The 55,119-nt window shown below is 59.1% G+C and carries 57 protein-coding genes and 2 riboswitches; of the genes, 40 read left to right on the forward strand and 17 right to left on the reverse strand.

Annotation, left to right across the window (positions count from 1 at the left end; translation table 11 throughout):
* Positions 1 to 70 precede the first annotated feature (70 nt).
* From gor to KUV39_RS08395, 4 genes are all read left to right on the forward strand, one after another.
* Entirely contained in the window at positions 71 to 1,426 is a 1,356-nt protein-coding gene (gene gor, locus KUV39_RS08380) for a glutathione-disulfide reductase (protein WP_222459498.1), read from the forward strand.
* 69 nt (positions 1,427 to 1,495) lie between these two features.
* On the forward strand, positions 1,496 to 2,662 hold the full coding sequence (gene hflK, locus KUV39_RS08385) for an FtsH protease activity modulator HflK (protein ID WP_008561643.1): 1,167 nt from the start codon (positions 1,496 to 1,498) through the stop codon (positions 2,660 to 2,662).
* Positions 2,662 to 3,546, forward strand: a complete 885-nt coding sequence (hflC, locus tag KUV39_RS08390; protein WP_046211107.1) for a protease modulator HflC — start codon at positions 2,662 to 2,664, stop codon at positions 3,544 to 3,546. The genes hflK and hflC overlap by 1 nt, the downstream gene beginning before the upstream one ends.
* A gap of 460 nt (positions 3,547 to 4,006) precedes the next feature.
* Positions 4,007 to 5,431 (forward strand): Do family serine endopeptidase, encoded by a 1,425-nt coding sequence (locus KUV39_RS08395; RefSeq protein WP_244998317.1) that lies wholly within the window; start codon positions 4,007 to 4,009, stop codon positions 5,429 to 5,431.
* Positions 5,432 to 6,062: 631 nt separating this feature from the next.
* Here the strand turns inward: KUV39_RS08395 and KUV39_RS08400 are convergent.
* Positions 6,063 to 6,752 (reverse strand): Crp/Fnr family transcriptional regulator, encoded by a 690-nt coding sequence (locus tag KUV39_RS08400; RefSeq protein WP_008558718.1) that lies wholly within the window; start codon positions 6,750 to 6,752, stop codon positions 6,063 to 6,065.
* 1 nt (position 6,753) lies between these two features.
* The gene (locus tag KUV39_RS08405) at positions 6,754 to 7,305 is read right to left on the reverse strand and encodes a peptidoglycan-binding domain-containing protein (RefSeq protein WP_222459500.1); all 552 of its coding nucleotides are present in this window, start codon (positions 7,303 to 7,305) and stop codon (positions 6,754 to 6,756) included.
* A 180-nt stretch (positions 7,306 to 7,485) separates the two neighbouring features.
* Here KUV39_RS08405 and KUV39_RS08410 point away from each other — a divergent pair, with 180 nt between their 5' ends.
* The 3 genes from KUV39_RS08410 to KUV39_RS08420 all read left to right on the forward strand — a co-directional run bounded on the left by KUV39_RS08410 (position 7,486) and on the right by KUV39_RS08420 (position 10,644).
* Positions 7,486 to 7,809 carry a 2Fe-2S iron-sulfur cluster-binding protein gene (locus KUV39_RS08410; protein ID WP_209033825.1) on the forward strand — a complete coding sequence of 108 codons (324 nt, stop codon included), beginning with the start codon at positions 7,486 to 7,488 and terminating at the stop codon, positions 7,807 to 7,809.
* Between the two features lie 149 nt (positions 7,810 to 7,958).
* Entirely contained in the window at positions 7,959 to 8,687 is a 729-nt protein-coding gene (locus KUV39_RS08415; RefSeq protein ID WP_244998295.1) for an FG-GAP repeat domain-containing protein, read from the forward strand.
* A gap of 184 nt (positions 8,688 to 8,871) precedes the next feature.
* Positions 8,872 to 10,644 (forward strand): DUF1217 domain-containing protein, encoded by a 1,773-nt coding sequence (locus KUV39_RS08420; protein ID WP_222459502.1) that lies wholly within the window; start codon positions 8,872 to 8,874, stop codon positions 10,642 to 10,644.
* A gap of 391 nt (positions 10,645 to 11,035) precedes the next feature.
* Here the strand turns inward: KUV39_RS08420 and KUV39_RS08425 are convergent, their stop codons facing one another.
* Positions 11,036 to 11,917 (reverse strand): bestrophin family protein, encoded by an 882-nt coding sequence (locus tag KUV39_RS08425; RefSeq protein WP_222459503.1) that lies wholly within the window; start codon positions 11,915 to 11,917, stop codon positions 11,036 to 11,038.
* Between the two features lie 460 nt (positions 11,918 to 12,377).
* The gene (gene purD, locus KUV39_RS08430) at positions 12,378 to 13,643 is read right to left on the reverse strand and encodes a phosphoribosylamine--glycine ligase (RefSeq protein WP_222459504.1); all 1,266 of its coding nucleotides are present in this window, start codon (positions 13,641 to 13,643) and stop codon (positions 12,378 to 12,380) included.
* 143 nt (positions 13,644 to 13,786) lie between these two features.
* Here purD and xseA point away from each other — a divergent pair, with 143 nt between their 5' ends.
* Positions 13,787 to 15,352 (forward strand): exodeoxyribonuclease VII large subunit, encoded by a 1,566-nt coding sequence (xseA, locus tag KUV39_RS08435; protein ID WP_222459505.1) that lies wholly within the window; start codon positions 13,787 to 13,789, stop codon positions 15,350 to 15,352.
* A gap of 53 nt (positions 15,353 to 15,405) precedes the next feature.
* Here the strand turns inward: xseA and KUV39_RS08440 are convergent, their stop codons facing one another.
* Positions 15,406 to 15,816 carry a hypothetical protein gene (locus tag KUV39_RS08440; RefSeq protein WP_008562353.1) on the reverse strand — a complete coding sequence of 137 codons (411 nt, stop codon included), beginning with the start codon at positions 15,814 to 15,816 and terminating at the stop codon, positions 15,406 to 15,408.
* Between the two features lie 140 nt (positions 15,817 to 15,956).
* On the opposite strand from KUV39_RS08440, the gene KUV39_RS08445 reads away from it, so the two are divergent.
* The 6 genes from KUV39_RS08445 (at position 15,957) to folE2 (ending at position 22,609) form a co-directional block, all read left to right on the forward strand.
* Positions 15,957 to 16,634 (forward strand): lysoplasmalogenase family protein, encoded by a 678-nt coding sequence (locus tag KUV39_RS08445; protein ID WP_222459506.1) that lies wholly within the window; start codon positions 15,957 to 15,959, stop codon positions 16,632 to 16,634.
* A gap of 90 nt (positions 16,635 to 16,724) precedes the next feature.
* The gene (gene ftsY, locus KUV39_RS08450) at positions 16,725 to 17,993 is read left to right on the forward strand and encodes a signal recognition particle-docking protein FtsY (protein ID WP_222459507.1); all 1,269 of its coding nucleotides are present in this window, start codon (positions 16,725 to 16,727) and stop codon (positions 17,991 to 17,993) included.
* Between the two features lie 121 nt (positions 17,994 to 18,114).
* Positions 18,115 to 19,017 (forward strand): EamA family transporter, encoded by a 903-nt coding sequence (locus tag KUV39_RS08455; protein ID WP_222459508.1) that lies wholly within the window; start codon positions 18,115 to 18,117, stop codon positions 19,015 to 19,017.
* A gap of 123 nt (positions 19,018 to 19,140) precedes the next feature.
* The gene (locus tag KUV39_RS08460) at positions 19,141 to 19,752 is read left to right on the forward strand and encodes an inner membrane-spanning protein YciB (protein ID WP_050673771.1); all 612 of its coding nucleotides are present in this window, start codon (positions 19,141 to 19,143) and stop codon (positions 19,750 to 19,752) included.
* Between the two features lie 175 nt (positions 19,753 to 19,927).
* A riboswitch (SAM riboswitch) is annotated at positions 19,928 to 20,006 on the forward strand.
* Between the two features lie 60 nt (positions 20,007 to 20,066).
* Positions 20,067 to 21,257, forward strand: coding sequence for an O-succinylhomoserine sulfhydrylase (gene metZ / locus KUV39_RS08465; RefSeq protein ID WP_008559693.1), 1,191 nt, complete (start codon positions 20,067 to 20,069; stop codon positions 21,255 to 21,257).
* Between the two features lie 248 nt (positions 21,258 to 21,505).
* On the forward strand, positions 21,506 to 22,609 hold the full coding sequence (folE2, locus tag KUV39_RS08470) for a GTP cyclohydrolase FolE2 (RefSeq protein WP_046211097.1): 1,104 nt from the start codon (positions 21,506 to 21,508) through the stop codon (positions 22,607 to 22,609).
* A gap of 492 nt (positions 22,610 to 23,101) precedes the next feature.
* Here the strand turns inward: folE2 and KUV39_RS08475 are convergent, their stop codons facing one another.
* The gene (locus KUV39_RS08475) at positions 23,102 to 23,524 is read right to left on the reverse strand and encodes a hypothetical protein (RefSeq protein WP_222459509.1); all 423 of its coding nucleotides are present in this window, start codon (positions 23,522 to 23,524) and stop codon (positions 23,102 to 23,104) included.
* A 152-nt stretch (positions 23,525 to 23,676) separates the two neighbouring features.
* Here KUV39_RS08475 and KUV39_RS08480 point away from each other — a divergent pair, with 152 nt between their 5' ends.
* The 15 genes from KUV39_RS08480 to KUV39_RS08550 all read left to right on the forward strand — a co-directional run bounded on the left by KUV39_RS08480 (position 23,677) and on the right by KUV39_RS08550 (position 42,402).
* Entirely contained in the window at positions 23,677 to 25,125 is a 1,449-nt protein-coding gene (locus KUV39_RS08480; protein WP_222459510.1) for a TrkH family potassium uptake protein, read from the forward strand.
* Between the two features lie 157 nt (positions 25,126 to 25,282).
* Complete coding sequence (locus KUV39_RS08485) at positions 25,283 to 26,521, forward strand: aspartate kinase (RefSeq protein WP_008562354.1); 1,239 nt, start codon at positions 25,283 to 25,285, stop codon at positions 26,519 to 26,521.
* A gap of 43 nt (positions 26,522 to 26,564) precedes the next feature.
* Positions 26,565 to 28,805 carry a phosphoenolpyruvate--protein phosphotransferase gene (gene ptsP / locus KUV39_RS08490; RefSeq protein ID WP_008563053.1) on the forward strand — a complete coding sequence of 747 codons (2,241 nt, stop codon included), beginning with the start codon at positions 26,565 to 26,567 and terminating at the stop codon, positions 28,803 to 28,805.
* A gap of 638 nt (positions 28,806 to 29,443) precedes the next feature.
* Positions 29,444 to 31,738, forward strand: coding sequence for a bifunctional salicylyl-CoA 5-hydroxylase/oxidoreductase (locus KUV39_RS08495; RefSeq protein WP_222459511.1), 2,295 nt, complete (start codon positions 29,444 to 29,446; stop codon positions 31,736 to 31,738).
* 5 nt (positions 31,739 to 31,743) lie between these two features.
* Positions 31,744 to 32,493, forward strand: coding sequence for an SDR family NAD(P)-dependent oxidoreductase (locus KUV39_RS08500; protein WP_419555533.1), 750 nt, complete (start codon positions 31,744 to 31,746; stop codon positions 32,491 to 32,493).
* Entirely contained in the window at positions 32,493 to 32,951 is a 459-nt protein-coding gene (locus KUV39_RS08505) for a MarR family winged helix-turn-helix transcriptional regulator (RefSeq protein WP_222459513.1), read from the forward strand. The genes KUV39_RS08500 and KUV39_RS08505 overlap by 1 nt, the downstream gene beginning before the upstream one ends.
* Complete coding sequence (locus KUV39_RS08510; RefSeq protein WP_008561512.1) at positions 32,948 to 33,751, forward strand: enoyl-CoA hydratase family protein; 804 nt, start codon at positions 32,948 to 32,950, stop codon at positions 33,749 to 33,751. Before KUV39_RS08505 ends, KUV39_RS08510 begins: the two co-directional genes overlap by 4 nt.
* A 107-nt stretch (positions 33,752 to 33,858) precedes the next feature.
* Positions 33,859 to 35,019, forward strand: a complete 1,161-nt coding sequence (locus tag KUV39_RS08515) for an acyl-CoA dehydrogenase family protein (RefSeq protein WP_222459514.1) — start codon at positions 33,859 to 33,861, stop codon at positions 35,017 to 35,019.
* A 1-nt stretch (position 35,020) separates the two neighbouring features.
* On the forward strand, positions 35,021 to 36,634 hold the full coding sequence (locus KUV39_RS08520) for an AMP-binding protein (protein WP_222459515.1): 1,614 nt from the start codon (positions 35,021 to 35,023) through the stop codon (positions 36,632 to 36,634).
* A gap of 165 nt (positions 36,635 to 36,799) precedes the next feature.
* Positions 36,800 to 37,012, forward strand: a riboswitch (cobalamin riboswitch).
* Positions 37,013 to 37,137: 125 nt separating this feature from the next.
* The gene (locus tag KUV39_RS08525; protein ID WP_046211237.1) at positions 37,138 to 37,923 is read left to right on the forward strand and encodes a DUF4198 domain-containing protein; all 786 of its coding nucleotides are present in this window, start codon (positions 37,138 to 37,140) and stop codon (positions 37,921 to 37,923) included.
* A 10-nt stretch (positions 37,924 to 37,933) separates the two neighbouring features.
* Entirely contained in the window at positions 37,934 to 38,551 is a 618-nt protein-coding gene (cbiM, locus tag KUV39_RS08530; protein WP_008560297.1) for a cobalt transporter CbiM, read from the forward strand.
* The gene (locus KUV39_RS08535) at positions 38,548 to 39,129 is read left to right on the forward strand and encodes a cobalt ABC transporter permease (RefSeq protein WP_222459516.1); all 582 of its coding nucleotides are present in this window, start codon (positions 38,548 to 38,550) and stop codon (positions 39,127 to 39,129) included. Before cbiM ends, KUV39_RS08535 begins: the two co-directional genes overlap by 4 nt.
* Positions 39,126 to 39,914, forward strand: a complete 789-nt coding sequence (gene cbiQ / locus KUV39_RS08540; protein WP_046211089.1) for a cobalt ECF transporter T component CbiQ — start codon at positions 39,126 to 39,128, stop codon at positions 39,912 to 39,914. The genes KUV39_RS08535 and cbiQ overlap by 4 nt, the downstream gene beginning before the upstream one ends.
* The gene (locus KUV39_RS08545; RefSeq protein ID WP_222459517.1) at positions 39,901 to 40,551 is read left to right on the forward strand and encodes an energy-coupling factor ABC transporter ATP-binding protein; all 651 of its coding nucleotides are present in this window, start codon (positions 39,901 to 39,903) and stop codon (positions 40,549 to 40,551) included. Before cbiQ ends, KUV39_RS08545 begins: the two co-directional genes overlap by 14 nt.
* A gap of 165 nt (positions 40,552 to 40,716) precedes the next feature.
* On the forward strand, positions 40,717 to 42,402 hold the full coding sequence (locus KUV39_RS08550; RefSeq protein ID WP_222459518.1) for a tryptophan halogenase family protein: 1,686 nt from the start codon (positions 40,717 to 40,719) through the stop codon (positions 42,400 to 42,402).
* Between the two features lie 313 nt (positions 42,403 to 42,715).
* Here the strand turns inward: KUV39_RS08550 and KUV39_RS08555 are convergent, their stop codons facing one another.
* The 11 genes from KUV39_RS08555 to KUV39_RS08605 all read right to left on the reverse strand — a co-directional run bounded on the left by KUV39_RS08555 (position 42,716) and on the right by KUV39_RS08605 (position 50,260).
* Positions 42,716 to 43,696 (reverse strand): tyrosine-type recombinase/integrase, encoded by a 981-nt coding sequence (locus tag KUV39_RS08555; protein WP_222459519.1) that lies wholly within the window; start codon positions 43,694 to 43,696, stop codon positions 42,716 to 42,718.
* A complete protein-coding gene (locus KUV39_RS08560; RefSeq protein ID WP_222459520.1) occupies positions 43,693 to 43,875 on the reverse strand; it encodes a hypothetical protein in 183 nt (60 codons plus the stop codon). Before KUV39_RS08560 ends, KUV39_RS08555 begins: the two co-directional genes overlap by 4 nt.
* A 160-nt stretch (positions 43,876 to 44,035) precedes the next feature.
* Positions 44,036 to 44,683 carry an HNH endonuclease signature motif containing protein gene (locus tag KUV39_RS08565; protein ID WP_222459521.1) on the reverse strand — a complete coding sequence of 216 codons (648 nt, stop codon included), beginning with the start codon at positions 44,681 to 44,683 and terminating at the stop codon, positions 44,036 to 44,038.
* Complete coding sequence (locus tag KUV39_RS08570; protein WP_222459522.1) at positions 44,680 to 44,919, reverse strand: hypothetical protein; 240 nt, start codon at positions 44,917 to 44,919, stop codon at positions 44,680 to 44,682. Before KUV39_RS08570 ends, KUV39_RS08565 begins: the two co-directional genes overlap by 4 nt.
* Before the next feature lie 55 nt (positions 44,920 to 44,974).
* Positions 44,975 to 45,988: a hypothetical protein gene (locus tag KUV39_RS08575; protein WP_222459523.1), complete on the reverse strand. Its 1,014-nt coding sequence runs from the start codon at positions 45,986 to 45,988 to the stop codon at positions 44,975 to 44,977.
* A gap of 59 nt (positions 45,989 to 46,047) precedes the next feature.
* On the reverse strand, positions 46,048 to 46,509 hold the full coding sequence (locus KUV39_RS08580) for a hypothetical protein (protein ID WP_222459524.1): 462 nt from the start codon (positions 46,507 to 46,509) through the stop codon (positions 46,048 to 46,050).
* Complete coding sequence (locus tag KUV39_RS08585; RefSeq protein WP_222459525.1) at positions 46,436 to 46,819, reverse strand: helix-turn-helix domain-containing protein; 384 nt, start codon at positions 46,817 to 46,819, stop codon at positions 46,436 to 46,438. Before KUV39_RS08585 ends, KUV39_RS08580 begins: the two co-directional genes overlap by 74 nt.
* 133 nt (positions 46,820 to 46,952) lie before the next feature.
* A complete protein-coding gene (locus KUV39_RS08590) occupies positions 46,953 to 47,276 on the reverse strand; it encodes a hypothetical protein (protein WP_222459526.1) in 324 nt (107 codons plus the stop codon).
* A gap of 16 nt (positions 47,277 to 47,292) precedes the next feature.
* Positions 47,293 to 47,556: a hypothetical protein gene (locus tag KUV39_RS08595; protein ID WP_222459527.1), complete on the reverse strand. Its 264-nt coding sequence runs from the start codon at positions 47,554 to 47,556 to the stop codon at positions 47,293 to 47,295.
* Between the two features lie 655 nt (positions 47,557 to 48,211).
* On the reverse strand, positions 48,212 to 49,492 hold the full coding sequence (locus tag KUV39_RS08600) for a hypothetical protein (RefSeq protein ID WP_222459528.1): 1,281 nt from the start codon (positions 49,490 to 49,492) through the stop codon (positions 48,212 to 48,214).
* A 120-nt stretch (positions 49,493 to 49,612) separates the two neighbouring features.
* Positions 49,613 to 50,260 (reverse strand): XRE family transcriptional regulator, encoded by a 648-nt coding sequence (locus KUV39_RS08605; RefSeq protein WP_336512814.1) that lies wholly within the window; start codon positions 50,258 to 50,260, stop codon positions 49,613 to 49,615.
* Positions 50,261 to 50,310: 50 nt separating this feature from the next.
* Here KUV39_RS08605 and KUV39_RS08610 point away from each other — a divergent pair, with 50 nt between their 5' ends.
* The 11 genes from KUV39_RS08610 (at position 50,311) to nusG (ending at position 55,010) form a co-directional block, all read left to right on the forward strand.
* Positions 50,311 to 50,520, forward strand: coding sequence for a helix-turn-helix domain-containing protein (locus tag KUV39_RS08610; RefSeq protein WP_209033611.1), 210 nt, complete (start codon positions 50,311 to 50,313; stop codon positions 50,518 to 50,520).
* Positions 50,521 to 50,604: 84 nt separating this feature from the next.
* Positions 50,605 to 51,105 carry a hypothetical protein gene (locus KUV39_RS08615; RefSeq protein WP_222459530.1) on the forward strand — a complete coding sequence of 167 codons (501 nt, stop codon included), beginning with the start codon at positions 50,605 to 50,607 and terminating at the stop codon, positions 51,103 to 51,105.
* A complete protein-coding gene (locus KUV39_RS08620) occupies positions 51,098 to 51,334 on the forward strand; it encodes a hypothetical protein (RefSeq protein WP_222459531.1) in 237 nt (78 codons plus the stop codon). The genes KUV39_RS08615 and KUV39_RS08620 overlap by 8 nt, the downstream gene beginning before the upstream one ends.
* Before the next feature lie 82 nt (positions 51,335 to 51,416).
* Positions 51,417 to 51,662 carry a hypothetical protein gene (locus KUV39_RS08625; RefSeq protein WP_222459532.1) on the forward strand — a complete coding sequence of 82 codons (246 nt, stop codon included), beginning with the start codon at positions 51,417 to 51,419 and terminating at the stop codon, positions 51,660 to 51,662.
* Positions 51,659 to 52,564 (forward strand): helix-turn-helix domain-containing protein, encoded by a 906-nt coding sequence (locus KUV39_RS08630; protein WP_222459533.1) that lies wholly within the window; start codon positions 51,659 to 51,661, stop codon positions 52,562 to 52,564. The genes KUV39_RS08625 and KUV39_RS08630 overlap by 4 nt, the downstream gene beginning before the upstream one ends.
* Positions 52,561 to 52,920, forward strand: coding sequence for a helix-turn-helix domain-containing protein (locus KUV39_RS08635; RefSeq protein ID WP_222459534.1), 360 nt, complete (start codon positions 52,561 to 52,563; stop codon positions 52,918 to 52,920). Before KUV39_RS08630 ends, KUV39_RS08635 begins: the two co-directional genes overlap by 4 nt.
* Positions 52,917 to 53,195 (forward strand): hypothetical protein, encoded by a 279-nt coding sequence (locus KUV39_RS08640; RefSeq protein ID WP_222459535.1) that lies wholly within the window; start codon positions 52,917 to 52,919, stop codon positions 53,193 to 53,195. Before KUV39_RS08635 ends, KUV39_RS08640 begins: the two co-directional genes overlap by 4 nt.
* On the forward strand, positions 53,195 to 53,677 hold the full coding sequence (gene ssb / locus KUV39_RS08645) for a single-stranded DNA-binding protein (RefSeq protein WP_222459536.1): 483 nt from the start codon (positions 53,195 to 53,197) through the stop codon (positions 53,675 to 53,677). Before KUV39_RS08640 ends, ssb begins: the two co-directional genes overlap by 1 nt.
* Before the next feature lie 59 nt (positions 53,678 to 53,736).
* Entirely contained in the window at positions 53,737 to 54,003 is a 267-nt protein-coding gene (locus tag KUV39_RS08650) for a DUF2312 domain-containing protein (RefSeq protein ID WP_222459537.1), read from the forward strand.
* A 9-nt stretch (positions 54,004 to 54,012) separates the two neighbouring features.
* On the forward strand, positions 54,013 to 54,435 hold the full coding sequence (locus KUV39_RS08655) for a DUF1064 domain-containing protein (RefSeq protein WP_222459538.1): 423 nt from the start codon (positions 54,013 to 54,015) through the stop codon (positions 54,433 to 54,435).
* 26 nt (positions 54,436 to 54,461) lie between these two features.
* Positions 54,462 to 55,010 carry a transcription termination/antitermination protein NusG gene (nusG, locus tag KUV39_RS08660; RefSeq protein WP_222459539.1) on the forward strand — a complete coding sequence of 183 codons (549 nt, stop codon included), beginning with the start codon at positions 54,462 to 54,464 and terminating at the stop codon, positions 55,008 to 55,010.
* Positions 55,011 to 55,119 lie beyond the last annotated feature (109 nt).

The following is a 55,119-nucleotide window of genomic DNA, read 5'->3' on the forward strand; positions in this document are numbered from 1 at the left end:
CACCTGCGAGACTGGCAATTCGCATCGCGCTGTGGGATACCTCGCGCAAGACATAAGAAGGGCGACGGAAATGAGCTTTGATTACGATCTCTTTGTCATCGGTGGCGGCTCCGGTGGGGTACGGGCAGCACGAGTGGCGGCCGCAGGCGGCGCCAAGGTCGCCCTCGCAGAGGAAGACCGCTATGGCGGCACCTGTGTGATCCGGGGCTGTGTGCCCAAGAAACTGATGGTGTTTGCTTCTGAGTATGCCTCTGTGGTTGAGGACGCCCAGGCCTATGGCTGGGACATCTCTGCGGGCGATTTCAACTGGGATGCCTTCAAGGGCAAGCTGCACAACGAGCTGGACCGGCTGGAAGGGATCTATCGCAATCTGCTGAAGAACTCTGGTGTGGAGAGCTTTGACCAGCGCGCCAAGCTGGCTGATGAACACACTGTCGAGCTGGCAGATGGCACCAAGAAGACCGCAAAGCACATTCTGGTGGCGACGGGCGGCTGGCCGTCGATGCCTGATATCAAGGGGGCGGAGCTTGGGATCTCTTCCAACGAGATTTTCCACCTCGACAAGTTGCCGGAAAATATCCTGATCGTCGGTGGCGGCTATATCGCCTGCGAATTCGCGGGGATCATGAACGGGCTTGGCGTCAAAACCACGCAATATTACCGCGGCGCGCAAATCCTGCGCGGCTTCGACGATGAGGCGCGGGGCCTGGTGTCCGAAGAAATGTGTCAGGCAGGCATCGATCTGCACCTTGGCACCAATGTTCTGGAGATGCGCAAGGAAGGCGACAAGATCTGGGTCAAGGCGACAAACGGCGACGAGACCCTGTTCGATCAGGTGCTGTTTGCCACTGGCCGCAACCCCAATGCAGACAACCTTGGCCTTGAGGCGCTGGGCATCGAGCGGGACCGGGCAGGGGCCATTGTCGTGGATGACTACAGCCAGACGGCCGTGCCCTCGGTCTATGCGATCGGCGACGTGACCAACCGGGTGAACCTGACGCCCGTGGCGATCCGTGAGGGCATGGCGTTTGTCGAAACGGTGTTCAACGGCAATCCGACCAGCCCCGATCACGACCTGATCCCGACTGCGATTTTCACGCAGCCGGAGATGGGCACCGTCGGGCTGAGCGAAGAAGACGCCGCCGAGCAGGAAGCGATCGAGGTTTACGCAACCTCCTTCAAGCCGATGCAGCAGTCCTTTGCCGGTCGTGCGCAGCGCGTTCTGATGAAGCTGATCGTCTCCAAGGAGACACGCAAGGTGCTGGGCTGTCACATTGTCGCGCCCGGCGCGGGTGAAATGATCCAGCTTGCGGGGATCGCCGTAAAAATGGGCGCAACCAAAGAAGATTTCGACCGGACAGTGGCGGTTCACCCCACCATGTCGGAAGAATTGGTGACGATGAAGACCCCTGTGCGGACGGCTTGATTTTTCAAGAAGAAACCACAGGTACATAACACGAGCCGCGATGGGCGGCGACTAAGGGATTGGAGACATATGGCGGGCAACAATGGTGGCCCCTGGGGGGGCGGAGGCTCTTCTGGCGGTTCTGGCAACAGAGGCAACAATCAGGGCGGTGGGGATGACAACCGCGGCGGCGGCGGACGTCGCCCCGAAGATCCCCAGATCCCCGAGATCGACGAGCTGGTCAAAAAAGGTCAGGAACAGCTGCGCGTTCTGATGGGCGGTCGCAGTGGTGGTGGCAACTCCGGTGGCGGCCGTGGCGGCAACTCTGGTGGGGGTGGCCCCATGTTCACCAAGGGCACTGTTGCGCTTGGTGCGCTCGCGGCAGCGGCGTTCTGGGCCTACATGAGCTTTTACTCGGTCAAGACGGAATCCCGTTCTGTCGAATTGTTCCTCGGTGAATATTCACAGACCGGCCAGCCGGGTCTGAACTTTGCGCCCTGGCCGTTCGTCACCTACGAGGTGATTCCGGTTCTGGTGGAACAGACCGAAAATATCGGTGCTGGTGGTCGTGGCTCTGACGCGGGTCTGATGCTGACCGGGGATGAAAACATCATTGATGTGGATTTCCAAGTGGTCTGGAACATCAATGATCCGGCGAAGTTCCTGTTCAACCTGCGTGATGCGCGCACGACCATTGCGGCTGTGTCCGAATCCGCCATGCGCGAGATCATCGCCCAGTCTGAACTGGCGCCGATCCTCAACCGGGACCGGGGTGTGATCAGCGACCGTCTGAAGGAACTGATTCAGTCCACTCTGGACAGCTACGACAGCGGCGTGAACATTGTGCGGGTCAACTTTGACGGGGCGGATCCGCCGGATCCGGTCAAGGATGCCTTCCGCGAGGTTCAGTCTGCTGGTCAGGAACGCGACCGCCTTGAGAAACAGGCCGACGCCTACGCGAACCGCAAACTGGCTGCGGCACGCGGTCAGGCAGCCCAGACCCTGGAAGAAGCCGAAGCCTACCGCGCACAGGTTGTGAACCAGGCGCAGGGTGAGGCGTCTCGCTTTACTGCTGTTCTGGAAGAATATCAGAAGGCACCCGAAGTGACCCGCAAGCGTCTGTATCTGGAGACGATGGAAGAGGTTCTGGGCCGCGTCGACAAGATCATCCTTGATGATACTGCCGGTGGCGAAGGTGGTCAGGGCGTCGTTCCTTATCTGCCGCTCAATGAACTGCGTCGGACGGAGAACCAGTGATGAACAAATCGACATTTATTCTGCCGGTCATTGTTGTCGCTTTGATCGCGGCGCTGTCTGCGGTGTTCATCGTGGACGAACGCGAAAAGGCGCTGGTGCTGCGCTTTGGTCGGGTTGTGGACGTCAAGGAAGACCCGGGTCTCGCCTTTAAGATGCCGATCATTGACGATGTGGTGCGCTATGACGACCGTATCCTCAGCCTTGAAGTCGGCCCGCTGGAGGTCACCCCGCTGGATGACCGCCGTCTGGTGGTCGATGCGTTCTCGCGTTACCGGATCGCTGATGTCCAGCGCTTCCGCGAAGCGGTTGGCGTGGGCGGTGTGTCCGCTGCGGAAACCCGTCTGGACAACATCATGCGCGACCAGACCCGTGAGGTTCTGGGTACTGTGAGCTCGAATGACATCCTGTCGTCCGATCGTGCGGCGCTGATGCTGCGGATCCGCAACGGCGCCATCGCAGAGGCGCGCTCTCTCGGGCTTGAGGTGATTGACGTGCGTTTGAAGCGGACCGACCTGCCGCAGGCCAACCTTGAGGCGACCTTTGCGCGGATGCGCGCAGAGCGGGAGCGGGAAGCAGCGGACGAGATCGCCCGCGGTGAAGAGGCCGCGCAGCGTGTGCGTGCGCAGGCTGACCGGACCGAGGTCGAGCTGGTATCTGATGCGGAACGCGAAGCCGAGGTCATCCGAGGTGAGGCCGACGCTGAGCGCAACGGCATCTTTGCCCGCGCGTATGGCGCCGACCCGGAGTTCTTTGACTTCTATCGCAGCCTGAACGCCTATGCGAAATCGCTTCAGGGGGGCAATTCCTCTCTGGTGCTGTCGCCGGACAGCGAGTTCTTCAACTACCTGAAGTCCTCGGAGGGCGCGGCGCGCAGCGGTCAGTAAGACTGGCAACAGGCGGTCATCAGACCTGACCTTTCGTCAGGCAGACAAGACAAGCAGGGGCTGGCCAATGGCTGGCCCCTTTTTCGTGAGCGTGGGGTCAGGCCCCGAAACCGGGATTTCCGCCCGCAAGTTCAATGACTAAGACCCTCGCGTTGGCAAGGGTTTGCTCATCCCACAGTGAATAGTTCCGCAAAGGAAGCTCACTGGGTTTCACTTCAATTTGAATACGTGCAACATTCATTGTGAGGTTTTTTTGGAACACTACATTAACGGCCATAGCCGACATGGTGCGACCCCACTCCGGAAGAGCAGGAAGACAGAGCTCCGGTCCAGGTGATCCCCATGCGGCATGGTCATAATGCGACAACTAAGGAGTAGTTTCGTGCAGCCACAGGTTACATCCAATTCCATCACGAGCGGAGCCCTGCGCCCACTGGCGCTTTTGGGCTCGGCACGCGTGATGCTGCTGGCAGGGCTCGCCATGATGATGGTGCTGGCGCAGGTTGCCATTGCACAGGCGCGTCCCGACAGTCTTGCGCCACTTGCTGACAAGGTCAGCCCCGCCGTGGTCAATATCACCACAACCACCGTCGTCGAGGGCCGCGCAGGCCCGCAGGGCATCGTGCCCGAAGGATCCCCGTTCGAGGATTTCTTTCGTGAATTCCAGGATCGCAACGGTCAGGGCAACCGTCCGCGCCGTTCCTCTGCGCTGGGGTCCGGTTTTGTGATCTCCGAAGATGGCTATATCGTCACCAACAACCACGTGATCGAAGAAGCCGATGAAATCGAGATCGAGTTCTTTCCGGGCGATGGCCAGCCAGCCCAGCCGCTGCCTGCAAAGGTCGTGGGCACTGATCCCAACACCGATATCGCGCTGCTGAAAGTTGACGCGCCGATGCCGCTCAGCTTTGTGAAATTCGGCGACAGCGACATTGCCCGTGTTGGTGACTGGGTGGTTGCCATGGGCAACCCGCTGGGTCAGGGCTTCTCTGTTTCGGCGGGGATCGTGTCTGCGCGCAACCGCGAATTGTCGGGTTCTTACGACGACTACATCCAGACTGATGCCGCGATCAACCGGGGCAACTCTGGCGGACCGCTGTTCAACATGGATGGCGAAGTGATCGGCGTGAACACTGCGATCCTGTCGCCCAATGGTGGCTCCATCGGTATCGGTTTTTCGATGGCATCCAATGTCGTGACCAAGGTGGTCGATCAACTGCGTGAGTACGGTGAAACCCGTCGCGGCTGGCTCGGCGTGCGCATTCAGGACGTCACCAGTGATGTTGCCGAAGCCATGGGCATGGACAGCGCCAAGGGTGCGCTGGTGACCGACGTGCCGGAGGGCCCGGCCAAGGACGCAGGTCTGTTGGCTGGCGATGTCATCCTGTCCTTTGACGGGGCTGACGTCGAAGACACACGGGGCCTCGTGCGTCAGGTTGGCAACACCGAGGTGGGCAAGGCCGTGCGCGTCGTGGTCTACCGCGAGGGCAAGACCGAGACCCTGCGTGTGACCCTGGGGCGCCGTGAAGATGCCCAGCGTCAGGCCGGAGCCGACACCGGTGGCGAGATCGCACCGGATACCCGCGAGAAAGAGCTGCTGGGTCTGACAGTGAGCCGTCTGAGCGATGATCAGCGCAGCGAGCTGAACGTGCCGGAGGGCACCGATGGTCTGGTCATCACCGGCGTTGATGAAACATCCGAAGCCTTTGAAAAAGGGCTGCGTGCGGGTGATATCATCACCGAAGCGGGCCAGCAGAAGCTGTCCACCATTGCAGAGTTGGAAGACCGCATCAGCGAAGCCAAGGAGGCGGGCCGCAAATCGCTGCTGCTGTTGGTGCGCCGGGCGGGTGAGCCACGCTTTGTGGCCCTGAACCTGGCAGAGTAAACCAGCCCAAGGGCAGTCGGGGGCAAACCCTGTTCACGACACGACAAAAGGGCCGGGCGGCAATGCCTGGCCCTTTTGCGTCGGGGCCTGTGCCGGTCAGGGGCCCAAGTGCCCCCAGCCTTTGATCCTGCGGAATACGGCTATCACGCAGGCAGGATGCGGCCCGGCAGGTCTGGCTGGTGTCCTGCGGATCGCCTCCGGGCACCTGACGGCTGCCCCGAAACCCTACGCCAGCTGCGGCAACCCGCATTTGGCGAAACTCGTCGGTCTGTTTTGGTCTGTCTGTGGCTGCTGTCTGGGATGCAGCCCCCCGGCCAAGTCCCAGCGTGCTCTCCCGGCGACGGTCAGTCGGATGCCAGGCGCGTTTGTCTGTGGCGTCTGGCCGATCTGTTTGGCTGTCGTCCCCCATATGAGCCATGTGCCGGGACACAAGTGGCACATGGCTCTAGATGGGACAGGCAACCGTTGGGATGGAACGGATAACGGCGCCTGTGTGGACATTCGCCCATCAGGTGCCTTTGGGTCTGTGACCCAGTTCACAAAGGGTGCATTTTTTTGCCGGGGGCAGGCATGGAGGGGATGGCCCCCCGTTTCCGCGCCCGTTTCTGGACCCATTTTCAGGACATCTGTGTCAGCCGATATCGGGGTCGGCCAACAGCATCAGCGCCTTGCGGTCCAGAATGGTCAGGCTGCCGCGTCCGATATCGATCACATCGCTGCGTTTCCATTGCGAGAGCGTCTTGGAGACCGCCTCGCGGGTGGCGCCGACGAATTCGGCCAGTTCAGTCTGCGACAGGCTGAGACGGCCATCTCCGCCATCCGGGGTGAGGTAAAGCAGTTTGCGCGCCAGCCGGACGGGCATCGGCAGGAAAACCTGTTCCGACAGCTGAGTGTTCATCCAGCGCATGCGCTGACCCGCCAGGCGCAGGAGATCCCCCGCCAGATCAGGATGGGCCGCCAGCTGGCTGAGAACGTCACGGTTGCGCAGGCGGCGCAGGCGGCTTGGTTCAAGCGCGGTGGCCGTCGCGGTGCGGGGGCCGGGATCAAACAGGGCAATCTCGCCAAAGACCGCGCCCGCCCGCATGATATCAAGGGACAGTTTGCGCCCGGCGGAGGAGAGCGTGGAAAATTCCACCGCGCCGCTTACGATGGCATAAAGCGCATCGCCGTCGTCGCCCTGATCAAACAGGATATCGCCAGCCTGCAGCAGCACTTCGCTGGCCTCGCTGTCGAGGATCTCAAGCAGGCGTTCCGAGGCACCGGAGAGAAACCCGCGGTTCGGCAGCAGCCACTTGCGCCGCTTGGGCGCGCTGAGTGTCATGTCAGAGCTCAACAGCAATCAATCCCAGTTTGCGGGCGCTCAGCAATGACAATTCGTCATTTGCAAACCCGTCGAGTTCCTGAAAACGGCGTACCGCTGCGCGGGTGGGGGCATCCATCGTGGCGGTGATCTGCCCGTCATAGAGCCCGCGCACCGCCAGTGCCCGTTGCAGAGAGCCGATGAAATAGGGGCTCATCTGATCGGGACAGGGGGTTTCAAACCAGCTTTCGCGCCGCTCTTCGACGATGCTTTGGCGAGTTTCACGGCGAAACCGTGCGGGCCGTTCGATCGTGCCATCAGGGGCGACGCGGGCGGGATGCGTCATGACCTGAACAGTGACCGTTTCGATCACGGCGGGGCTTGTGTGGGTGGACCAGCAGGTGCCGGGTGGGGCGTCTGCGGGGCTTTGCGGTGGCTGGGTTTCTGTGCGGCTGACCTGCGCACCGAGCGTGCCGGTGGTGCCCGCACAGCCCGCAAGCGCGCCCATCAATAGGCCCGACAGCGCACAGCCGGCCAGCAGCCGGTGCCCATGTCTGCGCAGGTTGTCCGCCATGCCGTGTGTCCCGTGGCCCTGTGTTGCGTTGTTCCACCGAAACTATCCCAGATCCGCGCGCGGGCAAAGACCCTGATGCAGCCGCCACATCACAGTGCCAGAGAGGCAAATTCGCACTGGCGCGGCGATGGCGGGTTGGCTACAAAATCGGACGCGTAGCGAAAAAGGATACAGCTGACGATGGCAAAGATCACTTATGTCGAGCACAACGGCACCGAGCATGTGGTGGACGTGGCAAACGGGCTGACCGTGATGGAAGGCGCCCGTGACAACAATATTCCGGGCATCGAGGCCGACTGCGGCGGTGCCTGCGCCTGTTCGACTTGCCATGTCTATGTCGATGCGGCCTGGGTCGAGAAGCTGCCTGCAAAGGACGACATGGAAGAGGACATGCTGGACTTTGCCTTTGAGCCCGACCCTGCGCGCTCGCGGCTGACCTGTCAGGTCAAGGTGACCGACGATCTGGATGGTCTGGTTGTCCATATGCCGGAAAAACAGATCTGATGGTCGGGCCGTGCCCTGCGCAAGGCGAAAGCGCTGCGCGGGCGCGGCGTCTGCCGTTGGAAGGTGGGCGAGCGGCCCTGCGCCGCGCGGAGCGGCCCGCCCGGTCGGTTGATGGGCAGATCTGTCAGAAGTGGATGAAGGCGGCGGCTATGGCGGCCGCTTTCGTGTTTGTGCCCTCATTGGGGGGCAAGGGGGCTGTGGCAGAGGTGCTGCCGCAGCTGACCGAGGCGCGGTATGACGCGCCCACCCGCCATTATCCGCATGCTGTCCTGGGCGATGATGTCGAATATTCCGCGCTGGTCCTGCGCGACAGTGCTGGGACCCGTTACCGCGTTGAACTGCCGGCAGACGGGCCGGTGTTTGAGGATCTGCAACCGCGGCTGTGGGATGTGACCGGGGATGGCCGGGCAGAGGTTGTGGTGGTCGAAAGCCACCCGACGCGGGGCGCACGCCTTGTGGTCTATGGTCTGACGCAAACCGGGCTGCGCGAAATCGCCGCCACGCCCCATATCGGCACCCGCTTTCGCTGGCTGGCGCCGACCGGGGCTGCGGATATGGATGGCGATGGCCATGTCGAAATCGCCTATATCGATCGCCCGCATCTGGCACGGCTGCTGCGGGTGTGGCGCTACAGCGCGGGCGAGTTGACGGAGGTCGCCCAGACCAGCGGGCTGACCAACCACCGGATTGGTGAGGATTTCATCACGTCGGGCCTGCGCGATTGTGGTGACGGGGTCGAGATCATCACGCTCAACCCCGGCTGGAACCGGATCATTGCGACCCGACTGGTTTCCGATGGGTTGAAGACCCACGATCTTGGCGTGTTTCGGGCAGATGTCGGCCTGGGGGATGTGCTGAGCTGTACCGACCCGCAGTGATTGTCGGCCAGCCCGCACTGCAGGGCTGCGTGTATCGCTAAATTTGCAGGCATTTTGTTACCTGTTTCTTGGGAAGTGGGCCTGTCTGTTTGAGGTTTGTTCACCACTTTCGCCGTACGGTCTTGCAACAGACAACTTTCCGAACCGCAGCGGCGGATCTCGTTTGCAAGCAGGAGACAGGCGCGTGACCTTTTCACCCTATGTTCTGGGAACCGGCATTGCCGGCTGGAATTTTCTGGATCGCACCCGGACCCAGCAGCAGCAGATTTTTGAAAAGTCTCCGATACTTGACCGTGCTGTTCAGGATTTCACCAACAAGATCGACAGCATTCAGACCGCAGATCAGCTGTTGGATGACTACAATGTCCTGCAGGTTGCCCTTGGGGCGTTTGGTCTGGAGGAAGACATCGCCAACCGCGCCTTTATCAAACGGGTGCTGGAATCGGATCTGAGCGATCCACGTTCTTTTGCCAACCGATTGAACGACAACCGCTACCTTGGCCTGGCGCAGACGTTCGGTTTTGGCAGCGAGGATGGCCCGCAATTGCCCAGTGCAAGCGCGGAAAAGCCCTATGTCAACGTGGCGAGCCCCGAAGACCTGCTGTCGAACAAGACGCTCCTTAATCAGGCGCTCGATGATTTCGGCCTGCAACGGTATGCGGGGAATGAGTTCTTTTTGCAAAAGGTGCTGGAATCCGATCTCTCGGACGACAATTCCTTTGTGAACCGGCTCAGCGATACCCGGCTTGCCGATTTTGCCAGCCAGTTCAAATTCAACGCGCCGCCGGAATACACAAGCAGCATGGATGCCATGCTGGGGGAGTTCACGGCCATGAACGATGGCGCGGGGCCTGCCAACGCGGATGAGCTGCTTGGCAATGAAACCCTGCTGAATGCGGTGATCGAGACATTCGATCTGGAATACACCAACCCCATCTTCCTCAAGCGGATGCTGGAAGCGGACCCCTATGACGAAAACTCTGCTGTGCGGCAGCAGGAGGATCCGCGCGTTCTGGCCATGTCGCGCGCATTCGGCTTTGGCATGCCGGATATCAACAGTTTTTCCAGCCCGGACGAGCTGTTTGCGCGCCCTGAATTGCTGGAGGAGGTGTTGGACCAGTTCAACAACAGCAATCCGGGAGAGGATTTTCTGCGCCAGGTTCTGGAATCGGATCTGTCGGATCCGAATTCTTTCGTGAACCAGCCCGGCAACCTTGCGTTTTTCGATCTGGCCGAGGCCTATCAGACCGAATGGACGCCACCGCCCAGCAAGGTAAAGGTTCTGGCAGACGAGGTGGGCACGAAACTGTCCGGCTATGAGAACCCGCGGCAGTTTGTTTTTGACTTTGATGCCTTTGAGGCGGGGCTGGATGTGTTCAACATGAATGAGCGACAGCTGGATTTCAGCTTCATGCTCAAGGTGTTCGAGTCGGATCTGTCCTCTGAAACCTCGTATGCCAATCTCTACCGCGATCCGAATGTCCAGGCGATGGCGAATGCTTTTGCCTTCAACCCCGGCGGCAATGATCGCACCTATCCGCCCGGTTTTGCCGAAGAGATTGCCGATCTTTATACCGACCGGAACTTTGAAATTGCCATCGGTGAAAGCGACCCCAACATGCGCCTTGCGCTCGCGCTTGAGCGGGAGTTGCAGTCCATCGCGGATGCCGGGGGCAGCGAGGATGCCCATTGGTATGGGATCATTGGCTCGCCGCCGCTGAAGACGGTGTTTGAATCCGCATTGGGCCTGCCATCGAGCTTTGGTCAGCTGGATGTGGATCGACAGGTCAACGAGATGAAAGACCGGGCTTTTGCGTCCTTCGGGACGACCCATCCCGCGGACCTGCTGAAGCCGGACAAGCTGGAGGAGTTCCGCAACCGTTTCCTGTTGCTGAGCGAACTGAATTCCGACACCGCATCGGCGGGCTTCTCTGACCCGATCTTTGCGTTGTTCTGATCCTGTTGCCTCCGCGCCAGCGCAGCGCTGAGGTATACTTCAGCGCAATCAGGCGCGCAGCCGTGGTCGTGGCAGGCTGACCGGCCTTTTGCGGCGCATGGAAAAAGCCTGCGGTAAACCCCGGCGCGCCGTGGGTGTGGTCTTGCGCAAGCGGGGGCACAGATAGGCGGGGGCACAGATAGGCGGGGGCTGACAGGCCGGGGGCACGGACAGGCAGAGCATGACAGGCGGGGCATGGCAGGCGGGGTGACGCCAACAGGTTACCCTTGGGATAGCTCCCTTGGTCTAACTGGCCCGGCTGGCACGGTTGGCCCGGCTGGCAGGGGTTGCCCGGCTGGCATATTGGCAGAGTTGGCCCGGTTGGTACGGCGGCAAGAAGTGCCGGGCAGCCTCAGGACAGGAAATAGTCGACAGGCTGTAGCGGTGGGGGCACCTCTTGCCCAAGGCGGGGCGCAAGCGTCCGCTCCACGGTTCGGCAGATCGCATCCAGTGGCAGGCCGTTCACGGTTTCCCCAAAGGGTGTCGACAGCTCTTCTGTCACCTCGGCCAGGCCAAAGAACACATAGGCCACGATGCCCACGAATACCGGGGTCAGCCAACCCGCGCCATCAATCAGCGCAAAGGGCAGAAGCAGGCAGTAAAGATAGGTCGTGCGAAACACCAACAGCGAATAGACATAGGGGAGCGGAGTGGTCGCGATCCGCTCGCAGCCGGCCTGGGCCAGAGCCATGCTTGCAATGCGTTCCCCCAGCGCCTTGCGGCCAAACCCGTCATCTGCGGCGCGGCCGACTTCCACGGTCAGGCGGTCCAGCGCAGCGCAGGGTGGATGCGGGGTGGTTGCAAAATCCTCTCCCGCCCAGAACAGGACGGCAGAACGGTCATCTTGGCGGCGCAGATTGATCCTGTGCAGATGCAGAAAACCCAAGGTGAGCCGCAGGATGCGGTGGCGGGCCTCGCTGTTGCTGACAAACAGATCGCAATCGCGGCTGAGCCCGCGCATGTCGGCCACCAGCTGCCCCCAAAGCTTGCGCCCTTCCCACCAGCGATCATAGGCGGCATTGTTGCGAAACCCCAGAAACAGCGAAAGGGCGATGCCGAAAACCGCGAAGGGTGCGGCGTTGGTATGGGGCAGGCGCAGAACTTCGCTATCGATCCACAGGATCAACGCAGAGAGGGCCGAAAGACCGATGATGCGCGGCAGAATCCGGGGCAGAACAGAGCCGCGCACCGCAAACATCAACTGCATCAATCCGGGTTTGTCGCGCAGGATCATCGTGTTACGGGCTCCGTCTGGGGTTTTGGGAACGGTCTGGTCAATCGGTCCGGTTCAGTGCTGTCTTGTCCAACTCGGGACGCTGGGGGGGCTTGGGTTGTGGTGCCCCTGATATCTTTCAATACCTAGCCTGCCGAAACCGTCGCCACTTCGCAGAAAGCGGCAGGACAGAGGCATTCCCGCCAGCTGCCGTGGTTTTCCAGAAAACCACGATCTGCGTCAGGACCGCCGGATTCTTGGCGGGTAACTTCCGGACCCCAAACCGGGATCAACACCCGGTCCCTCAACAGGGTGCGCTGGTGAAGAGTGGGGGGCTGGCGTCGGGGTGCAAGGTCGGATGGGATGGCTGGGCGAGGGGGAGGCCTGCAACGAAAAACCGGGCGCATTGCGCCCGGCCACGCCCAACTGTGTGGGGCAATCTTTGATTGGTCCGAAACAGGCGGGAGAGCCTGTCTTTTGGCTACTTCAGCGCGCGCCAGCCGATGTCGCGGCGGAAAAAGCCCTGTGGCCAGTCAACGCCGTCCACCATCGCATAGGCGCGATCGCGGGCCTCTTGCAGGGTGTCGCCACGGGCGGTCACATTCAGGACACGGCCGCCAACCGCCAGAACCTTGCCGTCTTCGGCCTTGGTGCCCGCGTGAAAGACCATGTTGCTGCTGTCCTCAGGCAGGGTGTCGAGGCCTTTGATCTCGCTACCTTTTTCATAAGATCCTGGATAGCCTGCGGCGGCCATGACAACAGTGATGGCGTGATCATTGGCCCAGTTTACCTGCGCCTCACCCAGACGGCCTTCGGCTGCGGCCTGCATCAGGTCCAGCGCCTGCGCGCCGAGGCGCATCATCAGAACCTGGCATTCGGGATCGCCAAAACGGACGTTGTATTCCACCAGCCGTGGCTGGCCGTCCTTGATCATCAGGCCCGCATAAAGAACCCCCTGATAGGGCATGCCGCGCTCTGCCATCACCTTCATGGTGGGTTTGACGATTTCTTCCATTGCGCGCGCTTCGATCTCGGCGCTCAGGACCGGGGCGGGAGAATAGGCGCCCATGCCGCCTGTGTTCGGGCCGGTGTCGCCTTCGCCGACGCGCTTGTGATCCTGGGCAGACCCAATCGCCAGCACGTCTTCGCCGTCGACCAGCACAAACAACGACGCTTCTTCGCCTTCCATGAACTCTTCGATCACCACCTCGGCGCCGGCCCCACCGAAGGCGCCGCCGAACATGTCGTCGATGGCGTCGATGGCTTCGGCTTCGCTCATTGCGATAATGACGCCTTTACCTGCGGCGAGCCCGTCAGCCTTGACTACTGTTGGCGCGCCATGCTGACGCACATGTGCCTTGGCGGCGTCGGCGTCGGTGAAATGGCGATACGCTGCGGTTGGCGCATTGGCCGCATCGCAGATTTCCTTGGTGAAGCTTTTGGAGGCTTCAAGTTTCGCAGCCGCCTCGGAGGGGCCGAAAACCAGCAACCCAGCCTCGCGCAGCCTGTCTGCAACCCCGGCCGCCAGCGGGGCTTCTGGCCCGATGATCACGAAGTCGATGGCGTTTTCCTCGGCGAAATTGGCCACCGCATTACCGTCTTCGATGTCAAAGGCGGCACAATCCGCGATCTGGGCGATGCCTGCGTTGCCCGGGGCCACGATCAGCTTGTCGCATTTTGGGTTTTGCATCACCGCCCAGGCCAGAGCATGTTCGCGCCCGCCGCTGCCAAGGATGAGGATGTTCATTTGCGTCTTCTCCGATCTGCCTGAGCCCGTGGCCTCCCACCGCGCGGCGGGGCTTGCCTTGCTTGCAGCGGGTTCTATGCTGCGCGGACCTTCAAAACAAGAACTCAGTACGCGCCCCGGCGCCGCAGGAGAGCAGCCCCAGTATGTCAGACCTGTTTGATGATCCCGCCCCATCCGACCGGCCCGGCCAGAACGCCCCCGAATTCACGGTTTCGGAGATCTCTGGCGAGGTAAAGCGCACGCTGGAAGGGACGTTTGGCCGCATCCGTGTCAAAGGCGAGGTGGGCCGTGTCTTCAAGGCCCGATCCGGGCATCTTTACTATGACATTAAGGATGATCGCTCGGTCCTGGCCTGTACGACCTGGAAGGGCCAGATCAGCAGCCTGTCGGTGGTGCCAGAAGAAGGGCTGGAGGTGGTCGTCACCGGCCGGCTGACCGCCTTTGGCGGGCAGTCCAAATACAACATGAACGTGGACGAGGTGGCGGTTGCGGGGCAGGGCGCGCTGATGGCGCTCTTGGAAAAACGCAAGAAACAGCTGGAGGCTGAGGGTCTCTTTGCGCCAGAGCGAAAGAAACCGCTGCCCTATCTGCCGCAGATCATTGGTGTTGTCACCTCGCCATCGGGCGCGGTGATCCGGGATATTCTGCACCGGCTGCGCGACCGATTTCCGCGCAAGGTGCTGGTGTGGCCTGTCGCGGTGCAGGGGGCGAACTGCGCCGTGGAAGTGGCGCGTGCAATCGATGGCTTTAACCAGCTCACACCGGGAGGGGCGCTACCGCGTCCTGATCTGATCATCGTGGCGCGCGGCGGTGGCTCGATCGAGGATCTCTGGGGCTTTAACGAAGAAATCGTGGCACGGGCCGCAGCAGGCAGCCAGATCCCGCTGATTTCTGCGGTGGGCCACGAGACGGACACCACGCTGATCGATTTTGTCTCTGACAGGCGGGCGCCCACGCCGACGGCGGCGGCAGAACTGGCCGTTCCTGTGCGACTGGAGCTGCTGGGCTGGGTGGAACAGCAGGGGGCACGGCTGACGCGCGGGGCTGGCCAGGCGGTGCAAATCCGGCGCCAGCGGCTGAACGACCTGTCCCGCGCCCTGCCCAAACCCGATACCTTGCTGGAAACCCCGCGCCAGCGGCTGGACCAGGTGTCCTATCGCCTTCCGGATGCGTTGATCCGGGGTGTCGACCGGCGCCGCCTCAAGCTGAGCGAAGCCGCCGCCTCGCTGCGCCCGGCGACCTTGCGCCAGCTTGTGCAGGGGCGTCGGGATGGATTGAAAAACCTGTCTTCCCGGCTCAGCCTGCGCCCGATTGAGCGCGAAGTCGCCCGTCAGGGTGACAGGTTGACCCAACTCGCGCAGCGAATGAACGCATTGCAGGGCCAACGCCTGCAGCAGGCGCGCCGGGGGCTGGATGCCACTGGCAGGCAGTTGGAGATCCTGAGTTATAAAGCCACGCTTGAGCGCGGATATGCGGTTGTGCGTCATGGCAGCGACGTGGTGACACGGGCCGCCGGGGCCAGGGGGGCAGATCATCTGCGAATCGAGTTTGCCGATGGCGAGATCGCCGTTCACCCGGATGGCTCTGACGCAGGTGCAAAAACCGTCCGGCAGAGCACCGTGCAAACGCCTGCACCGTCCAAACCTGCCGCGCGCAAGCCAAAGGCGGATCCGGGTCAGGATGATGGCGGGCAGGGTACACTGTTCTAGGGTCAGGATGCAGTGATTGGGGAAGGTCCGGCGCGGCGGCTAAGCGGTTGCTCTTAGACGCCGACCTCCGGCCCCAGGCAGATCATTTCCTCTTCAACCTCATCGGCCTCGTACAGTTGGGTTTCCTCAGGGTCGCCTTCAAACTGTGCAACCAATCCGCCCTGATCCAGGGTGAAGACCCAGCATTGGGGCGAGCCGATGGTGTCATAGACGAAACAGATCTGATCCCCCTTGGGATACCATTCGCCGTCCTGGCACCTGCCATCCAGAAAAGACCAGATCACACGTCGGCCGGGCAGATAGCGCTCAACCCCGTAGGCAACACCATCAAAGCCGTAAAACAGCGTGCGCCCTTGGGTGTAGCGGTCAAATTCCTCGGCACCGAGCGGTGCAGCCTTTGCGTCAGGGCCCATCAACAGGCCAAGAGACAGCGGGAACAAGAGAATCAGTTGCAGGTGTCGCATGGGTCAACTGTGCCAGAGCGGCGCCATTCTGGCCAATTTTGTGCCTTTGTGAGCCGCGGCCCTTTGCGTCGCGTCACCTTTGACCGCGGACATCTACAGGGTCAGGGTGATGTCGTCGGGCAAGTAAGGGACTGAACATCATGGCATTTGACGGGTTTGGGGCGCTTTCGGGTGGGGCGGGGGTGTCCCTTGCGGTGGCGGCCGTGTTTGCGGTGATTTACCTGCCGATGGCGGCGGGGGCCGCTGGTCCTTTCCGCAGTCTCAGTAAAACGCTCTCGGTGGCCTTTCTGGCCCTTGCAGCCGCCCTTGGCGGTGCGCCCTGGCTGTTGGTGCTGGCGCTTGGGCTATGTGCGGCGGGGGATTTTTGCCTGTCACAGGAGGGCGAGACGAGCTTCATGGCCGGTGTCGGGGCCTTTGCTGCGGGGCATCTGGCCTATGTGGCCCTGTTTTTGAGCATTGGCGAAAGTGATCCAACGCGCTTGATCAGCGGTGTGGGACCTGCGTTTGTTGCGGGTTTTGCCGTCGTCGGCCTGTTCATGGCCTGGCTTCTTGCACCGCGTGCTGGTGATCTGAAGGTGGCGGTGCTTGCTTATGTGCCGATCATCCTTGCAATGGGGGTGGCGGCGTTGACGCTGCCGCCGGTGGCAGGCCTTGCACTGGTGCTGCCGGCTGCGCTTGCCTTCATGGCGTCTGACATCACGCTTGCCTTTGAAACCTTCGTGCTGGCAGAGGATCATCCGGCGCGGCGTGCCACGCCCTATGCGGTCTGGCCGCTTTATTGGGGGGCGCAGGCGGCGTTTTTGCTGGCATTTTCCTGACGTGATCTGCGCGTGGTCCTTTGCACTTGCCCCAAAAGGGGATTAGGTGTCCGCAGGTAAAGACCAAGACATCTGAATGCGGAGACCGAGATGGCGTTTTTCTCAAAACTGAAGGATCGGCTGTTCAAGTCGTCAGCCAAGCTTGAGAAGGGGCTGGACGCCATTGTCGAGGAAGGCGCGGAGGCTGCTGTTTCTCAGCCGGATGTGTCGCCGGAACCGGCCCCTGTTGAAACCCCTGTCGAAACTCCGGCAGAGCCACCGGTCGAAGCCCCGGTTGCACCGCCCGTCGAAATCCCTGCCGAGACCCCGAAGGAAACCCCAGCCGAAGCGCCCAGCGAAGTGCCGACAGCGCCTGCGCAGGAGGACAAGGTTCAGCCTGCGCCCGTCCGGACGGAGCCGGTGGCAAAACCGATGCCAAAGCCCAGCCTGACCCCGGTCTCAACGCCCAAACCAGAGCCGGTTGAGACCCCCAAGGCGGGCCTGCTGGGGCGTCTGATCGGACGGGGCAAGGCAGAAGAGCCGCGCCGCGTGCTGGATGATGAGATGCTCGAACAGCTTGAGGATCTGCTGGTCGGGGCGGATATGGGCGTGGATACCGCTTTGCGTGTGACCGCCAATATGGCTGAGGGACGTTATGGCAAGCGGCTGTCCGCGCGCGAGATCAAGGAACTCCTTGCTGGTGAGGTGGCCCGCATCATGGAGCCAGTCGCCCGCCCGATGCCCATTTACGAAAAACGCCCGCAGGTGGTTCTGGTGGTTGGGGTCAACGGCTCTGGCAAGACCACCACGATTGGCAAGCTGGCCAGCCAGTTCAAGGCGGCCGGCAAGAAGGTGGTGATTGCGGCAGGTGACACATTCCGTGCCGCTGCGGTGGAACAGCTGCAGGTCTGGGGCGACCGTGCAGGCGTTCCGGTTCTGACAGCGCCAGAAGGGTCTGACCCCGCAAGCCTTGCGTTTGATGCCATGACCCGCGCACAGGAGGACGGTGCGGATCTGTTGATGATCGACACCGCCGGACGCTTGCAAAACCGCGCGGATCTGATGGAAGAACTGGCCAAGATCGTGCGCGTGATCCGCAAAAAGGATGAAACCGCGCCGCATAATACCCTGTTGGTGCTGGATGCGACGACCGGTCAGAATGCGCTCAACCAGGTTGAAACCTTCCAAAAGCTCGCGGATGTTTCCGGTCTGGTGATGACCAAACTGGACGGAACGGCCAAGGGCGGCGTTTTGGTTGCGCTGGCCGATAAGTTCGGCTTGCCGATCCACGCCATCGGCGTCGGCGAGCAGATTGATGATCTGGCACCCTTTGATCCAGAGGAATTCGCCGCAGCCCTGACAGGTCTAGAGGGCTCCTGAGCCGGGCCCTATTGGGTCCGACTGTGCCATGGCCCAGATCTAGGGGTCTTCGTGATGGCTGAAAATACCCCGTGGGGCAGCACTGCCCCGTCGGATCCGTGTTTTTGTAAAGGTATTTGGCGTGAGCGATTGGCTGATCTCGCTTGAAGGCACTGAGGCGGGGCATCATGTTGCGCTGGGGCTGGCGCTGATGGCGGCGCTTCTTCACGCGTTGTTTGGGGCGCTGCAAAAAGGGCGTTATGATCCCTGGCTGTCGCGGGGCGCGATTGATTTCTCCTACGGGATGATGGCGATGCCGGTGGCGCTTTTTGTTGTGCCCTGGCCCGAACCCCATATGTGGCCGATCTTTGCGGGTGTCTGGGTGATCCATGTCCTTTACAAGATCTTGCAGGGGCTGGCCTACAGTCGGGGCAGCTATACGGTGGTTTACCCTGTGGTGCGCGGAACGGGGCCGTTGTTTACCGTGTTGGGCGCATCCGTCCTGTTTGACGAGCGTTTCACGCCAGTGCAGTGGCTTGGTGTTGCGGTGCTTCTTGCGGGGATCTTTGGTCTCGCGCTCTATAATTACCGTAATCTGACCCATAATCGCGAGACCCTGACCAGTGCGCTGGCGCTGGCTGTGGCGACCGGTGTGTTTGTGGCGCTCTACACCACCTATGACGCCTACGGCATCCGTGCGACGGCCGATCCGTTCACCTTTCTGGCGTGGTTCTTCTTTATCGACGGGCTGGCGATGCCCCCTTATGCCTATCTGCGCTGGCGGGCGATGTCGCCGCGGCCTGACCCCAAACCGCTGATGGCGAAGGGGCTCCTGGGCGGGGTGATCGCCTTTGGCTCTTTTGGCGCGGTGATGCTGGCGACCCGGCTCGACAAGGTGGGTGAGGCGGCTGTTCTGCGGGAGACATCCACGGTGTTTGCCGCGCTCATTGGTTGGCTGGTGCTGAAGGAGACTGTCGGTCCACGTCGCATCGCCCTGATGGCTTTGATCGCGCTAGGCGCCGTGATAGTGGAGATGGGCGGATGATCTGCCCGGACATCACCATCGTATGATAGGCAGATAGGTTGAAGACATTGGTCTGACAACCCAGATTTCGCAGAACGAAGCGCGACCGCCGGTGATCCGCGGGCGCAACAGGCAGGAGATCCCATGGCGGGCAAACCCATCAACCCAACCCTGAAACTGGTGCTGGAATACGGCCCGCTTGTTGCGTTTTTCGCAGGCTACCTGCTGCTGCGTGACGAGGTGTTTCTGATTGGGGGCAGCGAGTATGACGGTTTCATCGTGGTGACTGCCGGGTTCATTCCGATCATGATCGCCTCTACCCTCGCGCTGTGGCGGCTGACCGGGCATATTTCCAAGATGCAGGTGGGCACGCTTGTGATCGTGGTGCTGTTTGGTGGTCTTTCGGTTTGGTTCAACGATGAACGCTTCTTCAAGATGAAGCCGACGATCCTCTATGTGCTTTTGGGGGCGGCCTTGGCGATCGGCCTGATGCGGGGCCAGAGCTATCTCAAGGTGATGATTGACGAACTGATGCCGCTGCAAGACGCGGGTTGGATGATCCTAACCCGGCGCCTGTGCTATTTCTTCTTTGCGCTGGCGGTCACAAATGAGCTGATCTGGCGCACGCAGAGCACGGACACCTGGGTCTATTTCAAGACCTTTGGGCTGTCGCTTGCGATGTTTGCGTTTTTCATGACCCAGGCCCGCGTGTTCCAGGCCTACGCGCTGCCGGACGCGGACGAAGACGAGGGCTGATCGCCTCAAAGGACCGTGAGCGCTCCGCAACCAGATGGGGCGGGCTGTCACAAATGGCATCTCTGGTGACGCCTCGCGCCCGGTGCTGACGCGGACGTGATGAATTTGAACAGCAGCAGCCCCTGCTGTGAGGGTTGCTGGGCTTGACCCAAGGGCTGATTGGGCGTATCCGGCAGACATTGATCGTGGCGATTTGTTACCGGATTGCGGGCCACGTTAAACAATCCCGCTAAAGAGGTCAGGATGTGAAGGACCCCCTTTCGCTTGGCCGAACGGGGGTTTTTTGATGCGCGGATGGCGCAAGGAGTGATGAGATGAGCGAGAGCTGGAACAAACGCACCAAACTGGTTCACGGCGGCACCCGCCGCAGCCAGTACAACGAAGTCAGCGAAGCAATCTTTCTGACGCAGGGCTTTGTCTACGAAAACGCCGAACAGGCCGAGGCACGGTTTATCGAAACCGGCGAGGATGAATTCATCTATGCCCGCTATGGCAACCCAACCGTTGCCATGTTCGAAGAGCGGATCGCAGCGCTTGAGGGGGCAGAAGATGCCTTTGCCACGGCGTCCGGCATGGCGGCGGTCAACGGCGCGCTCACCTCGATGCTGAAGGCGGGCGATCATGTTGTTTCGGCCAAGGCGCTGTTTGGCTCCTGTCTTTACATCCTTGAAAACATCCTGACCCGCTTTGGGGTCGAGGTGACGTTTGTGGACGGCACCGATCTTGACGCCTGGCGCGCGGCGATGCGCCCGGACACCAAGGCTGTGTTTTTCGAATCCATGTCGAACCCCACCCTTGAGGTGATCGACATCAAAGCCGTGGCAGAGATTGCCCATTCGGTCGGCGCGACCGTTGTGGTGGATAATGTGTTCTCAACACCCGTCTTCTCTGACGCGATCGCGCAGGGGGCCGATGTCGTGGTCTATTCCGCGACCAAGCACATTGACGGGCAGGGCCGTGTTCTGGGCGGCGTCATCCTTGGGACACGCGATTTTATCCGCGGGACTGTCGAGCCCTACATGAAGCACACCGGCGGTAGCCTCAGCCCGTTTAGCGCCTGGACCCTGTTGAAGGGGTTGGAGACCATCACGCTGCGGGTGAATGCACAGGCCGAGAGCGCACTGCAGATCGCCGAAGCACTGAACGGTCACCCGGCGCTGGAGCGCACGATCTATCCCGGTCTGGCGGACCACGCCCAAAACGCCCTTGTCCAAAGCCAGCTTGGCGGCAAGGGGGGCACTGTTTTGTCTCTGGATCTCAAGGGCGGCAAGGAGGCTGCGTTTACCTTCCTCAATGCGCTGACCATTCCGGTGATTTCCAACAACCTTGGTGATGCGAAATCCATCGCAACCCATCCGGCGACCACCACGCACCAGCGGCTTTCCGACGTGCAGAAGGATGATCTGGGCATCACACCGGGTCTGGTGCGGTTCTCTGTCGGTCTGGAAGATACGCAGGACCTGATCGCGGATCTGACGCAGGCCCTTGCTGCGGCGTCCGCCTGAAAACGACCCAGTCGGGGGGGCGGGCTTGCCGCGGCCCCGATTGGCACCAGATAAACCTGTGACGATGAGTGGTGCCATCACTGTGGCGGCGATGCAGCCCGCCTGACCCTGGGTCGGATTTGAAAACCGGGACGGATTGGCGTCAGATACGACGCTTTTGAATGATCTGTTTTGCGATCCTGCGCGTAACACTCTAAAAGCACACCTGCTGCCTATTGGAGGGCGGCATCAGCGGAGGTCTCTGTTTCATGAACTCTCACACGCGTAACCTGTCCAAGGCGCCGGATCGGGCGGATGCGGAGCAGGCGTTGGAGCTGCTGCGCCAGTGGGCCAGCACCGCAACAGAGACCGAGATCGCGCAGCTGAACCCGGCTGTGGCCCGCCTGCTGCCGAATGCCCCCCTTGGCAACTACCCGGATCTGTCCCGGAACTACCCCGACGGTTTTGAAGCGGATGCCGCGTATCGCGCGACCCTGCCTGATCTGCAAAACGGCCCCTCCAGCCTGATCCGCGGCGCGCATGAACAGATCCAGCATGTGGGCATTTCGAACTTTCGATTGCCGATCCGCGTACACACACGCGACAATGGCGATCTGACGCTTGAGACCAGTGTGACGGGCACTGTCAGCCTTGAGGCTGACAAGAAGGGCATCAACATGTCCCGCATCATGCGGTCCTTCTACAAACACGCTGAGCGGACTTTCAGCTTTGAAGTGATGGAAGCTGCGCTGGACGACTATCTGTCGGATCTCGAAAGCTATGACGCGCGGTTGATGATGCGTTTCTCGTTCCCGATGAAGGTGGAGAGCCTGCGCTCTGGTCTGGCCGGGTATCAGTATTACGATATCGCACTGGAACTGGTGGACCACGGCGGACAGCGCACCAAGATCCTGCATCTGGACTATGTGTATTCTTCGACCTGCCCCTGTTCGCTGGAATTGAGCGAGCATGCCCGCAGCGCTCGTGGTCAATTGGCGACGCCGCATTCTCAGCGGTCTGTGGCCCGGATTTCACTTGTAGTGGAAGGGGATACGCCCTGCCTGTGGTTTGAGGACGTCATCGAACACTGTCGCCGCGCGGTTCCGACCGAAACCCAGGTCATGGTCAAGCGCGAGGACGAGCAGGCCTTTGCCGAGCTGAACGCCGCCAACCCGATCTTTGTCGAAGACGCAGCGCGCCTGTTCTGTGAGGCGCTGCAGTCTGATCCGCGCATTGGCGATTTCCGCGTCATCGCGAGCCATCAGGAAAGCCTGCACAGCCACGATGCCATCAGCGTGCTGACCCAAGGCGACACCTTTGCCGCGCAAAGCATCGATCCCAAACTGTTTGCGACACTGATCCATCAGGGCTGAGCCATCGGAAGGGGCTGGTGTGTCCCTCGAACGTTATCAAGATCGTCCGCCCCATCGGCGGGCGATTTTGCGTTTCCGCCAGACGCGATCGTAAAAATTGGGCACCTTCAGTGAATTTCTGCGATGCGGCGAGATTTGTGCTGCAGCGCAGTGCGAATCTGCTAGGCTTTCTGGATATGAGAGGCAGTTTGATCTGCCTCCACCACGGCGCCAGTGTTCTGGGCTGTAGTTGCCCGTGCGTTTGGTCCTGCCATCGATTGGCGGAGGTTCTCCGCCAGATAGGGAGACGTTCATGATTGCCTTTTTCAACTTTTCCGACATGCCCAGAACCCCAGCTGCAATGGCGGGAACCATTGTGGGCCAGAACCTGCGTTTTTGGCGGGGCGCGATCTCAATGATGGGGGCGGTCCCTGCAGCACAGGTCGAGCTGGCCCAATCCGTCTGGGGGCTTGGGGCGTCTGCTGCTGTCGCTGCGCCTGATGCTGTTGCCGTTCAAAAACCGACGACCAAACCCGCAGCGAAGCCAGCCGCACGACGCAAGAGCGTGGCTCGCAGCAAGGCAAAACCAATATCGCGTAAGGCGGCGACAAAGCAGGCAACGCCGCAGACTGCACCCGCACGGACCGCAGCCAGCAAGGCTGCGCCTGCAAAGGCAACATCGGCCAGCAAACCTTTTGCCAGCCAGAGAAAGACGCAGGGCGACCCCGCAGGTGCGACGTCCAACACAGATGCCACGCGCCCGTCTGCCGCAAAGGCAAAGCCAACCCGCCCGACGCCGGTTCGCAGGCGCCACAGGGCACCGTCCAAGCCGGCAGAAATGCCAGCGGCCGCTTCCAGTTTGCAGGCGGAGCAATCCAGCGAACGACAGGCGGTGTCGCCATCCGCTACCGCCACAAAGGTCGCAGGCGATTTCAAGGCCGCACCCAAGGCTGCGCCCGCACCGACCCCGCAAGCGACGGCTGAGACAGGCAAACCTGTGCCACAGGTGAAGAAAACCACCCCACCAAAGAGTTGATCCAAACCGCGATGGCTTGACTTCACCTGCCGCTGAGGCCAACGCTGCGCCCATGTTGGATCTGCGTCCGGTCGGATATGTCATTGGCCTTTTGGTGGCTATTCTTGGGGCAACCATGGTGTTTCCCCTCGCAGTCGACCTGTATGACGGGCAGGGCGAATGGCCGGTCTTTCTGGAAAGTGCGGTGATTACCATTCTTGGTGGCGGTCTGATCGCCCTGAGCTGTGCCAATGGCGTGCGTGAAGGTCTGACGATCCAGCAGACGTTTCTTCTGACGACATTGGTCTGGGTGGCGCTGCCGTTGTTTGGGGCCATCCCGCTTATGCTGGGCGCAACCGAACTGCGGTTTGTGGATGCGTTTTTTGAAGCGATGTCAGGCTTGACGACCACGGGCTCTACCGTGATTTCGGGCCTTGATGATCTGCCCCGCGGCCTGCTGTTGTGGCGCGGTATCCTGCAGTGGCTGGGCGGGATTGGCATCATCGTTGTTGCGATGGTGTTCCTGCCCGAACTGCGCGTTGGGGGTATGCAGATTTTCAAGTCCGAAGCCTTTGACACGATGGGGAAAATCCTTCCTCGCGCGCAGGCAATCGCGAAACAGATCTCGCTGATCTATGTCGGGCTGACAGTGGCCTGTATGGTGGTCTATCTGGCACTGGGCATGGAGCCCTTTGACGCTTTGGTGCATGCGCTCACCACCTGTTCAACCGGTGGGTTCTCCAATTATGATGCGTCGTTTGGGACATTCTCTGGCGCACCGGAATATGCAGCATCCGTTTTTATGATCCTCGCGGCCCTTCCGTTTGTGCGCTATGTCCAGTTGATCAACGGTCAGTCCCGCCCATTGATCCGTGACAGCCAGATCCGCGCATTCCTTGCGACCATCGCCATTTTGGTTGTCGTGACCTCTTGCGTGCTGGTTTACGTCTTTCCCCATCATCCGGAACAGGCCGTCCGCGAAGCACTGTTCAATATCACCTCGATCATTTCAGGCACCGGATACGCCAGCGTGGATTACATGGGGTGGGGCAGTTTTCTTGTCACTATGTTCTTCTTCATCGGCTTGATCGGGGGATGTGCGGGTTCGACGGCCTGTTCAGTCAAGATCTTTCGGTACCAGCTGCTGTTTGCCTCTGTCCGGGTCCAGATCCAGCGGATCCACTCGCCGCATGGGGTGTTCATCCCCCGCTACGAGGGGCGCGCGGTCGACAATGAGGTGCTGAGTTCGGTGATCTCGTTCTTCATGTTCTTTGTGGTGACGCTGGGGATCGTGTCCTGGGCGTTGGCTCTGACCGGGCTTGATTTCATCACCGCCGTTTCTGGCGCGGCCACTGCGGTGGCCAATATCGGGCCGGGGCTGGGCGACACCATTGGACCTGCCGGTAATTTCTCGACCCTCAATGATGGGGCCAAGTGGATTCTGAGTGCGGCAATGTTGATCGGTCGATTGGAATTGATGGCCGTTTACGCCATTCTGACGATCCGTTTCTGGCGTAGCTAGTCGATCTGACGAATGCATTGTTGAAACACGCATCAAAACTGCGTGTGAGCCCGTCAATCTGCCATGTATCATTACAATCGGTAGACTTGCCCTCCGTTGGCCGCTCGCATATGAGGCGGGGAGTTGAAACCCGCAAGCGCACGGAGAGTTTTGCCCCATGCCCGTTCTTGTGATGAAATTCGGCGGCACATCTGTCGCCAACCTTGACCGCATCCGCCGCGCTGCCAAGCGTGTGGGCGTCGAAGTGGCCAAAGGCTATGACGTGATCGTCATCGTGTCTGCCATGTCTGGCAAGACAAACGAGCTGGTGGGTTGGGTCAATGAAACCTCGCCGCTTTATGATGCGCGTGAATATGATGCTGTTGTGTCCTCCGGGGAAAATGTCACCGCCGGTCTGATGGCGCTGACCCTGCAGGAAATGGATGTGCCTGCACGCAGCTGGCAGGGCTGGCAGGTGCCGCTGAAAACCAACAGCGCGCACAGTCAGGCGCGGATCGAGGAGATCCCGACCGACAACATCAATGCCAAATTTGGTGAAGGCATGCGTGTGGCGGTTGTCGCAGGCTTTCAGGGGATCAGCCCGGAAGGCCGGATCACCACTCTGGGGCGGGGTGGATCCGACACCACTGCGGTGGCCTTTGCCGCGGCCTTTGATGCGGAACGCTGCGACATTTATACCGACGTGGATGGTGTCTACACCACCGATCCGCGGATCTGCGACAAGGCTCGCAAGCTTGATAAGATCGCATTCGAAGAGATGCTGGAACTCGCCTCTCTGGGGGCAAAGGTGCTTCAGACCCGCTCGGTCGAGCTGGCGATGCGCTACAAGGTGAAACTGCGCGTTCTGTCCAGTTTCGAGGAACAATCGGACGAGGCCGGAACTCTGGTCTGCGACGAGGAGGAAATCATGGAATCCAATGTTGTGGCCGGTGTGGCCTATTCCCGTGACGAAGCCAAGCTGACCGTCCAGTCGGTTGCAGACCGTCCCGGTATTGCGGCGAACATCTTTACCACGCTGAGCGATGCAGGCGTGAACGTCGATATGATCGTGCAGGATATCTCGGACGAGGGTCGCACCGACATGACCTTCTCTTGTCCGACGGATCAGGTGGCCCGAGCCGAGCAGGCGCTGCAGGCGATCAAGGAAAAGGGCGAGCTGAACTATGCAGAGCTGCTGGCAGACAAGGATGTCGCCAAGGTGTCTGTCGTAGGGATCGGCATGCGCTCGCAGTCCGGTGTGGCGGCCAAGATGTTCAAGGTGCTTTCTGATGAAGGAATCAACATCAAGGTGATCACCACCTCCGAAATCAAGATTTCGGTGCTGATTGACCGGAAATACATGGAACTTGCTGTTCAGGCGCTGCATGATGCGTTTGAATTGGACAAGGCGGCCTGATCCATTATTGGCCGACTGACACCAGAATTGTGTGAACGGCCCTATGGTAAAAGCGACCGAATCTGAAAGCCGCAACCTGTTGATGCGGTTGCGCGAGGCCATGGCTGGCGATGACGCCGGCCAGGCCCGGCTGGACAAGATCACCCAGCTGATCGCGGACAGCATGCATTGCGAGGTGTGCTCGGTCTATCTGTTCCGCGATGATGAGACGCTTGAACTCTGTGCGACACAGGGCCTGAACGTCGAATCCGTGCACCAGACCCGTATGCGCATCGGCGAAGGTCTGGTGGGGCGCGTGGCGAAGTTTGGCAAGGTGGTGAACACACCTGACGCCCCCAGCGCCAAGGGCTTTCGCTATATGCCGGAGACGGGAGAGGAGCGGTATGCTTCTTTCCTCGGGGTTCCGATCCAGCGCCTTGGCGAAATGCTCGGCGTGCTTGTTGTCCAGTCCAAAGAGGCGCGCGAGTTCTCCTCTGATGCGGTTTATGCGCTGGAGGTCGTGGCCATGGTCATCGCCGAGATGACCGAGCTTGGCGCCTTTGTCGGTGAGGGTGCGGCGTTGTCGCCCCTGCACCAGCAGCCCGTGCTCTTGCGTGCGACGATCGCGCAGGAGGGGGCCGTTGAAGGCCACGTCTGGCTGCACGAACCACGCGTCGTTGTCACCAACCCGATTGCCGATGATCCCCACCGCGAGCTGGAACGCCTGCATGAGGCTGTGGAAGAGCTGCGTGTGGGTGTCGACAAGATGCTCGAAGTCACCCAGACCGGTGACAAGGAGCAGTTGCAGGTTCTTGAGGCCTACCGGATGTTTGCGAATTCCAAAGGCTGGATGCGCCGGATGGAAGAGGACATCGGCCGCGGTCTGAGCGCCGAGGCAGCCGTGGAAAAGGAACAGTCGCAGGCGCGCGCGCGCATGTTGCAAGTGCAGGATGCCTATCTGCGCGAGCGGTTGAGCGATCTTGATGACCTGTCCAACCGCCTGCTGCGCATCCTGACGGGGCAGGGCAGTGCAACCGGGGCAGAAATGCCCGATGATCCGGTTCTGGTCGCCCGCAATATCGGCCCAGGTGAGTTGTTGGAATACGGGCGTTCCTTGCGTGGTATCGTGCTGGAAGAGGGCTCTGTGGGCTCTCACGCCGCGATCATTGCCCGCGCCCTGGCAATTCCATTGGTTGTCCGCACAAAGCGCATCACCAATGAGGCGCTGAACGGTGATCATATCATGGTCGATGGCGAGCAGGGGGTCGTGCACCTGCGGCCAGACGATACCGTTGTCGGCGCATTTCGGGACAAGATCGCGATGCAGGCCAAGGCGCAGGAGCGCTATGCCTCCATCCGTGACAAAAAGGCGATCACCCGTGACGGCTCGCGCGTGCATCTGCTGATGAACGCTGGCCTGATGGCAGATCTGCCGTCGCTTGAAAACTCTGGCGCCGAAGGCGTGGGGCTGTTCCGGACCGAACTGCAGTTTCTGGTGCGCAACCAGATGCCCAAGCGGTCTGAACTTGTTGCACTTTATCAGCGGGTTCTGGATTCGGCCGGGGGCAAGCGGGTGGTGTTCCGTACGCTTGATATCGGGTCGGACAAGGTTCTGCCCTACATGAAGCCAACGGATGAGCCCAACCCTGCGCTTGGGTGGCGGGCCATTCGCGTCGGTCTGGACAAGCCGGGCGTGATGCGGATGCAGTTACAGGCGCTGATCCGCGCGGCGAACGGGCGGCCATTGTCGATCATGTTCCCGTTTGTGGCGCAGTTTGAAGAGTTCCGCGACGCCAAGGCCGAGGTCGACAAGACCATCGAGCGCGAGCGCCGCCTGGGGCATGCGTTGCCGTCCAAGTTGGAAGTGGGCGCGATGCTTGAGACCCCATCGCTGGCCTTTGCTCCGCAGAAGTTTTTTGACGAGGTAGAGTTTCTGTCCATCGGCGGGAATGACCTTAAGCAGTTCTTTTTCGCGGCTGACCGTGAAAATGAACGGGTGCGCAGGCGCTATGATACGCTCAATGTCAGCTACCTTAGCTTTATCGCCCAGATCGTTGAACGCTGCGAGATTTCCGGCACACCGCTCAGCTTCTGTGGCGAGGATGCAGGGCGGCCGATCGAGGCCGTCTGCCTGGCTGCGATGGGATTGCGGATCCTGTCGATGCGGCCTGCGTCGGTTGGTCCTGTGAAGTCGCTGTTGATGCGTGTTGACCTGGGTGAACTGCGCAAAATCATCACCGATGCCCGTCATCGCGGCGATCAAACTGTCCGTCCGGCGGTGATGCAGTATCTGCGCGAAATCTGATCCAGTTCAGTGAATTTTACGGTAGCGGGAGCCTCTCGGGGCTCCCGCCTTTTTGTTTCTGATGGAAATTTGATTCAATCTATTGGTGTTTGTCTTGTAGTTTTCCACGTGGGATCTACGGCTCGGCTCCTGTCTTGGGTTGTCTTTTTCTGATAATTAGTGCGCGAAGATATGCGCATATCAGCGGTTTCTTGGGAAACGATTTACAAATATCGACAAAAGCGGCGTTCTTCGTTCAGATGCGAAGAATTCTCACTATGGGTGAGTGTTCCAGAAAGATACCCAGATTTATCCACAGGAGCGAAGGGCCGTCGTCCTGTCCAGTAACTCTCTGATTTTGCTGACGGCATGAGGTACCGATCTGGTCTGAATATGCTTGTCGGGGAGAGGTTCTCTACATCAACTCTGCCCGTTAGGGGTTTGTTAACCGGCGTTAATTTCACCGCTTCGACCGGCATTCAAGCGGTGATGGGACTGCGAGAGAGAAACTCCGGCGCAAGGGTTTGGGCAAAAGGTGAAGATTTTCTTAAGGCAAAGTCCGGCTTCACGGAAAAGCTTCAAGCATGAAATTTTAAACTTGAAATGTATTGCCAGCCGCATATTCTGACTGCAGCCAAGATTGCAGGAGGGAGTGCATCATGAAAATCGCCTGTCTGGGAGGCGGCCCCGCCGGTCTGTATTTTGCGATCTCGACCAAGCTGCGTCAGCCGGATGCTGAAATCACGGTATTCGAACGAAACAAGCCTGATGACACCTTTGGTTGGGGCGTGGTGCTGTCGGATGATGCGCTCGAAAACTTGACCGCCAACGATCCGGTGAGCGCCGAAAAGATCCGCGATAAATTCGCCTATTGGGACGATATCGCAGTGGTTCACGGCGGTGTGCGGACAGTTTCCGGGGGGCATGGTTTCGCCGGGATCGGGCGCAAGGCGATGCTGATCATCCTGCAAGAGCGGGCCCGTGAATTGGGCATTGATCTGCAATTCGAGACAGAGGTCGGCCCGGCGGCGTCCTATCAGGCGGATTATGATCTGGTGGTGGCCTGTGACGGTCTGAATTCTCGTGTGCGCAGCGAATTTGCGGAACACTTCAAACCCAACATCGATGTGCGCCCCTGCAAATTTATCTGGCTGGGTACGAAACAGAAATTTGACGACGCCTTCACCTTTATCTTCGAGAGGACCAAGCATGGCTGGATGTGGATCCACGCCTATCAATTCGATGCCGACACCGCGACGGTGATTGTCGAATGCTCTGCTCAGACCTGGGAAAACTGGGGCTTTGAAGCGATGAGCAAGGAAGAGATCCTGCGGACCTGCGAGGCGATTTTTGCTGATCATCTGGGTGGCCATGCCCTGATCTCCAATGCGGATCACCTGCGCGGTTCTGCGGTCTGGATCAACTTCCCCCGTGTGTTGTGCGAAACATGGCACCATGAAAACGTTGTTCTGTTGGGCGACGCTTCTGCGACGGCGCATTTCTCCATCGGGTCGGGGACGCGACTGGCCTTTGACAGTGCGATTGCGCTTGCAGAATTCATCACCACCGAACCAACGCTGGAGCAGGCCTTTGTGCGCTATCAGGAGGAGCGGCGGCTGGATGTGTTGCGCCTGCAATCAGCTGCGCGCAACTCGTTGGAATGGTTTGAAGAGGTCGAGCGCTATCTGGATATGGATCCGGTCCAGTTCAACTACTCTTTGTTGACGCGATCACAGCGGATTTCACACGAGAATTTGCGTCTGCGCGACGCGCAGTGGCTCGCCTCGGCTGAGAAATGGTTTCAGGATGCCGCGGGCGCGCCCAGCGATGCGCCGACCCGTCCGCCGATGTTTGCGCCGTATCAGCTGCGGGACATGCAGTTGAAGAACCGGATCGTTGTGTCGCCAATGGCCCAATACAAGGCCGTGGATGGCTGCCCGACCGATTGGCACCTTATCCACTATGGAGAGCGCGCCAAGGGTGGGGCAGGCCTGGTTTACACCGAAATGACCTGTGTTTCTGCCGAGGGGCGGATTACGCCGGGATGTCCGGGGTTGTATGCGCCAGACCATGAGGCCGCCTGGACGCGGCTGGTCGATTTTGTCCATGCTGAAACCGATGCCAAGATCTGCTGCCAGATCGGGCATTCCGGGCGCAAGGGTTCGACCCAGGTCGGCTGGGAGACGATGGATGCGCCCTTGACCAGCGGGAACTGGGAAACGGTATCTGCCTCGGCCATTGCCTGGTCCGACGCCAACCCGTCGCCACGGGAGATCACGCGCGCTGAAATGGACAGCATCAAGGCTGAATTCGTGGCTGCTGCGGAGATGGCCGCACGTGCAGGATTTGACATGATCGAACTTCATGCGGCGCATGGCTATCTGATTTCATCTTTTATTTCGCCAAAATCGAACATTCGCACCGATGACTATGGTGGATCGCTTCAGAACCGACTGCGCTATCCGCTAGAGGTTTTTGACGCAATGCGCGCTGTTTGGCCTGCGGAAAAACCGATGTCGGTGCGGATTTCGGCAAACGACTGGGTTGGTGACGAAGGCGTGACGCCGGAAGACGCGGTGGAGATCGCGCGGGCCTTTACTGCGGCTGGCGCGGACATCATCGATGTTTCGGCGGGCCAGACCACCACAGAGGCACGCCCGGTCTATGGCCGGATGTTCCAGACGCCGTTTTCGGACCGGATCCGCAATGATGCGGGGATCGCCACAATGGCGGTGGGCAATATCTATGAGGCGGATCATGCCAACTCTATCCTGATGGCGGGGCGGGCTGATCTGGTATGTGTGGGCAGGCCGCATCTGGCCGACCCCTACTGGACCCTGCATGAGGCGGCGCGGATCGGTGACCGTCATGCGGACTGGCCGCTGCCCTATCTTGCTGGCCGTGATCAGGCCTGGCGTCTGGCGGATCGCGAGGCAGAGGTGATCCGGGCATGAGCAGCATGATGAGCAAGCATGTGGTCATCACCGGCGGGGGATCTGGCGTCGGGGCCGCCCTTGCGCGCAGCTTTGCGGCTGAGGGTGCGCGGCTGACGCTTTTGGGGCGGCGGATCGAGCCGCTGGAGGAAATAGCGGAAGAAACCCAAGGCCTGCCGCTTGCCTGTGATGTCACTGACGCAGGCGCAGTCAGAGCCGCGCTGGAAACCGCGCGAACGGAACATGGCCCCGTAGCTGTTGCAATTGCCAACGCAGGCGCGGCGCCATCAAAGCCGTTTGCGAAGATGGATGAGAGAGACTTCTCTGCGGCGCTTGCGGTCAATCTCGGCGGTGTGTTCAACCTTTGGCAGGCGGTCCTGGCGGACATGAAATCCGCAGGTTGGGGCAGAATGATCGCTGTTGCCTCGACCGCAGGCCTGAAAGGATACCCCTATGTGTCGGGGTATTGCGCTGCGAAACATGGGGTTGTCGGGCTCACGCGCTCGCTTGCGCAGGAATTGGCGCGCAGCGGCATCACCGTCAATGCGATCTGCCCGGGTTTCATCGAAACCCCGCTTCTGGAGCGGTCGATCGCAACCATTGTCTCCACCACCGGCATGAGCGAGGAAGAGGCCTCGAAATCACTGCGTGCAGGCAATCCGCAAGGCCGGTTCATTCAACCCGAAGAGGTGGCTGACACCGCGCTGTTTCTGGTGTCGCCTGCCGCAGGATCCATTAATGGGGCGTGTTTGCCCCTTACCGGAGGGGAGATCTGATGCAGTCGGAACGGTCCAAGGACAGGCTGCGCCTGTGGCTCAAGGTGTTGAAAGCAACCCGCGCGGTGGAGGCGGAGATCCGCGAAAACCTGCGTCAGGATTTTGCAACCACGTTGCCGCGCTTTGACGTGATGGCGGCGCTCAGCCGTCATCCTGATGGGCTGAAGATGAGCGAGCTGTCAGGTGTGCTGCGCGTGTCCAATGGCAATGTCACGGGCATCGTGGAGCGGTTGGTGGATGACGGTCATGTGCGGCGCGAAAAGGTGCCGGGCGACCGGCGCGCGAGCCGGGTTCTCTTGACGCCAGAGGGGCTGGCGGAATTTGGCAGGCAAGCGGCTGCCCATGAGGGCTGGATCGACCAGATGTTCGATGCGGTGCCCAAAGATGCCGTGCACACCCTTTCCGAGGCGCTGGAGCAGGTGGCGCAGCGACTGGACAGCGAAGGATCAGACACATGATTTCAACAGACACCAAACATTTTCTGTGCCGCATCGAGGATGGCATCGCCACCGTTTCGCTGGACCGGCCGGAACGCAAGAACCCGCTGACATTTGACAGCTATGCCGAGATGCGCGACTGGTTCCGCGATCTGCACTATGATGACGATGTGAAGGCTGTTGTGTTTGCCCCCAACGGCGGCAACTTCAGTTCGGGCGGGGATGTGCATGACATTATCGGCCCCCTGACCAAGATGTCGATGAAAGAGCTCTTGGCCTTTACCCGGATGACCGGGGATTTGGTAAAGGCGATGGTCAACTGCGGAAAGCCGATCATTGCGGCCCTGGATGGGGTCTGTGTCGGGGCAGGCGCCATCATTGCGATGGCATCGGATATCCGTATTGCCACCCCTGAGACAAAGACCGCGTTCTTGTTCACCCGCGTGGGCCTGGCAGGTTGTGACATGGGCGCCTGTGCAATCTTGCCCCGGATCATCGGGCAGGGGCGCGCGGCGGAGCTGCTTTATACCGGGCGGTCGATGTCGGCAGAGGAAGGCGCGGCCTGGGGGTTTCACAACAAGGTTGTGGCTGCAGACGAGCTGCTGGCCGAGGCGCAGTCCTGGGCCACACGGATCGCGGCGGGGCCGAACTTTGGGCATATGATGACCAAGACCATGCTGGCGCAGGAATGGTCGATGTCGATCGAACAGGCGATCGAGGCCGAAGCGCAGGCCCAGGCAATCTGCATGCAGACGGCTGATTTCGAGCGCGCATATCAGGCCTTTGTCAAAAAGGAAAAACCGCTGTTTCAGGGTGACTGAGGCGCGCCGCTGCCGAAGCCTGTGCCACGGGAGAGGGCAGAGGCCTCCGGCGGGAGTATTTTTGGAAAGATGACAGGGGCTTGGCCCATTTGATCGGGAGATGAGACATGGCGGACAAGACGTTTCTGAGCTGGCCGTTTTTTGAGGATCGCCATCGCTCTCTTGCGGCGGAGCTGGATGACTGGGCTACAGGGGCTCTTGGCGATGTGGATCACAGCGATACCGATGCCGCCTGCCGTAGCCTTGTCACGGCGCTCGGAGAGGCGGGGTGGACGCAGCATTCCGCCGCCATGACAGGGGAGCGGCTGGACGTGCGCAGCCTGTGTCTGATCCGTGAAACACTTGCACGTCATGATGGGCTGGCGGATTTCGCTTTTGCCATGCAGGGGCTGGGAACCGGCGCGATATCGTTGTTTGGTACGCAGGCCCAGCAGCAGGAATGGCTGCCGCTGACCCGCGCGGGCAAGGCGATGTCGGCCTTTGCCCTGACAGAGCCGCAGTCCGGATCGGATGTGGCGAATTCCACAATGACGGCCACGCTGGATGGCGACAGCTATGTCCTGAACGGTGAAAAGACCTGGATTTCCAATGGGGGCATCGCGGATGTCTACACGCTTTTTGCGCGCACCGGAGAGGCACCCGGCGCCAAGGGGCTGAGCGCCTTTATCGTCCCTGCAGGCCTGCCGGGTTTCGAGGTTGTTGAACGGTTGGACACCATTGCACCACATCCGCTTGCAAGGTTGCGGTTCAGCGATTGTCGTATCCCGAAATCGGCGCTTCTGGGGCAGTCGGGGCAGGGTTTCAAGATTGCGATGTCGGTGCTGGATGTGTTCCGCTCCACCGTGGCGGCTGCGGCCCTTGGGTTTGCGCGGCGGGCCCTGGATGAGGCATTGAGCCGGGTCAGCGCACGCCATGTGCAGGGCGCGCCACTGGCCGATCTGCAGATGGTCCAGGGCCATATCGCTGATATGGCGTTGGATGTGGATGCTGCTGCGTTGCTGGTTTATCGCGCGGCCTGGGCCAAGGATAGCGGCGCGGCGCGGATCACCCGCGAGGCGGCGATGGCCAAGCTGTTTTCCACCGATCAGGCACAGCTGGTGATCGACAAGGCAGTGCAACTTCATGGCGGAGACGGTGTGCGGCGCGGTGAGAAAGTCGAAGAACTGTATCGCGATATCAGGGCGTTGCGGATCTATGAAGGGGCCTCGGACGTGCAGCGCGTGGTGATTGCGCGTCAGACACTTGCAGCCCATCTGGGAGGACAGTGACATGTTGGGACCAAGCGCGCATATCGACACGTTCACGCGGGACAATCTGCCCCCTGCCGACAGCTGGCCCGAATTCCTGATGGAAGGGTTTGACTATCCCGAACGGCTGAACGCCGCGGTGGAGCTGACCGATGCGATGGTCGAAAAGGGCTTTGGCGATCATACTGCGCTGATCGGCAACGGGCGACGTCGCACTTATAAGGAACTGAGCGACTGGACCAACCGGCTTGCCCATGTGCTGAGTGAGGATCTAGGAGTTAAGCCTGGCAATCGGGTGCTGATCCGTTCAGCCAACAACCCTGCGATGGTTGCCTGCTGGCTGGCCGCGACCAAGGCGGGGGCGGTTGTGGTCAACACCATGCCGATGTTGCGGGCAGGCGAGCTGGCAAAGATCATCGACAAGGCCGAGATTAGCCATGCGCTTTGTGATACGCGGCTGATGGATGAGCTGGTAACCTGCGCAAAGACCTCCGCTTATCTGACCTCGGTTGTGGGCTTTGACGGGACGTCAAATCACGATGCAGAGCTTGACCGGCTCGCCCTTGAAAAACCGGTCACCTATGAGGCGGTCGAAACCGGGCGCGATGATGTTGCGTTGTTGGGTTTTACGTCGGGCACCACGGGCGCGCCAAAGGCAACGATGCATTTTCATCGCGACCTCCTCATGATCGCGGACGGATATGCGGCCGAGGTTCTGGGGGTGACTTCTGAGGATGTTTTCGTAGGCTCCCCGCCGCTTGCGTTTACTTTCGGCCTTGGTGGATTGGCGATCTTTCCGCTGCGATTTGGCGCTTCTGCCACCTTGCTGGAAAATGCCTCGCCACCAAATCTCATCGAGATCATCGAGAAATATAAGGCCACGGTTTGTTTTACCGCGCCCACGGCTTATCGCGTGATGTTGCGCGCGATGGAGGAAGGGGCGGATCTGTCGTCGCTTCGGGCGGCGGTTTCGGCGGGGGAAACCTTGCCAGCGCCGGTCTATCAGGACTGGATCGACAAGACGGGCAAGCCGATGCTGGATGGCATTGGTGCAACGGAAATACTGCACATCTTCATTTCAAACCGTTTCGATGACCATCGCCCGGCCTGTACCGGCAAACCGGTCACGGGATACCAGGTTCGTGTTCTGGACAGCAACGGGGATGAAACCCCACGCGGAGAGGTTGGCCGCCTTGCGGTCAAGGGGCCGACGGGGTGCCGCTATCTCGCGGATGAGCGTCAGGCGGAGTATGTTCAGGACGGCTGGAACGTCACTGGTGACAGCTTTGTCATGGACCGCGACGGATATCTTCATTTTGCGGCGCGCAATGACGATATGATCGTTTCGGCGGGTTACAATATCGCAGGTCCGGAAGTGGAGGCTGCGTTGTTGGCACATGAAGCGGTTGCCGAATGTGCGGTGATTGGCGCACCGGATGAGGCACGCGGCGAAATCGTGCAGGCGCATGTGGTGTTGAGCGAGGGGCACAGCGCATCCGAGGCGTTGGTGAAACTGCTGCAGGATCATGTGAAAGCCACGATTGCCCCCTACAAATACCCCCGTCACATCGTATTCACAGCCGCCCTGCCAAAAACCGAGACCGGAAAGATCCAGCGCTTCCGCCTGAAAGGCTAGGGGCCGCAGGGGCCGCGGTTGTCTTGAGGCCCGGCGAATCCTTTTGTGTAGGGGACGCGCATCATATGCGCGGGGGCGATGTCGCTGTCGACGCTGCGATGTCGCCTTTCTGCCAATGGGTGTGTCCGGATGCGGAATTTCTTGACTTGCCACAGCCCATTTGACATTCCCAAAGATGTATCCGGTTCCGTACGTGTCTCAGACATGACGGAAGCAATAGGGAATACGGTGCGGCGTACCCAATAGGGACCAAATCCGTAACTGCCCCCGCAACTGTGAGCGGTGAGTGACGCTGAAGATGCCACTGGGATCTATCCGGGAAGGCCAGCTGAACAAAGACCCGCAAGTCAGGAAACCTGCCGGAAACTGATCCCTGTTGGGGTCATGTAACCGGACGCCGGGGTGAGCGTCTGGCACGGCGGTTATTCAAACCACTCCGCGCCATTACTCCCCGTTGTTCATTCCTGATTGCAGGGCGACCTGTGATGTCGAATGAGGACGACATGAAACAAACCTATCTGGCGGCTGCTCTTGCCGCTGCCTTGCCGGTGACAGCATCGGCGCATTTTCAACTGAACTATACCGAAAGCCTGTTGGTGGATCGGCCCGGTGAGGTGCCGATGGGGCTGATTTTCTGGCACCCGTTTGAAAACGGTCATGTGATGGACATGGGTGTGCCGCAGGAATTTTTCATGGTGCACAATGGCGAAAGAACCGATCTCTCGGATCGGCTGCAGCCACAACGCTTCAAGGGGGCCACAAATGACGCGGCGGCCTATTCTGCCACCGTTCCGGTCAAGCGTTCTGGCGATTACGTCGTGGTGACGGTGCCCGCCCCCTACTATGAAGAGAGCGAAGACATCTACATCCAGCAGATCGCAAAGGTCGTGCTGAACCGCAATACACTGCCGACAGATTGGGACCAGCCGGTTGGTCTGCCGACTGAAATTCTGCCGCTGAACAAGCCATACAATGTGATCACGGGATCGACCTTTTCAGGTCAGGTGCTGGCTGACGGCGAACCTGTGCCCGGTGCAGAAATCGAGGTCGAATACATGGCGGCGGAGCCGGATCTGAGTGGATTTTCCACCACCGCCCCCGTCGCGCAGCCAATGGCGGGCGGCGCAATCGTGGCCATCGCTGACGAGAACGGCGTCTTTACCTTTGGTATCCCGAAAGCTGGATACTGGGGTTTTGCGGCCCTCGGATCTGGCCCTCTGCGCGAGCATGAAGGCAAGGAGCTGAGCCAAGATGCGGTTCTGTGGATCCGCGCCGAAGATCTGAAGTGAGGCTGAGCGCGTGCATATCGTAGATGGAGCCCTGTCAAATCCGGTTGTGATCGGCGGCGCAGTCGCGGCTGTCGGCGGAATTGCGATGGGTCTGCGCAACCTGCCGCTGGAACGTATTCCTGCGGCTGGTGTCCTGTCTGCGAGCTTTTTTGTTGCCTCGCTCATCCATGTGCCGATCGGCCCCAGTTCGGTGCATCTGATCTTGAACGGGCTTGCCGGGCTTGTTCTTGGCTGGGCAGCGTTTCCTGCCTTGTTTGTTGGGCTGTTGCTACAGGCGGTCTTCTTTGGTTTTGGGGGCCTGACGGTTCTTGGGGTCAATGCGCTCAATATTGCCTTGCCCGCGGTTCTGGTCGGCTTGCTGTTTCGGCCGCTGGTTGCCCGCGGCAGCCCGATGCAGGGGGCAATCTGGGGCGGCATCGGTGGCGGTGTTGCGATTGCTGCCACCACTCTTGCGGTGGCCTTTTCGCTGATGCTGTCAGGTGATGAATTCATCCTTGCCGCGCAGTTGGTTTTTTTCGCGCATATTCCCGTCATGGTCATCGAGGCGGTTCTGTCGGGCGCGGCCATTTTTCTGGCTCGCCGGGTCAAACCCGAGTTGTTCCATGACGCGAAGGGAGGCCTGGCATGAGGTTGCGATCGGTCGTTCTGGCGCTTGCGCTGATGGCGCCGCTGCCTGCTGCAGCCCATAACGTGATTTCAGACGTCTTTCCCTCGGGCTCTGCCATTGAGGGGGAGGTCGGTTTTTCCAATGGCGAAATGGCCATTGACATGCTGATCGAGGTCTTTGACGACAGCGGCCGCAAACTGGGTGAGACGCGCACTGACGGGGATGGTTTTTTCGTCTTTACACCGAAGACCCCTGTAACCCACATCTTTCGGGGTGATCTGGGGGCGGGCCATGTTTCCGAGGCGGTGATGGATGCCGCTGACGTGGGCCTGATCCTGGGCGAAGCGCCCAAGGCGACCCCCGCCGCAGCGCCCCCCACAGTTTCACCGGGGATGGCAAGCGGTGGGCTGTCGGATCAGGCGCGCGCAGAGCTGGCGACAATGCTGCGCAATGAACTGCGTCCGCTGCGCCAGGAGCTGACGGCCTATAAGAACAAGTCCGATTTCCAGTCTGTTCTGGGGGGCATCGGCTATATCTTTGGCCTGTTTGGTCTGGGCTTTTACATCGCGGCGCGCCGCAAGATGGGGGCAGGGGTATGACGTATGTGCTGACCGACATGGACCAGCCAGGGTCAAAGGCCTCACTCCTGCGGGGAACGGTTGCCGGTCTGGATCCGCGCATGCGGATCGCGATGACGGTGATCTATGCTGTGGTTGTGGTCGCGTTGAGCAACCTTTGGGTGCTGGGCGGGGCCCTGGCTGTGTCCATAGCGCTTTTGGCACTGTCTGGTCTGCCGTTTCGCAAAACGCTAAAGCGCATGGCGATGATGGACAGTTTCATCATTTTCACCCTGATCCTCTTGCCCTTTACGGTGCCCGGCAGCGCAATTTTCAGCCTTTGGGGGCTTGAGGCCAGCTGGGAAGGTCTGTGGCGGGCGACGGAGATTGCGCTGACGGCCAATGCGGTGATCCTCGCGGTCATGACTTTGGTGGGCTCGATGGAGCCGGTCACAATGGGACATGCGCTTTTTGCGCTGAAGACACCTGCGCGGTTGGTTCATCTGATGATGTTCACCATCCGTTATATCGATGTCCTTCGCGAGGAATACCAACGCCTGCGCACCTCCATGAAGCTGCGTGGCTTTCGCCCCCGCAGCAACTGGCACACCTATCGCAGCTATGGCTATCTGGTGGGGATGATGCTGGTGCGCGCCATCGAACGCTCAGAGCGGATCCTGACCGCAATGAAGTGCCGGGGGTTCAATGGCCGCATCACCCTTCTCGAAGGGTTTCATCTGCGTCGATCCGATCTTGCTTTTGCCGCGGCTCTTGGGCTTGCGCTTTTGGGCCTTATTGGGGCAGAGATCGCCTATGCCACTTATTGAACTGCGCGACATCCATTTTGCCTATCCCGGTCTTGATCCGGTGCTGGAAGGCGCGTCGATGCAGCTGGCTCCGGGGGAGCGACTGGCCCTGATCGGTCCGAACGGGGCGGGGAAATCCACCCTGCTGAAAATCATCATGGGTCTGCTGGCCCCTACCTCTGGAAGCGTCGCAGCCTTTGGCCAGATCCGGCGGCAGGAAAGTGATTTTCACGAGGTGCGCCGCCGCATCGGTCTGGTCTTTCAGGACACCGATGATCAACTGTTTTGCCCCACCGTGGCCGAGGATGTGGCCTTTGGTCCGCTTAATCTGGGCAGATCAAAGGAAGAAGCGCTCGCCATTGTTGACCAGATTCTGGCCCGTCTCGGCCTTCTGCATCTGCGTGACCGGGTGACCCATAAGCTGTCAGGCGGCGAAAAGCGTCTGGTGACGTTGGCAACTGTTCTGGCGATGGAGCCAGACGTGCTGATCCTGGATGAGCCGACAAACGCGCTGGACCCTGACAACTACGCGCGCTTGGTCGACATCCTGCACAGCCTTGATCAGGCCGTCCTCCTCGTCAGCCACGACCCCGATTTCCGCAAAGAGATAACCTCCGGCGGCTACCGCCTGGAACAGCGCCAGCTATCGAGGTTCTGACAACGCCATCTGTGGGTTGGGTTGGACTTCTGACTTGTGGGACCTGATCCAGAACTGTCTTTGGGTTGCGGGCGCAGGATCAAGTTCGCTTTCGGTGTCGTAAAGGTAGCCAGGCGCAAGAAAATTACGCTACCATCCCTAAAAAAGAAACAGGGATGGAACTACATGGATAATCGACTGAAGAAGATCACCATCGTTGGCGGTGGCACGGCGGGGTGGATGACCGCTTTGATCTTAGAGACAGAATTTGCCCGCACATCCGCAGCAAAAGATCGACCAAAAATTTGCCTGATCGAGAGTCCAAATATCGCGACCGTCGGAGTTGGAGAGGCGACGGTGCCGCGGATGCCCAAAACGCTGCGACAAGCAGGAATTTCTGAGAGGGCATTTTTCCGCGAAACCAACGCTTCGTTCAAGCTGGGCGTAAAATTCTGCAATTGGAACAAAGATGCCAAGGGGAACCGGATTGACTATGTTAACCCCTTTGCGCACGGGCAGCTGTTAGAGGGGCTGGAAGCCGCCGAGTACTTTCTCCGTTTTGGCAACGGCGATCGCGATTTCACCCAGTCGATAGCACCTCATGATGACCTTGGCCGTCTCTGCAAGGGGGCGCGTCCCCTTGGTCAGCCGGAATTTGAGCAACGTTTTGGATATGCCTACCACCTCGATGCAGTCAAATTCGCAGGGATGCTCACAAAGGTCTGCACGAAACAGGGTGTGGAACACATCCGTGATGAAGTGACCTCGGTTGAGCTAGACGAGCACGGCAATGTTAGCCATCTGATGCTGGAGAAACGCGGCCGTCATGACATCGAAATGGTCATCGACTGCACAGGATTCCGTGGATTGATTATCAACAAGGCGCTTGGTGAGCCTTTTTTGGATTATTCAGAATACCTGCCTAACGACCGCGCCATGGCTTTGCAGATCGAGCATCCGGACCCAGAAAAAATTGAGAGCCTGACACGATCTACGGCGCTTGGTGCTGGATGGACATGGCGGGTGCCGCTCTACAATCGTGTTGGGACGGGCTATGTATTTTCGTCTGCACACCGTACGGACGATCAGGCCGCAGATGAATACCTTGAATGGCTGGGAGACAGCGGCAAGGGCGCAACCCCGAGAGTGATCCCAATGCGCATTGGTCGTGTGCGAAACGCTTGGGTCAAGAATTGTCTGGCGATTGGACTTGCTGGCGGCTTTATCGAGCCGTTGGAAAGCACCGCGATCCACATGATCGACCATGCTGTGCGTTGGTTCGCCGAACATCTTCCAACAAAGGAAATCGCGCCTTCTCTGCGGAGCAGATACAATCGTCAAATGGACAAGCTATACAATGAGGTTCTCGAATTCATTTGCTTGCACTACCGCCTTGGGAACCGCACGGATGATCAATATTGGATCGATGCACGGACGGAGATGAAGGTCCCTGATCGTTTGGCAGAGAACCTTGAGTTGTGGCAGCACCGTCTCCCTATGCCCCATGATATCGAGTTTGCAACATTGTTTGACTATCGCGTGTATCAAACAGTGCTTCTGGGGAAGCAGGTTTATGACACAGGTTACGGCGCGGGCATTCGGGACCGGCTGCGTCCTTTGAAAAAGCCGATCTGGTTCCAGTGGTGGAAGGGGGCCAAGATGGATTTGGCTCAAATCCTAAAAGCCATGCCAGACCACAAAACCCTCTTGCGCGACATTCGGGGTGAGTTGGATCAGTCTGGTTTCGGAATTGCTGCAGCCATGAAGCCTACGGTTTCGATGCCGGGCCAAGCAATGGCACCGTTTGCTGTCCAAAATATGCCAAGCCACACTGAGATCCAGACTGGCAGCAAGGATCTGCAACTATTCTGACCTTGATTGCCTGTCCTCGCGATGGTGCTCAGGAAAGACAAAAGGCCCAAGGCAAGGAGATCGCTTCTCTGCCTTGGGCCATTTCCAGCTCGCGGACCGCTGTCTGTGACACGATGCAGTGAGGGCGGTCAGTCGACAGATCGGAAGACCAGCTCGAAATTTTCATTTTGTGTAGATGGAGACTGGAGGCGAGTACCGGAATCGAACCGGTGTACACGGATTTGCAATCCGAACCCAAGTCATTGAAATAGCTGGATTACGTGTTGAGAAAAAGGCGGAATAAAACGGAAACGAACCGTGAAAGTTGCGAAGGCTATTTGCGCCTCCGCTGCGCTTCCAAAGCCCGCACTTTCTGCCGCGTCGAGCCTGCGTATTTTGCAATCATCGCCTTCGTGGTGTGGCCGGTGACTGCCGCTATCAAATCATCGTCGCAACCCAGCGCGGCCAGCTCTGCCGCCGCGGCATAGCGCAGCCCGTGCAGGTCATAGTCCTCGGCGCCAATCACCTTGCGCACGTTCATCACCGCCTCATGAGCACTGCGGTAGCTGGTCGGCTTTCCGCGGCCCCATGCGCAGATCGTCGGGCCAATTTTCTGCGTGTCCGCCAGGATGGCGCGCAGGTGCGAGGTGAACGGCACCCACAGCTTGGCCCCGGTCTTTCCCTGCGCCACGTTGATGCCGTCGCCCTCTATATCGCTCCAGCGCATTTTCAGAACATCACCGATCCGCTGGCCGGTCCCAAGGCACAGTTCAAATACTAGCAGCGCCCGGCCGTCAGCGGCGGCGCGGAATTTCTCGATCATCTCCGGGGGCCATGGCTCGCGCGGCTTGGTATCAGCTTTCAGAAGGGAAACGCCCTTGGCCGGGTTGTCGTCGCGCCAGCCCAGGTCGATCGCGTGCTCCATCAGGATCCGGACCACCTGCACGATGTAATTGGCAAAGCGCACGGTCTCAGCGTTGGCATCCCGTGCCCTGATCACGTCTTTGCGCTTGATGCCAGCAACGGCCTTGCTGCCGATCTTTTCCCGCACCCACGAGAGCACCTTGTCGTAGTCGCGCGCTGTGCGAGGCGCCAGGCGCCTGTAGCGCTGGCTGCGCTCGTAGTTGGTGACAAGGGCAGAGAATGTTTTGCCGGTGGTTGGGGCCGCCTGCGCGCCATTCAGAAGTGCGGCATACTCCAGAGCGAATTCCTTGGTCCCAGGGCGGCTCTCAATGCGTGTGGTCTGGTAGCCGCGGCGCTGAAAGTACAGCACGCCTTTCTTGTTGTAGACGTGCGCAGGTAGTTCTCGCTTCATCGTTTGAAGTCCACCTGATCGAAGTCATCCAGATCGCCGCCAGGTGTTGCCGGTTTTACATGCACCTTTCCATCCGGCTCGATGATCACGGAAAACCCTTGTGCTGCCCATTCTGTGACCGCCTTGCGTAGATCCGCCGGGCGCCAAAGCGGCTTGGTGACTGGTTCATGCTTGCCCATCAGTTATCCTCCTTTTCGGCGTGAAGCACCCTGCAAGGCGGAATGCATCGGTTATTTCTTTGGTCGGCTTCGAGCCAGTGGCAGTTGGCGTATGTCTTGGGCATATCGGCCTCTGGCCTTCACCAGTGCATTCTGATTGGCCACTGCCTCTTTGCTTGTGTCAGTCATGGTTTTCCCCCGACTTTGCCTGTTTCACCGCGTGGCTGAGCTGGGCGACCGCGAGAATGGTGGGGCGTAGTTCTGGCTCTGCCCTGTCATACTTTGGGAGCTTCCCGGAATTCCCGCCGTTTAGTCTGGGAAGGAGCGCCCGGGAGATCAGAATCCAGTTCTCAGGGTCCGTGTTTGTCTTGTTGCCATCGCGGCACTTCAGGCACATGCCTTCCGGCACGGGGCCGTTGGCCTTCTCCCAAAGATAGCGATGCTTCAAAACGTAGCGGCGCTCGTATCCCGTGTGCGGGTTGCGCTCATCGATGCTAATTTCGACGTACCCATCCTTTGAAACTCGCTCGTGGCCGAGATAGTTCGTGTTGTGGGGCTGGTTGCCTTTCTTGAACTGGGTACGCGCACTGTTTGGGTTGAAAGGCATTTTCTTGCCTTTGTTGTGCGGCTTCTGGCCTGTTTGGAACTGTCCAGTACGACCGGTCTTCCAGCCCCTTCGTTTCCGCAGGGCGTGTAGATTGTTGGCCGAAACGTCCTGACGTTTAAAGCGCTCCTGGAATGCGCGGTGGTATTCGCTGATCACCATTCCCCGGTTGGCCTCAAGCCAAGCCAGCTCTTGTGCGGTGTATTTGATGGCGTGACCTTTCATGCCTCTGACTTTCCGAGCTGGGGGAGGTGGGGCAGAACAGCTGATCCGTGTTCAGCGAACAGTTTCGCGGCTTTCAGCTGTAGGTCAGCGTTGCCTACGATCTGATCAGAGAGCGATACGATTGCCTCAGTCCTTTTGACCTCACCCTCGATCTGCTCACTGGTAAGGTTTTCCTCCGACAGCCGTTCCAGCTGGGCAAAGAGGTGATTATTCAGGTCGGACAGCTTGTTTTTCATGACGTGGTTCTCCGTTAAACACTCAGCGGCTGGATCGCGGTGGCGTCTGAATAAATCAGGCGGCTTTATCAAAGCGGACGTGTTGGCCGTCTGGAGTGACAAGTGAAAGGACATTTGGAACGCGGCGGACCTCGGCTTCTGCCTCTTCGCGGGTATAGCGTCCGGCCCGGTTCGCGTCGGTCGAATAGCCACAGTAATTTGGACCGTAGTAGGCGTCATTTTTCCGAGACCAAATTCGGTAGACTGGCTGATCGCCGAACAGGACCAGCTGCAGCTCGTGGGCGCGTAGGAAGTCAGATCGAGCGATTGCAGCAGAGATCAGGCTTTCGAGTTTGGCTCGGCGTGCTCTTGTGTTCCGCTTGCGGCGTAGATCGTCTGGCTGAATAGAGAACAGCTTAGAGCAGGCCATGTTGGTCAGTTCGTAGGGTGATACCTTGACCCACCACATGCTGTTCAAATTGTAGAACGCCTGCCCTCGGCGCAGACGGCCATCCAGGCCCGCGAACCAGACTATCTGCCCATGCTCAAGGAGGCGTCCATCCGCGCTCTTGCGATTGTAGTCGGCATGCCAGTTCGGATGCCCAAGTTTGGGGTCCGTGTGAGTACACTCCTCGTACTTCTGAGCAAGCTTCTCGTCTGCGCTTTTGGGCTCGTGGGATCGGCCTTTGATGGCAGTTGCGAAATTGTCCTGCAGCCAAGAAAGGAGCTTTGATCGTTCGAGCATGAAGCTTTTTTGATCAAGGAAAGGCATCCTCTTGAACTTGTCGAAGTCATAGCGGCGGCCGTTGCGGTTATCCTGCCGCGCGACTGATGACCAGATTTCGAGCTCCACACATCTCCCCGCAGCCTGAATATGCGCGCGAAGATTGCCTTTCGCTGCTTGACGGGTATTTGGGCTCAAAGACGCCCAGTTCCGTTTGGTCTCCGGGTCTTCATGGACGGTCCAGCCTCGATCGCGCAGCAGTCGGATAAGGCCACCGTAAACCTCCTTCTTGAAGGACGGGTCGTTGGGATCATCTTGCCAAATACCGATGTGTGAATCGTACAGGTTTATTTCCAGCTTTCTCATTGGCGAGCGAGCTCCTGAGTTTCGAGGCCTTGTGTAGACGCGCTGGGCGCGATGCATGACTATGCGCTTGGGGCCGCAACGCCGCGGCCGAGCCCAAGGTTGTCGGCGTAGTTTTTCATCAGATCCTGCATCTCTACGTCGGCCCACTTTTCGAGTTTCGAATTGCGGTCCTCTTTGGCCTTGCGCCTGATGATACTGGCGGCCTGATAGATCAGGGTTTTCGGATACCCCTTCTTCTTCGCGGCCGCTGCGATGTCCTTCTGCCCATCTGAGGGCTTCTTGCTCCCAACGGCATGCAGGTCCGCATAGCGCTGGGCGAACCCCATCACTTCTCGTTCAGTTGCTCGCCAAAGCTTGCGCTTTACTTCGAGGTCTTCGGGCGTCTCGAAAAGGTGGTTTGAAATTGACATGGTGATACTCGCAAAAACGGGGTGAGGGAGCTTGGACTTATTCAGCAGCGATGGCTGCGGCGTTGCCTGGCATATCGCCGTTGAGGCCAACCAGCCCTGCAGCGACGACATTGAGAGCTGCCTTCCCCATTGGGCTTGCGGCCCGGTGCGCCCGCACGATCTTGATCTCGTCGGAGTTCAATTCGGGGTCGGCGTCAGGTGCGGCGTCTTCCGTGGGAAAGAAATCCGACGTTTTTGCTTCAAGGTAATTGGCAATCATCCAGAGGCGGGACGCACTTACCCGGTTTGCGCCAGTTTCATACTTCTGGATCTGCTGAAACTTGATACCCACGGCGTTTGCGAGCTCTTGCTGTGAAATCCCAGCCAGAAGGCGAGCTTGGCGGATCCGTTTTCCAACATGGATGTCGATGGGGTGAGGCATGGCGATGTTCCTTTGATCTATCTGCACTTGGGCGCGGCCGGTTACCGTGAGTGGGTGTTGCCGCGCCCGGCGGAGCGGGACTGCCCGCGTTGTTCAAAAGGGGCCGGGGCCGGGGCCCCGGCCAGTTCTTGCGTCAGCAGGTTTCAGCCTTCGGCAAGGGGGAGTGTTCAGGAAGCGGCGCTTGGCCGTTGTAGGGGCAGTCGTGGCGCCAGTCCGTCGCGCGCCGTGCCGGGTCAAGGTTGCAGCGGACGCGAGCAGCCCGGATCCAGCTGGAGATCGCGGCATTCACATCATGGCCGGTGCCCTCGATGCCAAGCATCTCGATCTGCCAGCCACTGCCGCCCTCGTAGACCGCAGGGGAGATCTTGCCTCCGTTTGTCCGGATCAGAGTCCTACGGCCAAAGCAGGAGCGGTGCTCCAGATCTAGGGCAGCGGCGTGGATTTCTTGGTGGGTCACGGGCGATGCCATGGTGCTACTGCCGCACAACATGGGCGGGCAGCTTGTTGATGAGCCAGCCTGCCAAAAGGGTTGGCGTCCTACGAGGGCGCGCCACCGTGTCCAGTTGCCCTGCCAGTCGATAGGCGAGCAGCTCACCTGCCATTTCTGGAAGCATATGCCGGGCCATGGCCGCCAACTCTTCGTCAGTGCAGGTGGCCAAAGATGTCACAGGATCATTGCCCGCCATGGCGCGCAGCTGGCCGTCTGAAATCAAACTTTCTGAGGGTGCGTTCTTCATTGCGATTCTCCCTTGGTTGAGAATCGTTTTACATAATGTGAAAAATAGGCGCAAGAAGAAAATTCACATAATGTAAATTGCCCTCGATCTGCGCTGCCAGACGTGCAATAAAGGTGGTGCGCAGCGCGGACAAAAAGAAACCCCAGCACAGTGGCCGGGGTCAAGGAGTGCAGGGTGGTCACTCCAGAGGTGCTTATAAACGTCACTGCCAAACTTCTCAGGAAGAGGTTGGGCCAGAACAACATGCGGGCAGAGTGGTTAACGTGTGGTTAATCGTGCAGCCAAAGAAAAACCCCGCCGGAGCGGGGTTGGATCGTGTAGTGCTTTTGATTTCTTTAGCTGAAGCACCGCTTCTGAAAGGGCGCCAATCAGCATAACTTCAGTCAGCTATCGATCTGCCTTCGTCAGGTCTCTTGAGATAGATCCCACGTGCCTAGTTCTGGCTCTTGTTTACTTGCGTACCGGATTTCGATCTCTGCACCCAGATATGAGCTGTATCTTCCTTAAGGGTCTGATTGTGCCTGACTTTTTTGACAAAGTCCAAGTATTCCTGCTGATAGATGTCAAAGCCTTCATGCCCGGCTTTCACGTCTTCTTTCGCTGGAAGCGAACTGAGTTCACACAAAGTAATCATGGCGTCTCCTATTGACTATACTTAGTCTTTTGAGTGCAGCCTACGCAAGTAGCGTTGGTTCAAATCAATGTCAAAGAAGTGTTTGCGCTTCTTCCACACTAACCCTTCGTTCTTCGTGATGATTGCGACGTCGACGGGTCCCCCCACTGTTTCGCTTGGACGGGTTACTTTTTCTTTAAGGGACTGGAGATCAATCATCGTAGCGGCCAGTTCGGCCATTTCTTCTACTGGGAGCATCGAGATTACTCTCTCCAGTGGAGCTCCATGCTTTTGTCGAGACTCGTCTAGGATTTGTGAACCTACTGGTCTCAGTACCGTTTGTGTTAATTGCTCGAAGTCCCTCTCGTCGACTATGATCTGCCCACTGGCGTCTTTGAGCGCATTGCCTGTGTCAGTTCGTTCTATTGCCCCTCCAAGCTTAGCAACAAATGGAGCCAACATATCGGGTAGAGAAGACCTCTGGATCTCCTGAATTGTGCTGTAAGCTTGAGCATCAAAGCCAACAATAAAGGTGTCCGCCATTGACGATTGAGCGAACCCGGAAATGTACGAGTTATTCTCGTGCGAGATTTGGGTGACCTGCTCATCAGCCATTACCAGTCTGTTTGCGATAAAGCCGGTGCTTTTTGCTGCAAACGCTTCTGGATAGATTGAAGCATTTCCAAAACCGGCAAAGACAAGTCCGGTGGAGCTCTCTGGGAGCTGTTTGGCTTTGAGCTTAATATGGAGCGAAATTAACTTGAGAAGTTGGTCATCTGTACGATCTTCTAGGTAAGGAAAGCCATCATCTGCTCTCATTTGTTGAAGAACATGGGACGGAGTTTCATTTAGAATTTCAGCAATGAAATCATTGTCTAACCCGTTCGTGAAGGCCAGCGCCTCTACCTTTCCTTCGAGAAATTGAATGTGCCCTTCTTCATCGAATTCGGCGTCATCCTCCAGTCTCTCGTTGAATTCCTTACAAGAAATCGCTGTCTCTATCGCTACAGAGTTGGTGAAATTTTCCTGACGGGCCGAGGCAGGAAAAAACTGATGGTTGTCATTGAGGAATTGCTCAAAGGCCTTGGCGTAGCCTTGGACGCTATCGAAGGAACTATCGCTCAAGTGCTTTCGAAATGCCTTGATAACAAGCTCCCAGGGGACCCCCATTATCTCAGCATTTCCATAGATCATTAGTCCGATCGGATGAAGGTCAGATAGTTGAAAAACCTTGTTCGCACCTTTGAAATATCTCTGATGGCGTTCGCCGTTTTCATAATACGAAACGGTTGAAGCGCTGTCGGCAGCGAGGACAACACTCATTCTGTTCATTACGCAGATTTCAGATGTCAATTCATCTACTCCGTTTTGTAGTTGTACTGCGATTATAGACCCAATACGTCATTGCAGCGTTGTCATCGCGCGCGTCGCTAGGTGCCCCCTTTACCTCTTCCTCACAAACTCCACTGGCCAATGCAGCCTGACGCGGGCGGCCCACTTCAGGCGAACATTCCACATGTTCGCACCGGTGGGGTTCAGCGAGATCAGGTGAAACAGCCCCGGCTCATCTCCGGCTTTGACTTGCTTGACCCAACCCATGCCGTCCGTGTCCTCGCAGACACACCGATTTCCAATGACGTCGCTTGGCACACTGTCGTGTCCGTTCCGGCTGTAAAACAGCAGATCCCCGGCGGAATATACCGGCTCCATGCTGTCGCCCTCGACCTCAACGGCAACAATGCCGTGCGGAGATAGACCAGGCGGACACTCGACCTGAGGGCCATCGCCCTTTTCGTAGGCGTCGAACACAGGCACCTGCGCACCGGCGCCGACTTTTCCGGCTACTGCGATGGTTGGGCGATCCTCAATGATGAGATCCGAAACGGCAACGCCTAGAATGTTAGCGATACCTTCCAAGTAGGTCTCATTCATGCGGCGTTTACCCTTCTCCAGGCCATTGTAGAGGCCCGTAGAAATTTCAAGCCGGTCAGCCATGTCCTCTTGGGTCATGCCAGCCGCAAGGCGTTTTTCACGTATGCTGAATCTCATGCCTACCCTATGCGGCATGTGCGGTATGCGATCCATGTACATTATGTAAAATATCCCTTGCTGTAAAAATTCACATAAAGTAAAAGTTCGGCATGGATATCACCGAACACATCAACGCAAATGGGCTCTCGCGGGACAAGATCTGCGAGCAAGCCGGTATTTCCCGGCCATTCTTGAGCCTGATAGAGCGGAAGGAGCGCAGCCCCGGCCCTAAAACGGTCGGTCGGCTGGCGAAGGCTCTGGGCGTCACTGTCGGAGACTTGCGACCGGATTTGGCGGGCCTCTTTGGAGACGCCGCCTAACCCTTCCTCTCTGCCAATCACTGCTTCCATGCTTCCAATTTGGGCGCAGTCAGCACGAATGCCAAAGCAATGAGGTTGCCCAGCATGGCTAACCAGCGAAACTATCTTCACACCCTTATCCGCGGCTTGGTGGTCCGATACTTCCCCGGCAAACAGAACTGCGCGGCTCGCGAAATCGCAGAGTTCTGGGCTGGTCGCGGGCTGGAAGACAGCGACGTCGATTTTGGTGGTTTCTCACGCAAGATGAACGGAAGCCGCGCCTTCGATGTCTATGACCTCTTCGCCCTGGTTCAGATCACGGGCGATAAGCGGCCTCTGTTGGCTTTCAATGAGGTTCAGGAGGGGAACCTACCTCCCAGCATACCAATGCCCGTCTTGGCCGCGCGTGCTGCCAAAGAGTCAGGCGAGTCTGTTTCCGCAGCAATCGAGGGGGGAGACCTCGCTGAGATCGCGCGTGAAGCCGGGGAAGCTGAAGCCGCGCACCGAAAGATCCGTGAAGAGGCAGAAGCCCTTATGCGCAGCGGCCCTAATCCCGATGAAGACGCGGCAGCAGCGGCCAGTTCCGGAGGTCATAGCGATGGCTGAGCGCAGGCGGATCCTGGACCAGAGCTATTTCCGTATTGGCCACGTGGTGGTCAGGACAACCGTTCACAGAGAGAACGGACAGACATTCAGCCTCTTCCCCGATGTCGAAGGGGGAGAGGCAAAGCCATTGTTCACCGGCCACATTGAGAAGGGCATGGGGACAGAGCTGCGGCGGCTGGCGCACCACTTTGACGACTTGGAGGCAAAGTTGCCAGAGGTGGGACGATGACCAGCCGCCACCAGCCTATTCGCTGCGGGATCAGCTGCGGCGTTTCAATGACAATTCACGCTGATTTCTACTGGAGGCAGCAATGACACAAGGCGGGGGCCAGAGAGGCCGGGCCGCTGATGAGCGGTATCTCGAAATGGTGGCAATGCGTTGCGAGGGCATTGCCCCTCAGAAAATCGCGGACGCGCTGGGCGTGTCGCTGAGCTCAGTGAAAAACGCAACGCTTGCTGTTCGTCGCGCCGACGAGGCAGAGGCCGTCAAAGGCGGGGAAGATATTTCTGGCAGCTATTGGCCAGATCGGGGCCGCCGTGGGGAGTTGAGATCATGAGCCACAAGGCAGTAAGCTGGGCCCTTGAGCAGCGCCACTTGAAGCCTGGGCCGTGGGTGGTCCTGATCCAACTGGCTGACCGGCACAACAAAGACACCTTGCAGTGTGATCCCGATCAGAACCTGATCGCGGCCGATTGCAATATGTCCCGTGCAACGGTCAACAGGCACTTGGAGGATTTGGAGACATGCGGCCTCATTCGGCGTGTCCCCCGGGTAAACCCGCGCACCAACAAGGCTCTTTCGACATTCTACATCTTGGGCCTGAATTTCGACAACCCACCGGTTGTTGAATATGCCGTGTCTCAAAATGAGACACGGAAAGGTGTGGGGAAAAAGGGGAACAAATCAGAAGGCCGTGTCTCAAAATGCGACACGGAGCCGTGTCTCAAAAATGACGATTCCCGAGTCTCAAAAAACGCGATTTCCGAGTCTCAAATTGAGACACAAACCTTAGTAACAGAACCAGTAAAAGAACCTTGCGCGGCTGACGCCTCGCACCACCGAGATTTGAATTTGGTCTTGGATGAGATTTGGGCAGCGTATCCTCGCAAGGGTGATCAGCTGGCCACCGAGAAAGCCGCAAGTGCGCTGATCGAGGAAGGCGCAAGCCCTGCGGATCTGCTGGCCGCGGTGAAGGCATACGCCAAGAAATCCGCCAGCTACGACGAAAGCCGGGTGAAGCTTAGCCAGAATTTCTTTGCCGGTGATTTCTGGCGGCGGCATGTGCCAGTGGCGGCCAAGGTCGCCAGCCGCGATGAGATCCTGCAGGCTCGGGCAGAAACCATCCTAGAGGGCAAAACCTTCCTCTGCCGCAGCATCACCGCCCATGCCGCTGGTGAGTGCATCACAGCCGGGCTGGTAACGCCACAGGACTGCCTGCAAGCGGGGATCGCGCTATGAGCCTCAACGCGCTGAAAGCCGCTTCTATGCTCGAAAACAAGGTTGCCCGGGAGCTCTGGGCCACTGACCTCAAGAAGCAGGCTGCAAAGGTTCATCCGCAGGTGTCCCAGGTCGTGCAGATCGTGGTGGCCGAGGTCGCAGCTGCAACGGGCATCCTGACAACCGAGATCACGGGAAAGGCCCGTAAGCAGCCGTTGGTGCGCGCCAGGCATTTCGCATGGTTCAAGCTGATGGAGCTCGGCTTGTCGGCCAACGAGATCGCCGGTGCGTTCCAGACAGATCATTCGACCGTGAGCAAAGGCGCTGAGAAGATCCGCGCGGTCCTAGAGCCACAGAAGCGGGGCGCCCAGGCATGAGCAGCAAAGCCCCTGTTTCGGAGACCTTTGGCCGGATCACGGTTGAGGTCAATTTCGCCACTGGCAGCTGTGCCATCACGCACCCGGCGCAGGGCCTGATCGGCGAGGTGGCCAAGACATTCACGCTGCGCACGATCGAAGAGATCCGCGGGGCTTACGAGGTCCACACGCGGTTTTCCAAGCAGCCCAAGAAACACCCCCATTCCGCCGATATGGCTGCGGCTCTCAAGTTTGCGGGCATGCATCTGGCGACAAGCCAAGGAGGCAAACGCTAATGGCAGGTTCAGTCAACAAGGTGATGCTGATCGGCAATCTCGGACGCGATCCAGAGGTGAGGACATTCCAGAACGGCGGAAAGGTCTGCAACCTCCGCATCGCTACCTCTGAGACGTGGAAAGACCGGAACACGGGAGAGCGTCGGGAAAAGACCGAATGGCACTCTGTGTCGATCCTGAGCGATGGCCTGGTCCGCATCGCTGAGCAGTATCTCCGCAAAGGCTCCAAGGTCTACATCGAGGGCAAACTGCAGACGCGCAAGTGGCAGGATCAGAGCGGGCAGGACCGCTACTCCACGGAGGTGGTCCTGCAGGGGCTTGGCGGAAAGCTGGTCATGCTGGACGGCCGCAACGGCGGCTCTGGGGATGGTCAGGGAGGCTATGGGGGCAATCAGGATAATGGCGGCTACGGTTCCGATGCTGGTCATGGCGGCCAGTACGGCGGAGGCCACAACATTGATGATGACGAAATCCCGTTCTGACGAGCGGCGCTCAGCTGTCTCAAGAACCAGAAGAGAAACCAGGAAAAGGAGCAGGCACGATGGATCTGACCGAAGACAAAAAAAGCGACAGCTACCGTGTAACCGCGGGCGAGCTGCGCCAGTTCATCGAACGGTTTGAGCGCCTGGAAGAGGAAAAGAAGGCGTCCACCGATCAGCAAAAGGAGGTCATGGCAGAGGCCAAGGGGCGGGGCTACGACACCAAGGTCATTCGCAAGGTCATTGCACTGCGTAAACGCGACAAGGACGACATTGCCGAGGAAGAGGCCGTCCTTGAAATGTACAAAGAAGCGCTGGGCATGGGGTGAGCCAGACACATGGAACGTATGACAGCTGCAGCCTACAACGACGCCCAGCGCGTTGAGGGCAACAAAGAAGACCGTCGCCGGGTACGGGGGACACAACGCACCACCACCGCAGACGGCATCACCCATGACAGCAAGACAGAGGCCCAGCGCTGGGAAGAGTTGAAGCTGCTACAGGCGAGCGGAGCAATCTGCGGTCTGCGCCGTCAGGCCCCAATCCCGCTCATTGGCCGGGATGGCCCGATCATGACTGACAGCGGCAAACAACAGCGGGTCTACCGGGCCGATTTCGTCTATGTCGACAACGCGCTGGGCGTCACGGTTGTTGAAGACCGCAAGGGGCATGAAACTGACAAGTTCAAGCTGGTAAGGTCGATCCTTGCCGCCCAGGGCATTGAACTGCTGATCACCCGTGCCACCCCAAAAGGCCAATAACACGAGTTTTCTGAGGTCAGTACGCAATGAGAAATACCTACGCTATCAATACAACACGCGGCAAAGAATTCGAGGTTGAGAGAGAATTGAAGGCTATGGGCCTTCAGCCTTGGGTGCCTCGCCGATTGGACAGCCGCTACGTGAAGGAAAAGCGTGAAACCGTTTGGTATGATCGCCCCTATGTTCCGAAGCTACTTTTCTGTGTTGTGCCAGCTATCTGTTGGCGTGGCATCTATGATCTAAAGCACGTCATTGGGAAACCGATGCAGCTCTCCCGGTTGGACATTGAAGGCGACAGCGGCAGAGGCACACCTGGACTGCGAGATTTTCAAGAGGCAGTCAATGCGGAGTATCTTGATGCCCAGAGACTAATGGAAAACAGTCAGTATCAGTGCCAGTATCGACCCGGCCAGGCACTGGTCATTCTGAAGGGGGCCTTTGAGGGTCTCCACGCCAAATTTCAGGACACCGTCCAGCGAGCACATGATGACTACGCCAAGCTGAGAGTTTCGGTGGAAATCCTTGGAAGGGATGCGCCTATAGAATTGGAGCCAGATCAGGTGGGTGAAATCTGATTTATACCGCCTCTTGCTTTTTTGAACATAACTATAGTCCTAAATTCGGATCTATTTCATGGCTCCAATGCGGTTGAGAATTGCATCCTCGGTGATCTAGACTCTGAAT

It is taken from the genome of Phaeobacter italicus (assembly GCF_019801785.1).
GTDB lineage: Bacteria > Pseudomonadota > Alphaproteobacteria > Rhodobacterales > Rhodobacteraceae > Phaeobacter > Phaeobacter italicus.

Bases quoted from the DNA above. Each gene is read 5' to 3' on its own strand.
- KUV39_RS08500 (WP_419555533.1), top strand. From the start codon at position 31,744: ATGATGAGCAAGCATGTGGTCATCACCGGCGGGGGATCTGGCGTCGGG.
- KUV39_RS08445 (WP_222459506.1), top strand. From the start codon at position 15,957: ATGGCATTTGACGGGTTTGGGGCGCTTTCGGGTGGGGCGGGGGTGTCC.
- KUV39_RS08640 (WP_222459535.1), top strand. From the start codon at position 52,917: ATGAGCAGCAAAGCCCCTGTTTCGGAGACCTTTGGCCGGATCACGGTT.
- nusG (WP_222459539.1), top strand. From the start codon at position 54,462: ATGAGAAATACCTACGCTATCAATACAACACGCGGCAAAGAATTCGAG.
- KUV39_RS08610 (WP_209033611.1), top strand. From the start codon at position 50,311: ATGGATATCACCGAACACATCAACGCAAATGGGCTCTCGCGGGACAAG.
- KUV39_RS08505 (WP_222459513.1), top strand. From the start codon at position 32,493: ATGCAGTCGGAACGGTCCAAGGACAGGCTGCGCCTGTGGCTCAAGGTG.
- KUV39_RS08555 (WP_222459519.1), bottom strand. From the start codon at position 43,696: ATGAAGCGAGAACTACCTGCGCACGTCTACAACAAGAAAGGCGTGCTG.
- KUV39_RS08535 (WP_222459516.1), top strand. From the start codon at position 38,548: ATGAGGTTGCGATCGGTCGTTCTGGCGCTTGCGCTGATGGCGCCGCTG.
- KUV39_RS08635 (WP_222459534.1), top strand. From the start codon at position 52,561: ATGAGCCTCAACGCGCTGAAAGCCGCTTCTATGCTCGAAAACAAGGTT.
- KUV39_RS08655 (WP_222459538.1), top strand. From the start codon at position 54,013: ATGGAACGTATGACAGCTGCAGCCTACAACGACGCCCAGCGCGTTGAG.
- KUV39_RS08485 (WP_008562354.1), top strand. From the start codon at position 25,283: ATGCCCGTTCTTGTGATGAAATTCGGCGGCACATCTGTCGCCAACCTT.
- KUV39_RS08625 (WP_222459532.1), top strand. From the start codon at position 51,417: ATGACACAAGGCGGGGGCCAGAGAGGCCGGGCCGCTGATGAGCGGTAT.
- KUV39_RS08545 (WP_222459517.1), top strand. From the start codon at position 39,901: ATGCCACTTATTGAACTGCGCGACATCCATTTTGCCTATCCCGGTCTT.
- KUV39_RS08395 (WP_244998317.1), top strand. From the start codon at position 4,007: ATGCTGCTGGCAGGGCTCGCCATGATGATGGTGCTGGCGCAGGTTGCC.
- xseA (WP_222459505.1), top strand. From the start codon at position 13,787: ATGTCAGACCTGTTTGATGATCCCGCCCCATCCGACCGGCCCGGCCAG.
- KUV39_RS08565 (WP_222459521.1), bottom strand. From the start codon at position 44,683: ATGAAAGGTCACGCCATCAAATACACCGCACAAGAGCTGGCTTGGCTT.
- KUV39_RS08510 (WP_008561512.1), top strand. From the start codon at position 32,948: ATGATTTCAACAGACACCAAACATTTTCTGTGCCGCATCGAGGATGGC.
- hflK (WP_008561643.1), top strand. From the start codon at position 1,496: ATGGCGGGCAACAATGGTGGCCCCTGGGGGGGCGGAGGCTCTTCTGGC.
- purD (WP_222459504.1), bottom strand. From the start codon at position 13,643: ATGAACATCCTCATCCTTGGCAGCGGCGGGCGCGAACATGCTCTGGCC.
- gor (WP_222459498.1), top strand. From the start codon at position 71: ATGAGCTTTGATTACGATCTCTTTGTCATCGGTGGCGGCTCCGGTGGG.
- KUV39_RS08405 (WP_222459500.1), bottom strand. From the start codon at position 7,305: ATGGCGGACAACCTGCGCAGACATGGGCACCGGCTGCTGGCCGGCTGT.
- KUV39_RS08515 (WP_222459514.1), top strand. From the start codon at position 33,859: ATGGCGGACAAGACGTTTCTGAGCTGGCCGTTTTTTGAGGATCGCCAT.
- KUV39_RS08560 (WP_222459520.1), bottom strand. From the start codon at position 43,875: ATGGGCAAGCATGAACCAGTCACCAAGCCGCTTTGGCGCCCGGCGGAT.
- KUV39_RS08440 (WP_008562353.1), bottom strand. From the start codon at position 15,816: ATGCGACACCTGCAACTGATTCTCTTGTTCCCGCTGTCTCTTGGCCTG.
- KUV39_RS08615 (WP_222459530.1), top strand. From the start codon at position 50,605: ATGGCTAACCAGCGAAACTATCTTCACACCCTTATCCGCGGCTTGGTG.
- KUV39_RS08595 (WP_222459527.1), bottom strand. From the start codon at position 47,556: ATGAAGAACGCACCCTCAGAAAGTTTGATTTCAGACGGCCAGCTGCGC.
- hflC (WP_046211107.1), top strand. From the start codon at position 2,662: ATGAACAAATCGACATTTATTCTGCCGGTCATTGTTGTCGCTTTGATC.
- KUV39_RS08570 (WP_222459522.1), bottom strand. From the start codon at position 44,919: ATGAAAAACAAGCTGTCCGACCTGAATAATCACCTCTTTGCCCAGCTG.
- KUV39_RS08600 (WP_222459528.1), bottom strand. From the start codon at position 49,492: ATGAGTGTTGTCCTCGCTGCCGACAGCGCTTCAACCGTTTCGTATTAT.
- KUV39_RS08480 (WP_222459510.1), top strand. From the start codon at position 23,677: ATGTTGGATCTGCGTCCGGTCGGATATGTCATTGGCCTTTTGGTGGCT.
- KUV39_RS08425 (WP_222459503.1), bottom strand. From the start codon at position 11,917: ATGATCCTGCGCGACAAACCCGGATTGATGCAGTTGATGTTTGCGGTG.
- KUV39_RS08460 (WP_050673771.1), top strand. From the start codon at position 19,141: ATGGCGGGCAAACCCATCAACCCAACCCTGAAACTGGTGCTGGAATAC.
- KUV39_RS08520 (WP_222459515.1), top strand. From the start codon at position 35,021: ATGTTGGGACCAAGCGCGCATATCGACACGTTCACGCGGGACAATCTG.
- KUV39_RS08620 (WP_222459531.1), top strand. From the start codon at position 51,098: ATGGCTGAGCGCAGGCGGATCCTGGACCAGAGCTATTTCCGTATTGGC.
- KUV39_RS08415 (WP_244998295.1), top strand. From the start codon at position 7,959: ATGGCGGCCGCTTTCGTGTTTGTGCCCTCATTGGGGGGCAAGGGGGCT.
- KUV39_RS08525 (WP_046211237.1), top strand. From the start codon at position 37,138: ATGAAACAAACCTATCTGGCGGCTGCTCTTGCCGCTGCCTTGCCGGTG.
- KUV39_RS08580 (WP_222459524.1), bottom strand. From the start codon at position 46,509: ATGTCGTCGCTGCAGGGCTGGTTGGCCTCAACGGCGATATGCCAGGCA.
- KUV39_RS08550 (WP_222459518.1), top strand. From the start codon at position 40,717: ATGGATAATCGACTGAAGAAGATCACCATCGTTGGCGGTGGCACGGCG.
- ptsP (WP_008563053.1), top strand. From the start codon at position 26,565: ATGGTAAAAGCGACCGAATCTGAAAGCCGCAACCTGTTGATGCGGTTG.
- metZ (WP_008559693.1), top strand. From the start codon at position 20,067: ATGAGCGAGAGCTGGAACAAACGCACCAAACTGGTTCACGGCGGCACC.
- KUV39_RS08575 (WP_222459523.1), bottom strand. From the start codon at position 45,988: ATGAGAAAGCTGGAAATAAACCTGTACGATTCACACATCGGTATTTGG.
- KUV39_RS08410 (WP_209033825.1), top strand. From the start codon at position 7,486: ATGGCAAAGATCACTTATGTCGAGCACAACGGCACCGAGCATGTGGTG.
- KUV39_RS08495 (WP_222459511.1), top strand. From the start codon at position 29,444: ATGAAAATCGCCTGTCTGGGAGGCGGCCCCGCCGGTCTGTATTTTGCG.
- KUV39_RS08585 (WP_222459525.1), bottom strand. From the start codon at position 46,819: ATGCCTCACCCCATCGACATCCATGTTGGAAAACGGATCCGCCAAGCT.
- KUV39_RS08605 (WP_336512814.1), bottom strand. From the start codon at position 50,260: ATGTACATGGATCGCATACCGCACATGCCGCATAGGGTAGGCATGAGA.
- KUV39_RS08630 (WP_222459533.1), top strand. From the start codon at position 51,659: ATGAGCCACAAGGCAGTAAGCTGGGCCCTTGAGCAGCGCCACTTGAAG.
- KUV39_RS08400 (WP_008558718.1), bottom strand. From the start codon at position 6,752: ATGACACTCAGCGCGCCCAAGCGGCGCAAGTGGCTGCTGCCGAACCGC.
- folE2 (WP_046211097.1), top strand. From the start codon at position 21,506: ATGAACTCTCACACGCGTAACCTGTCCAAGGCGCCGGATCGGGCGGAT.
- ftsY (WP_222459507.1), top strand. From the start codon at position 16,725: ATGGCGTTTTTCTCAAAACTGAAGGATCGGCTGTTCAAGTCGTCAGCC.
- cbiQ (WP_046211089.1), top strand. From the start codon at position 39,126: ATGACGTATGTGCTGACCGACATGGACCAGCCAGGGTCAAAGGCCTCA.
- KUV39_RS08650 (WP_222459537.1), top strand. From the start codon at position 53,737: ATGGATCTGACCGAAGACAAAAAAAGCGACAGCTACCGTGTAACCGCG.
- ssb (WP_222459536.1), top strand. From the start codon at position 53,195: ATGGCAGGTTCAGTCAACAAGGTGATGCTGATCGGCAATCTCGGACGC.